This is a genomic window from Myxococcus sp. CA033, from assembly GCF_013336625.1.
GTDB lineage: Bacteria > Myxococcota > Myxococcia > Myxococcales > Myxococcaceae > Myxococcus > Myxococcus llanfairpwllgwyngyllgogerychwyrndrobwllllantysiliogogogochensis.
On the sequence record NZ_JABUMU010000022.1, the window covers coordinates 1 to 55869 of the forward strand.

A 55869-nucleotide genomic window follows, 5' to 3' on the forward strand; every position below is an offset into this window, starting at 1 on the left:
GCCCGCGTCCGCTGGCGCTTCACTATAGACAGCGCCCGCACCAAGCTCGGGCGAGCATACCCCCAGGCCCAAGCAGCAGTGGCCGCTGCGGCCTGAACCCTTCAAAACCTCTGTGCCGAGGTACTAGTGGACTTTGAGGCGGACGGCGGCTTCGCGAGGGACGCGGGGCTTGGGCGTCACCATGCGCGCGATGCCGTAGTACAACTGGTCCTCGGTGTAGACCTTGCGCACACGTCGGTGCGTCCCCGGGACATAGGCGGGACCTGGGCGCTCCAGCCACTGGAGCACGCGCACCTCGCCGGTGAGGGCCAGGGCGGACAGCAGCTCCGGAGGGCACAGCTTGAGGTAGCGGCGCACGAGCGGGCGCAGCTTCCGGGAGAAGTCCTTGCCGAGCACGGCGTGGCGCCGGCCCGAGTGCAGGGTGCCGTCGAAGCGGCGCGACAGGTGGAAGAGCTCGTGCAGCACCGTCTCCAGGCGGGCCTGGGCGGTGGAGCCCCTGAAGAAGAGGGGCCGCAGGGTGATGCAGTAGAGCATCCGCCGGCCGCGAATGCGGATGACGGGCTTGCGCCGACCCGTGCGGTCCGTGGACTTGCCGCCCCGGAAGCACAGGGGCTTCACGGTGCCACGGGAAGCGCGGCGCGCCTCACCGGCCACCACCAGGATGCGGCCCGCCTTCACGTGGGCGAACTCCGGCAGCTTCGTCGCGATGTCCCGGATGAGGGAGCGAACCGTCTTGTTGAAGTTGGGGCGGCGTCGGACCACGAGTGGTGGACAGTCTAGCGGAAAAGCCCTTGGGGGCGGCTTCCGGGGTGCACACAATGTCTAACGTGATGCGCTCGACTTCGCCCGTCGTCCAGCTTGCCGCACTGCTCCTGGTGGGTCTGGGGTGTGCCTCGTCCTCCACCCGGCCGGCTGGTTCCGCCACCCTCACCGCACAGGACACGTCCGTCGTGTCGCAGGGCCTGACAGAGGCCACCCTGCGCTACAGCGCCCAGGTGTCCAGCGCCGCGCCCGGCGTGGTGGAGCGCGCCGACTACGAGCTGGTCTCCGAGGGGAAGGTGCTGAAGAAGGGCACGATGAAGCTGGAGACACGGCTTGCGCCGGGCGCTCCGGGCGACGTGTCCTTCGAGGAGCGCGCGGCCTACGTGCAGAGCGCGGAAGACCTGGCGCGGCTGAGCGCCCAGGGTGGCACGGTGCTCCTGGCGCTCAGGGGTGTGCTGGTGGTGCGCTCGGGTGACTCCGAGCAGCAGGTGCCCTTCGCCGCGAGTCGCGCGGTGCGCGTGCCCCGACTGCCCACCATCGTCGTGGAGGAGCTGGATGGGGCGCGCTATTCCGCCGAGGAGGTGCAGCTCAACCTCCGGCTGGGTATCCAGAACCCCAATCCCTTCCCGCTGAAGCTCAGCGGGCTGACGTGGCAGATGGCGGTGGCGGGCAAGGCGCTGGACAGTGGAACGCTGGCCCAGTCGGACAGCGTGGATGCGTCCGCCACGGGGGTGTATCCGGTGGAGGTAGCGGTGACGAAGGACTCGTGGGGGCCGGAGGTGAAGGCCCTCATCTCCCGGGGCGTCTTGCCCTATGGGGTGACGGGGGAGCTGACCGGTCCACTGATGCGGGTGCCGTATTCACTCTCGGGCGAGGTGAAGCTGAACGTGTCCCGGTAGAGTGGGCGGTGCGTGCCCATCTATCTGTTGAGTGACGAGCACCCGGAGCTGTTCCCGCCTCCGGAGCGCGCTGACAAGAGCGGAGTGCTCGCCGTGGGCGGAGACCTGAGCCCGGAGCGGCTCCTGGCCGCGTACTCGCGCGGCATCTTCCCCTGGTTCAGTGCAGGGGACCCCATCCTCTGGCACTCGCCAGACCCGCGCTTCGTGCTGACGCCGGACTCGCTTCACGTGGGCCGCAGCCTGCGCAAGACGATGGCGCGGGGTGAGTACGAGGTGCGCTACGACACGGCCTTCGCGCGCGTCATCACCGAGTGTGGTCGCGTGACACGTCCCGGGCAGAACGGGACGTGGATTACGGACGAGATGCTGGGGGCGTATGTCGAACTGCACGAGCGGGGCTTCGCGCACTCGGTGGAGGCGTGGCAGGACGGCGAATTGAAGGGCGGGCTGTACGGCGTGTCGCTGGGCGCGGCGTTCTTCGGTGAGAGCATGTTCGCGCTGGCGCCGGATGCGTCGAAGGTGGCCTTCGTGTCGTCGGTGGAGCGATTCAAGGACTGGGGCTTCCAGCTCGTGGACTGCCAGGTGGAGACCGAACACCTGGCGAGGTTCGGTGCGGAGTCATGGCCACGAAAGCGCTTCCTCGCCGCGCTCCACAAGGCCCTGCGCGAGCCGACGCGGCAGGGGAAATGGACCGAAGCCCCCGAGCAGTGACCTCAGTCAGTCACCGCCCAAAGGTCCACGGTGCCATCACCCCGCCCCCAGGCCACGAGCCGGCCATCGGGCGAGAAGAGCGCATCGCTCGTCTGCATGTCGTCGCCGTCGCTGGCGCGGAACAACACCTCGCCCGTATCGAAGCGATGGACACCGAAGCCTCGACCGTCACGTGAGGCCGCGAGCAGGTCACCCTGGGGATTGAAGTTGAGGTTGCACGCATAGCCGCTGAAGCCATGAAGCGTCCTCACCAGTCGACGCTCGCCCACGTGCACCACGGCAACATCTTCCGTGTTGCCACCCACGACGAGAAGGGACTCCGTCGGATGGAAAGCGAGGCTCCACGTCGTCGGCGCCTCGATGGACAGTGCCACCGGGCGCGCCCCGTCGGCGATGTCCCAGAGCCAGAGGTTCTCCTTCCGCTCGTCATCCGGAGTGACGGTCGCCGCCGCGAAGCGCCCATCCGGAGACAGCGCGCACGCCGTCAGGGACACGCCCGTGTCCAGCGGTGCGAGTTCGCAGTGGGGACGCCAGGACTTCACGTCCCAAATCAGGGGCGCATCGCCATCCAACGGAATCAACAGCGCCCGCTCCCCGCCCGGAGACATGGCGAACAGGGTCACCGCATGAGCCAAATGGTGCTCACGCATCAGCGACCCATCCTTCGTGGAGAGGAGCACCAACCTCGGGCGCCAAAGCCCCGAGGGCGAGCGGTTCGCGGGAGCGACGGCCAGGACGCGCTCGGCGTCGAGAAACATCGCCGCGTTCCCTTCGAGCCGCTGCTCGTGGGCATGCAGCGGCCCCTCCGACGGCGCCCTCACGTCCCACCACCGAAGCAGTGCTCCCCTGTTGCTCAACGCGAGGAGCGCGGTGCCGTTCGGCTCGAAAGCGAGCTTCTGGCCCGAGGAGTAGGACGGAAGCCCGGGGCCGAGTTGCCCCACCTGCTTCAACCGCGAGGCGTTGGCCGGAGTGATGACCTGGAAGCGAGAGTCCATGATGGCGCTGACCGAAGGCGGCGCCATCACGGCCTGACAGGTTCCGCGAAAATCGAGGTCAGCGCTTCACCTTGCACGGAGACAGGGTGCGCTTGGTGAGGATGAGGTCCTCTTCCGTCGGACTCCCATAACGCACGGCTTTCGGCGCGGCCTTCGGCTTGGCGGCCTCGTGCATATAGAGCGAGCCCAGGTCTCGACTGAGCACGAACCTCAGCCCCGCGCTGTCGTGCAGGCCGCCGAAGAACTGCGTGCCCCCGTTGCGCAACAGCGCCGGGGTGAGTGCCCCTGGAGGACGGTAGAGCAGCAGCGAGAGGTCCTCGGTAGGCCAGTCGCACGGGTCCTTCTTCCCCTTGCGCTCCATCCACGACACCGTGAAGTCGCCCACCGTGGTGCTGTCATCCCAACTCGCGCCGATGCGTTCCCACAGTCGCATGCACTCCGGCGACTCACAGTCGCGCACGGGGATGAACTCCAACACATCCGGCGGCAGGCCTTCCCCATCCTTGCCCGTCTCGCGCTCGGTGGGCCTTCGCAGCTTGCACCCCGTGGGCTCATCCTTCTGCCGCAACGCCACCGGCGTGCCGGACAGACGCCCGGGTGGCAGCACGTCGCAGTCCACTTCAATCTCCGCCATGAGGAACGTCTTGCGGTCCACGTCCGTCGCCCCCATCCGCGCCGCCCACCAACTGACGGGCACCGCGCGACAGGCCGCCGTGTCCGCCTTGCCGAACACCCACAGCGGGATGGTCGGGTCCGGCGCGCCGAGCCGCCGCACCTCCTCCTCCGGCACCCGCTTCACCCCCGAGCGCTCCCGCTCGCGGCCCTTGAAGAAGGTGTCCTTCGATTCGGGGATGATGGCCTGGTGCACCAGCCAACCCGAACCCTCCATGCCCACCTGCGCGCGCGGCGTGAAGGGCACCAGGTCCGGGCGCTTCGGACAGCCCCGCTCCGGCTCGGTGGGCGCGGTGAGCACCACCTCGCCATCGTCGAACTGGGCGCTCGCCCCCAGCGGCGCGAGCAGCGTCAGGCTCAGCACCAGTGAAGTCGACCGCATCTTGAATCGCATCGGCTCCTCCAGAAGACCCCGGCGCCGTGACGCACGAACCCGCCATGCCCGGGCCGGAAACACGCGCCGTCATACCTCATGCCGGCCTCTTCACGGCGCACCCTGAAACGTCCCCGGCGTCGACCCTTCCCACGCGGATACCTGCCGCATGCGGACGCGACAGGCGAAGCGCCGGCCGTCGCGATATGAATACCTCCGCGTCCCTCCGACGCGGACACACCCCACTCCTTCAGGATGAGCTCCATGCGTGCCCTGTTGACGCTGGCCGCGGTGACCCTGGCCCTGACGGCCTGCAGCAACGACAAGCAGACACCGATGCCCGGCCCCCCGTCGGGCGGCTCGGACGAGGGCGACTGGAAGGACATGGGCGCCTTCGCCGCATGCAAGGTGGACACAGCCTCCAATGCCTGCGGAAGCCAGGGCAGCTTCGATGCGAGCGGCTGCACTCCTGGAGGGCTCGCGACGCTGGAGCTGGACGGCGTCTATACCCTTCACGTCCGCGCGAGGAATCCTCGCTACGGAAACACCTACAGCTTCGCGCCCCTGTCCATGAGGTTGGCCTCCACCGGCACCCAGTCCGCGGGTGGACTGAACCTGGACACGCGACTGGTGGGTGTGGCTGGCGGCAACATCTTCCTCTCCGCCTCGCGCACGGAAGGCACGAACGGTGTCCGTCGCCGCTCGTTCCTGGGCTGCCAGTCTCCAGAGCCCGGACGGCTGCAGGGTTGCTTCGTGGAATGCCTCAACGGACGGGTGGAGGGCGAGGGAACCTTCGACGCGAAGAAGGTCACCGTCCCCACGGACGAACCGGAGGCCTCCGGTCTGGAACGCGTGTCCGAGACGCCTGTGACACCGGGACTGCCCGTCGACGTGTACGTCACCCATGGGCACGCCTACGTCGTCTCGCTCGGCGGAGGGCTCTTCGTCTACGACGTGAGGGACCCGGCGCGCCCCGTGCTGACCGAGCACATCCAGCGCACCAATGACACGTACTGGAACGGCGTCTGGTCCCACGGCGATGCGCTCTATGTCGCCAGCGGCGTGCGCGGGGTCATCGTCTTCGACCTGACCGACCCCGCCCATCCCGTGGAGGCGTTCGCGACGGGCGGAACGCGCACCAACGTGCACACCGTGTTCGTGTACGAGAACACGCTGCTCGCCGCCTCGCCCGCGCCCACCGGAGAGGTGCTTGTCTACGACGTCACCACCCCCCTGTCTCCACGGCTGACGGGCGCCTTCCAGGCCGCGGGCTTCGACGCCGCGAGTTCCTACGGGCCGCACGACATGTTCGCCTTCGAGGGGAGGCTCTACGTCAACTTCTGGCGCGCCGGCTATGTCATCGGCGCGCTGGAGCAGAGCGGGACGCCCCGGCAGCTCGGCTCCTACCGTTACGCGCACTCCACCAGCCACGCGAGCGCCGTCGCGCGCTACGGCGAGCGCATCATCGCCTTCGAGGGCGGCGAGGACTGGGGCGCGCATCTGCGCGTGCTCGACGTCACGGACCCGGCCTCCGTGAAGCTCCTCGGCGAGCACCGGATGCGGGAGCACATCTCCATCCACAACATGGTGCTGTCCGGCACGAAGCTCTACGTCGCCTGGTACCACGAGGGTGTGCGCGTATTGGATGTGTCCACTCCGGAGGCTCCGCGTGAGGTGGCCCACTACCGCACCTTCCGGCCGGACGACGCGGGGCGGGGCGAGAGCTTCTACGACGGCGCCCTCGGCATCCGCGTGCCGGGCGACGGCTACATCTACACGGTGGACTCGTCGCGCGGGCTCATCATCCTGCGAGAGACAGCGCCCTAGCCTCCGCGCTTCTTGCGCGGCGGCTTCTTCGGAGGCGGAGAGAGAATCTCCACCTCCACCGGCGGCTCCACCTGGACAGCGGGGCCAGCGTCCGGCACCGCCGCGGCCGGCTCCGGCGCCTTCAACTCCACCCGGTCCTCCAGTGGCACGCGGCCCACCGAGCGGCGGAACAGCTCCCACAGCGCCCGGTGCCAGTCCTCACGGCTCGCGGTGCCCGTCACCACCAGGCCCGCGCCGCTGTAGTTCGCCGTCAGGCCCAGCGGCTGGAGCGCGGCGACCACCGAGGACAGCTGCTCCTGAAGCGCCGGCACCTCGAAGGTCAGCTCCAGCTCGCGAGCCACATACGCGTCCGTGCGCAGCATCTCCAGCAGCGCCGCGCGGCATGAGGCGTCCTTCACCGTGGCCGTGAGCGAGCGCTCCGCGCCTTGCGTGGCCTTCAGGTCCGGACAGGCCTTGCGCGCGGAGGCCAGCTTGGACGAGACGTCCTCCGGAGGCGGATTTCCCACCGTGAGGCGCCACACCGCGAAGCGCCCCTCCGCGAACAGCAAGAGGAGCGTGCGCCCCTCCTTCTGACCGGTGAGCAACAGTTCGTTGGTGCCCGGGAGCACCTCGGCGGTGGCGACGGAGGCGTCCTCCACCTCCACCCAGTCCACGGCCGCCAGCTTCTGGAAGCGCTCCTTGCCCGCCTCCAGGGGTAGGACCATGTCCACCGGCCACGCGCCAGCCACGGCGGGGACGAGAAGGGCCAGGAGTGCGCCAAGGAAATACATGCGAGCGGGCATGAGGGCTCCGGCGGGGTGGAACGGACCCTTAGCACGGGATAAGAACGGGCCTCTATGCCTACCTGGGCCCTCTGGGTCGCCTGCCTGGCGCTGTGCTTCGTCAGGTCTTTGGTCGCCGCGGCGGAGTCCGCGCTTTACGGAACCTCCGACCTGCGCGCCCAGGAGTTGGCGGAACAGCACAAAGGCGCGTCGAGCCGACGCGTCCTCCGCCACAAGACGGAGCGCGAGGCCACCGCCACCGCGCTGCGGCTGGGCACGTTGCTGAGCGGCTTCCTCGCCGCCGCCATTGGCGCCTTCGTCCCGCCGCGCATGCTGGACTTGACGCGTTACGGCGAGGCCGCCTGGTTGCCGGTGGCCACGGTCGCCGCGGGCGCGCTCTTCGTCGGTGTGCTGGCAAGCCTCATGGAAGTCACCATGCGCGGGCTGGCCAATGCCAACCCGGAGCGTTGGGCGCTGCGGCTGTCCGGCGTCGTGTCGCTGCTGGTGGCGGTGCTGTATCCGCCGATGCGCTTCGTCTTGGGGGTGCTCAACCTGGTGGCCCGCACGTTCGGCCGCACGCTGCGCTTCGAGCCCCCTCCCCCGCCGCTGGAGGAGCTGGAGAAGCTCCTGGCCGCGCAGGCGGCGAAGAACGAGGTCGACAAGAGCGCCCCGCAGCTCATCCGCTCCATCTTCGAGCTGTCCGACAAGCGCTGCCGCGACGTCATGGTGCCGCGCACGGAAGTCGTCACGGTGGACAGCACCATCTCCTCCGAGGACCTGCTGCGGCTGCTCGCCGAGGAGAACCACTCGCGCATCCCCGTGTACCGGGACGACGTGGACCACATCATCGGCGTGCTGCACGCGCGCGACATCATCCCGCTGCTCCAGCACCCGGAGCTCATCGTCCTGCAGGACATCATCCGCCCCGCGCACTTCGTGCCGTGGATGAAGCCCATCGGCGACCTGCTGCGGGACATGCAGAAGCGCAAGATTCACATGGCCATCGTCGTCGACGAGTACGGCGGCTTCATGGGCATCGTGACGCTGGAGGACATCCTGCGCGAAATCGTCGGCGACATCGGCGACGAGTTCGAGGTGGAGGAGAAGCTGGTCGAGAAGATGGCGGACGGCAGCTTCATGGTGGACGCCGCGATGGAGGTGGACCGCTTCACGCAGGCGTTCGGCTTCCCCCTGCCCGAGGGCGACTTCGACACGCTGGGCGGCTACCTGTCGTCACTGGCCGGGCATCTGCCCGACGTGGGCGAGCGCTTCACCTACAACGGCTGGCAGTTCGTCGTCGCCAACAAGGAAGGCGCCCGCATCGACCGCGTGCGCATGTCCCGACTCAAGAGCAGCACGCCCGGCAAGGAGCCCCGCGCCAAGGAGACTCGCGCGGAGTCCCCGGCCGCCAAGTCCTGAGCGGCACGGCGCAAGCACCTCAGTCGCTCGCGCCCTCGAGCGGCGGCACATGCCACCGCCGCGGCGAACCCGTCGCGTGATTCAGTCGCTCGCGCCCTCGAGCGGCGGCACATGCGTCAGCTTCTGCGAGCCCTGCACCCGGAAGGGCGCGCGCCGCTCGGTGCGCCCGAAGCGCAGCACCACACCACCGCGCACGCGCACCGGAACCGGCGCTTCTCCCGTGACGGCGATGACGCGCTCAGCGGCCAGCGGGAAGAGCACGCGCAGCGGAGCCTCCCGATCGGGAGGCAGCGCCGCGTCCACGTGCTGCTGCCCCGAGGCCACCCGCCGTCCGTCCACCCACAGCTCGAAGTCCACCGACGTGAGGGTGGCCGCGTCCGAAGAGGGGTTCTTCACCTGGAGCCCCACGTCGAGCACCCCCGAGCCGTCCGCATGGAAGTCCACGCTCAGCGACTCGACCCGCACCGCGTCGTCATACGCGCGCGGCTGGAAGGGCACCGAGCCCAGGCACCCCGAAGACAGGAGGGCGCCCGCCAGCAGCGCCAGCAGCTCGCGACGCTCTCGCATCAGCCGCCCAGCAGGGGCTGGAGCGCCTCCACCGTGAGGGGCCAGCCCGCGCGGCGGGACAGCGCCTCCAGCGCCTTGATGAACTCCGCCGCCGACTGGAAGCGCCGCACCCGGTCCGCGAAGAGCGCCTTGCGCACCACCTGCACCGCGTAGTCCGGCAGGTCCGACGTCACCGACGACAAGAGCGGCACCCGCGCGTCGCGCACCTGGTGCATCAGGTCCGACTCGTTCTCCCCGGAGTGCAGCCGCCGGCTGGCGAACAGCTCCCACAGGATGACGCCCACCGCGTACAGGTCCGTGCGCGCATCCACCACCTGCCCCAGCACCTGCTCGGGACTCATGTACGGCAGCGTGCCGCGCAGCGCACCCGAGTCACCGCGCATCATCCCCTCGACCTCCGCCACGCCGAAGTCCGTCACCTTCACGTCGCCGTTGATGCCCAACAGCACGTTGGCCGGATTCACGTCGCGGTGGACGATGGTGGCGCCGTTCTCCCCCACCTTCGCCCGGTGGATGTAGTCGAGCGCCTTGAGCATGCACCAGGCGATGTAGCAGGCGGACTCGGGCGGCATCGCCGCGCCGGCCTTGAGCAACAGCTCCTGCATGTAGCCGAGCGTCCGGCCACTCACGAGCTCCTGCACCATGAGGTAGTCCGGCCCCGCCTTGAACAGGCGGAACGTCCGGACGATGTGCGCGTGCCGCAAGCGCACCGTCAGCTTCGCCTCGTCGACGAAGGCCTTCACATAGGCCGTGTCGTTGCGAAACGACGGATGCAGTCGCTTGATGACGACTTCGTCCGGCTCGCCCGGCGAGCGCTGCGTCGTGGACCGGGCTTTCGCCTGGTACACCTCCGCCATGCCGCCGACAGCCAACCGGCCGACTACCTCATAACCACCCAGGTCCGGAGCTTCCGCCACGGCACAAGCCTACTGCGATTTTCCGTCCGCACCCATTATTCAGCAACGAGGGCTGAATACAGCGCCTCGTACCGGGTGGCGGACGCATCCCAGGAAAAGTCCTTCTCCATGCCTCGACGCCGGAAATCCCCGAGCCGGAGCGGGTCCGCGTAGAGGGAGAGGGCCCGGCGGAAGGCGGCCAGGAGGGCGGCCCGGTGGAAGGCCTCGAAGAGGATTCCGTTGCCGTCCAGCCCCCCCTCCACGGTGTCCACCAGCCCTCCGGTGGCCCGGACGATGGGCACCGTCCCGTAGCGCAGGGAGTACATCTGATTCAGGCCGCACGGCTCATACCGGCTGGGCATCAGGAAGAAGTCCGCCCCGGCCTCCACCAGATGTGACAGCGCCGGGTCGAAGCCCAGGTGCACGGACACCTGCTTCGGGTAACGCTCTTGCAACGCGCGCATCCCCTCTTCCAGGGGACCCTCGCCACTGCCCACGCCCACGAAGCGGATGTCCGCCTGGAGCGCGGTGGGCAGCGCGTCCAAGAGCAGGTCCATGCCCTTCTGCCACGCCAGCCGGCTGACGATGGCGAACACCGGCGCGTCCCCCTCCGGCAACCCGAAGCGCCTGAGCAGCTCGCGCTTGCACGCCGCCTTGCCCGCGAGTTCCCGAGGGCCGAAGCGCTCCGGGAGGAACGGGTCCGTGGCCGGGTTCCACTCGTGCGTGTCCACCCCGTTGAGGATGCCGTGCAGCCGATGGGAGCGGCGGCGAAGCAGGCCGTCCAGCCCGTAGCCCTGCTCGGGCGTCTGGATTTCACGCGCGTACGTGGGGGACACCGTGGTGAGCGCGTCGGCGAAGACGAGGCCGCCCTTGAGCAGGTTGACGGTGTCGTAGAACTCAAGCCCCCCCTCGGAGGTGAACAGGTCCCACGGCAACCCGAGGTCCGCCATCACGCCCTTGGGGAACTGGCCCTGGTACGCGAGGTTGTGGATGGTGAACACGCTCCTGGCGGAGGCCAGCGCGGTGGCCTGGAAGCCGCGCCGCAGCGCCAGCGGGACGAGCCCCGTCTGCCAGTCGTTGGCGTGGATGATGTCCGGCACGAAACCCAACCGCTGGGCGGCCTGGAGCGCGCCCACGGACAGGTAGGCGAAGCGCCGGGCGTTGTCGCCGAACTCGCCCCACGCATCGCCGTACAGGCCGTGGCGGTTGCCGAAGAAGAACTCGTTCTCCAGGAAGAGGACCTCCAGCCGCTCCGACATCCGAGCGGAGAGGATGGGGCCGCCCTGCTCTCCGAAGGGGAAGCGAAGCTGGAGCGACTGGCCCGTGGGAGACAGGCGCGCGGCGTCCCGCAAATCCCGGTAGCGCGGGGTGACGACCTTGACGTCATGGCCCAGCGACGCGAGCGCGACGGGCAGCGCGCCGGCCACGTCCCCCAGCCCTCCCGTCTTGGAGAAGGGCGCCACCTCCGAGGAGATGAAGAGAATCTTCATGTGGCAACCATGACGGTTGCACGGGATGAGTCAACCGCGAACGTGCGCGCCCTTTCCCCGTCCCTTATGTTGCGCCCGTGCTGATACCTCCCGACCCCATCCAGCGATTCTCGGACCTGTTCGAGCGCGCCAAACAGGCCATTCCGGTGGACCCCAACGCGGTGGTGGTGGCCACCGTGGGCGCCGACGGTCGCCCCAGCGCGCGCGTGGTGTTGCTCAAGGACTTCGACTCGCGCGGCTTCGTGTTCTTCACCAACCACGAGAGCCGCAAGGGTCGCGAGCTGCTCGCCCATCCCTTCGCCGCGCTGTGCTTCTACTGGCAGCCGCTGGAGGAGCAGGTCCGCGTGGAGGGCCGCGTGGAGATTGTCTCCGACGAGGAGGCGGATGCGTACTTCAAGAGCCGCGCGCGCGGCAGCCAGGTGGGCGCGTGGGCCAGCCTCCAGAGCCAGCGGCTTGGCTCGCGCGACGAGTTGGAGACGCGCGTGGAGGACGTGGAGAAGCGCTACGCCGGAGCCGAGGTGCCCCGGCCTCCGCACTGGTCCGGCTTCCGCGTGGTGCCGGACCGCATCGAGTTCTGGCACTCGCGCCAAAGTCGCCTGCACGACCGACACGTCTACCTGCGCGAGCCGGATGGCTGGCACGCGCAGATGCTCTATCCGTGACGCGTCCGGCGTCCCGCGTCGGTTACCAGGGCACCTCTTCGCCCTGGTAGTCGAAGAAGCGGCCGCTGTGCTCGGCGCGCAGCCCGTCGATGATGTTCAGCATGCCGCGCACGGATTCGCCCGGGGGCAGCGGCGCGTCCGGGCCGCCCATGTCCGTCTTTACCCAGCCGGGATGCAGCAACACGGAGACGATGCCCTGGCCACGCAAGTCATTGGACAGGTTGCGCACGCCCATGTTCAGCGCGACCTTGGACATCCGATAGGCATACGCGCCGCCCTCGCTGTTCCCCGCGAGCGAGCCCATGCGAGACGTGACGTGCGCCACCTTGCGCGCGACACCACGCAGCAGTGCGGGCAACAACGCGCTGGTGACACGCAAGGGCCCCAGCGCGTTGACGGCGAACGTGCGCACCACGTCCGCGTAGTCCACGTCCGTCAAGGCGCACCACAGCCCCGGGACTCCCGCGTTGTTGATGAGCACATCCACCGGCTCGGCGCACACCGCCGAGGCGAAAGTCCTGACGCTGCGCTCCTCGGCCACGTCGAGCGGATGAAGACGCAGGCGCCCCGCACTGCCCCGTTTCAAGGGCTCCAGTCGCTGAAGTCCCTCCTCGGTGCGCACCCCGGCGTCGACGATGTCGCCGCGCTCGAGGAGCTGGTGGACAAACTCGAAACCAATGCCCCTGCTCGCTCCGGTGATGACGTAGCGCATACCCTTCATTAACGCGCCGAATGGTTGTCCTTGGCAAAACACGAGATGTTGTCGAGCACCGAGTGCACGCTGGTCACCGGAAAATTTGATTCAGGAGGGACAACCGATGACTGTCGCCGTCGTAGGAGGTGGGATTTCAGGTCTGGTCGTCGCCTGGCGATTGCGCTCACGCGGTAGGGCTGCCGTTCTCCTGGAGACATCCTCCCGGCTCGGCGGGGCAGTGGGTACCCGACAGCACCAGGGCTTCCTCCTCGAAACAGGCCCCAACAGCTTCCTGGACCGCGAGCCCGCCACGCGAGAGCTGGCATTCGCGCTGAAACTGGAAGACAGGATTCGCGCCGCGGACCCGGCGGCGAAGCGACGGTATGTCTACACCCGAGGCCGGCTGCGCTCGGTGCCCGCGTCTCCGCCCGCGTTCCTTGGCTCGGACATCCTGCCGCTGGGCGCGAAGCTGCGCGTGATGGGGGAGCTGTTCAGTGGACGGGCGGCGGTGGGCGCCGATGAATCGCTGGCGGACTTCGGCAGGCGGCACCTGGGGCACACCGCGACGCGGGTGCTGCTGGACGCGGTGCAGACGGGCATCTTCGCCGGAGACGTGGAGCGGCTGAGCGTGGGCGCCACGTTTCCGCAGCTCGTGAAGCTGGAGCATGAGCACCGCAGTCTCATCCTGGGCGCCATCCGAGCGCAGCGCGCCCAGCGCAAGGCCCTGCCCGCGGGCGGGACTCCGGCGCCGAAATTGAGCGGCGCGCTGAGCACCTTCGAGGGCGGGTTGGGGACACTCATCGACACGCTGGCCACCTCGCTGGGAGACGCTGTGCGCGTGGGCGCCACGGTGGAGGGCCTGACGCGCGTGGACGGCGGCTGGCGGCTGGCGGTGAGCGAGCAGGGACGGCGCGCGGAGCTGGACGCGAGCGAAGTCGTGCTGGCGGCGCCCGCATACGTGACGCAGGGGCTGCTGCATCCCCTGGACGCGGAGCTGGCGGCGCGCGTGGGCGGCATCGAGTACGCGCCCATCGCCGTGGTGCACCTGGGCTTCGACGCGGGGACGACGCCCGCACCGGACGGCTTCGGCTTCCTCGTCCCTCCCGCCGAGGGACGTCGCTTGCTGGGCTCCATCCACGCCTCCACCGTGTTCCCCTTCCGCGTGGAGGCGGGCCGCGTGCTGTACACCTGCATGGTGGGCGGCGCGAAGCGGCCGGACCTGGTGGGGCTGGACGAGCCCGCGCTGGTGGCCCTGGCGCGCGAGGAGCTCAAGGCGCTCGCGGGTGTCACGGCGACGCCGTCGCTCACGCAGGTCTACCGCTGGCCTCGGGGCATCCCCCAGTACACGGTGGGACACCTGGAGCGGATGGCGGCCGTGGACCAGGGGCTTGGCCGCTGGCCCGGGCTCCACCTGGCGGGCAACGCCTACAAGGGCGTGGGGCTCAACGACTGCATCCGCAACGGGCTCCAGCTCGCGGACGCGTTGCTCGCGGCGAGCCCCCGGGGATGACCGTTCGGCCCCGGGTGGCGACCGTCCAGCCCGGGGCCGTCATCGCGAAGCGGGCGCCACGTCAGACTGGGCGTGCATGCTGCCAAGACTCAGGAGCCCGCAATGCTCACCTTGCCCACCCCCCTCCTCGTCTTCGCGGCCATCCTCCTCTTCCCCGTCGTCCTCGTCGGCAGCATCCTCGTCGACGCCTTCGAGCTGGAGGTGGAGGAGCAGCCCGCGCGGTGATGACTCCGAGGGTGTAGGCTCCCTCCGGAGCATGTCGGAGAAGCCAGAAGGGTCCATCGTCCGCGCCACGCTGCGGGCCCTCGCGGAGCCCCGCAGGCTCGTGCCCATCCTCCTGGTGTCCGCGCCCCTGGTCGCCGCGCAGACGCGCTTCAGCCACGAAGCGCTCGCGCCCCACCTGGGCGTGCTGATGTGCCTGCTCTTCGTGGCCGTGGCCCCCGTCTCCTACCGCGTCCTCTTTCCCGGAGGGCTCGACTTGAGCCACGGCGGCGTGCGCGTGTTGATGTACGGCACGGTGGGAAGTGGCGTGGTGCTCACCTCCGGCTTCGTGTTGCCGAAGCTGCTGGGCATGGGGCCCACGTTCCTGACGCAGCCCACCAACCTCATCGTGTGCAACGCGCTGTTCCTCGTGGGCGGCTGGGGCCTGGGGCGGGACATCGGCTTCGAGGAGACGCTGGCGAAGGAGCGCGCCCGCGCGGCCCGCTTCGCGCTGGAAGCGGAGCAGGCGCAACTGCTCGCGCTGCGCAGCCACCTGGACCCGCACTTCCTCTTCAACACGCTCAACGCCATCGCGGAGTGGTGCCGCGAGGACGGCGCCGTGGCGGAGGCCGCCGTGCTGCGGCTGTCCACCATGCTGCGCTCGGTGCTCGCCGGCGTGCGCAAGGCCACCTGGCCGCTGTCGGAGGAGCTGGCGCTGATGCGCACCCTCTTCGACCTGCACCTGTTGAGAGACCCGGAGCTGTTCCAGCTCGCGTTGGACGTCGCGCCGGGCGCGGAGGACGTGCCCGTGCCACCGCTCGTGCTGCTGCCCCTGGCGGAGAACGCGGTGAAACACGGCCCGGCCGCCGGACACCGGGGGCGCCTGTCGCTGGGCGTGCGCGTGCGCGAGCGTGAAGTCGAGGTCGCGATAGAGAACCCCGGAGCGTCCAAGGGCCCGCGAGAAGGCAGCGCGGGATTGCCCACCGTGGAGCGGCGCCTCGCGCTGGCCTATGGCGACCGGGCGCACCTGGCCCTGAGTAGCGAAGCGGGCCGCACCCGCGTCACCGTCACCCTGCCCCGCTCGGGCCCCTTGCATGGAGTCGTCACGTGAGCCGACCGCTGCGAGTCCTCATCGCCGATGACGAGCTGCTCGCCCGCAAGCGGCTGTCGCGCCTGCTGGGCGCCCTGCCCGACGTGGAGGTGTGCGGCGAGGCCGCGGATGGGGAGGCCGTGCTCGCCGCGGTGCGCGCGGGCGGCGTGGACGTGGTGCTGCTGGACATCCACATGCCCGGCCTCAGTGGCCTGGACGCGCTGGCCCTGCTCCCCGAGGGACGCCCGCGCGTCATCCTCTGCACCGCGCACGCCGAGCACGCCGTGGAGGCCTTCGAGCACGGCGCCGCGGACTACGTGCTCAAGCCCGTGGAGCCCGCGCGACTGCAGAAGGCGCTGGAGCGCACGCGGGCGCGAATCGAGGCCGACGCCCGCCCGCGTGACACCCCGGCTCCGGAGAAGTCCGCGCCCCGAGCGCTGGCGCGGCTGCCCATCCCCACGCGCCAGGGCATCGTCCTGGTGGACCCGGAGACGATTTCCCACGCGTCGCTCGATGACGAGCTGGTGACGGTGTTCACCACGCAGGGCGAGTTCCTCACCGACTTCACCCTCAACGAGCTGGCGGAGAAGCTGCCGGAGGAGCTCTTCCACCGCGTCCACCGCAGGGCGCTGCTCAACCTGCGTCACGTCGCGCGACTGGAGCCCCTGGAGACGGGAGGCTACCTGGCACGAACGGCGCGGGGACACGCGGTGGAGATCAGCCGTCAATCCGCGCGGGAGCTGCGGCGGATGCTGGGATTGCGCCGAGGCGCCGAGGACGAAGGCTGAAGTCCTTCGCGAGGTTTGCCGCGGCGAGAGAGGGCCTCCGTAGCCCCTCGTCTCCGCGCGCGGCCATTCAACCTCGTCGAAGCTCACTGCATGACTCCCACTTCGGAGTCATCCCTGCTCGCGGCGCGCCCAGCTCACGCCGCGTTCCGGACTACTGAACGCTCACTTCGACTTCGACGCTGCCGCCGTTCACCGTGCGCAGGAAGGTGACGGTGCCGCGCTCGGTCCACTTCGGAGAAGTGCCCTTGCCCAGGCTGTACGCGGAGGCGACGCCGAGGCTCTGGTTGAAGCTCATGACGCGAACCTCGCTGTCGCTCGTCTGCGACGTGAAGTAGACGATGATGCGGCGATCATTCGGCGCCCACTGCACGCCGGTGCTGCTCGCGGGCGTGGGGACGAAGGCCGGGTCATTGGTCTGGGTGCAGCCCGCGTTCGTCAGCTGATCCAGGTCCTTCCCATTGGCCTTCACGCTCCAGAACGAGGAGAGCCCCGAGCGCTTCTTCGACTGGAACAGGATGCGCTTGCCGTCCGGCGTCCACGACGGGTCCTGGTCGTCATGGCCCGACGTCAGCTTGTCGTCCTTGCCGTTCTTCACGTTGTAGACGTGCAGCTCCGTGCGCGTCACCGCATCGCCCGCCTTCCACGAGTCGGGCAGCTTCGCGTAGACCACTTCACGGCCATCCGGAGACACCGACGGCGCGCCGCTGCGCTGGGCGATCATCGTCGGCTTGCCATCCTGCACCGCGTACAGCGACTGGCTGCCGGTCAGGTAGACGATGATGCGGCGGTCGGCGACGAGTCCTTCCACTTCCAGGGCGCCGGACTGCTCCACCACGACAACGTCCTGCGTGGAAGCGGCTTCCAGGTCCGCGTCTCCGCACGCGGTCAGCGCCAGGGAAGAAGCCATCCACATCACGAGGGTCCCACGACGGGCGAGGCTTCGGACTTCATTCGGATGCATACGGTCCTCTGAGTGAAATTTCCGCTGCTGAGTACGAATAGTGACAAACCAGTCTGACCCGCACTCACAGGTATTTCACGTCAATAGGCGTGAACAATCCACCCAGTCTCAATTGACCCGCTGAGTAGCTGACGCCGCCTCTCGCACCGCGTCACCGCGTCACGAACAGCGACGGCACACGCGCTGCGTCGTCACCGAGGACTTCAGAGAGAACCTGGTATGCAGGAGTAGGAAGCGTGGCACCGGCGCGTGCACAGCGGGCGGCCTCGTCCAATGTGCGTGCGGGCGTGGTGCAGTAGGACTCGCGCCAGTGTTCCTGGAGCGTCTGGGCGAAGCGCGCGCTCATCTGTTCCACGCGCGCCTCGAGCCAGGACTCCGGCGGCGTGAAGTTCGCGCGGCGAGGGGACACGTCGCCGGGGCCGAAGGTGACGTCGTGCTCGTACGCGGACTCGGACAGGTGGTCCTGGAGCACCGCCGACATGGGCCCACGCCGGGCATCCAGTACGCCTGATGACGACAAGGTGAGCTCGTGTTCCACCGACAGACGCAGTGCGTGGAACTCGAAGGTGCGAGCTACATCTCTGTAGCGCGTCACGGCGACGGTGAAGCTGCGGGTGTACGTGTGCACCTTGGTCACCTTGCGCGTCTTCTTCTCGCCGTTCTTGTCCGTGTACTCCTCTTCCACGTCATAGGGCACCTCCACCGTCTCCGTGCGCTCCTCGTGGTCGGTGTAGGGGACCTTCTCGGTATAGGGGGCGGTCAGCTCGACGGAGCGGCTGTCGCGGAGCGTGGTGAAGCGGCCGGCCAGCGACAGCTCGGGATGGTGGCTCGCGGCGGGAGAGAACCAGGGCGAGGACTCGAAGGCGCGCGTGAGGCGGGTGCGCAAAAGCTCCATGCGCGCGGAGTCCAGGCCGCCCACCTGGCCCGTCCATGATGGCGCCGCGGTGAGTTCGGGCGCTGGCGGCGGCTCGGGAGCGAACTCGCGCCAGTGACGGCAGTAGCGCGACACGAGTTCCCGCCAGTGGGGCGCGTCGTCCGAGGGCACGTCGCGCAACCGCTGGCACACCTCCTTGCCGCTCTGGACCACCACGGACTCCATCTCCCGCTGGATGACGACCATCTCCTTGTGTGAGAGCAACGGCCGCTTGCGCACGAGCGTCTCCTCCGCCGTCAGCGCGAGCCCCAGCTTCGCGGGACTGCTGATGGTGAGCCGCAGGTGTTTGTGCGTGCCCTCCATCTCCTCCAGCAGAGAGCTCTCCAGGCCACCGTTGAGCTTGGAGTTCCACTGCGCGCGGCGGTCGAGGAAGCGCAGGAGGTCGTCCTCCGCCTTCTCGTCGATGCCCTCCAGGCGATAGCGCCGGGCGTTGCCCAGCAGCTGTCCCAGTGCCTTGCCGCGCAGGCCGTCGCGCTCGGAGACGAGTTCCTTCTCGAAGGGGTTCTTGGTGACGAGCTCGTCGTAGATGGCGGCGGCCTCCACGAACTGGCCGTTGCGCGCCAGCTCATCGGCACGACCGCGCAGGGTGGCACAGGCACTACCGAGAACGACGAGCAGCAACAGCGGCGGAAGGAGTCTGAACATGAGCGCGGAGGCAGGGGTGCTCGGCCGCTGACGCGGCGGGCAGCCGGATATTCAACCCGAGCCGGGCCTGCTCGCAATGAACAACCCGCCGAACGACGGCCCGGCGGGTCTCACGCCCCGTGCGCTGGAGACGAGGCGAGTGGAGCTTCCGCGAGGCGTCAGCCGCTTCGGGCCTCACGCGCGCCGCCACGCGGGACGCCAGGCAGGCGGAAGCTCCTTTCGAGCGCGCTCACCCCACGGGCCATTCGTGCACGGGGCGCCCCGAGGCGGCGTGCTCCAGGTAGCGCTCCAGCATCGCGGCCAGCGCATCCTGTCGTGGCATCTGCGCCTCCAGGTGGGTCAGCATCTGTCGCTGCCAGCGCGCGCCCGTGCGCCGCAGGTCCACGCGCTGGGAGATGATGTCGAGCATCCGGTTCGCCTCGTCGACCTCCACGCCCGCCGACAAGAGCCCCCGTCGGGCCACCGGGATGAGCTGGCGCAGCAAGTCCACCACGGGCACGACGCGCGGGCTCGGCGCGGACTCGCCCGGCCACAACAGCTCCGCGTCCAGCCCCCGCCGCGACGCACGCATGAAGTTCCCCGCAGCATGCGCGAAGGGCAGCGCCGGCAGGAGCGCATCCATTCGCTCGGCCAACCCGAGCGTCAACCCCAGCAGGAAGGCGCCATTCGCCACCATGTCCACGACCGTCGGGCCCGCGGGCAACGCGCGCAGCTCGATGCGCAGGTGGCCCTCGTCCTTCGGGTCATAGACCGCGCGATTCCAGGTCCACACGGTGCCCTGGTGCAGCCGCAGCTCCTCCAGGCCGGGCACGCCCCCCGCCGCCACGCGCTCCAGCGGAGACTCGTGCCCCACGACCGGCAACAGCGGCGCATGCAACGCCACGGCCTCGGCGAACAACTCGTACGCGCCCTCGCGAGCCCACCCGTGTCCGAATGTCACGCGCGCGTGGGGTTGGAAGCCGCCCTCTCCCGGCTCGCCCCGGTCATCCACCGCCTGACGGAACAGCGCCACCCGCGTCTCGTCCCAGAGCTTGCGCCCCAGGAACAGCGGCGAGTTTCCGGAGACGGCCAGCGCCGGCGCGGTGGCCAGCTGCGCGGCGTTGTACAGGCGCGCGAAGTCCTTCGGCGTCACGCGCAGGTGGAACTGGAGCGACGTATTCGCTCCCTCCAGCGTCACGTCGTCCCACGCGAGCTTCAGCGCCTCCTCTTCACCGGTGATGGCCACCTGGAAGGGCGCCGCGCGCCGCTGACGGATGGCCGCGTTGAGCGCGTGGTAGCGCGGCTGGGCGGTCAACGCGTTGGGGCCCAGGTCCGCCTCGCGCAGCGTGGGGAGGATGCCAATGGCCGCCACCCGCGCCCCCTGCGTCGCCGCCGCGCGTCGCACCTCGGCGAGCGAGTCCTCGAACTCCGCCTCCAGCGCGGTGAAGGGCCTGCCCGCCAGCGGACCGGGGCGCAGGTTCACCTCCAGGTTGAAGCGGTCCATCTCCAGCGTCACGCGCGGGTCCACCGTCTGCGCGAGCACCTGCCGGTTCACCGGCAACGGAAAGCCCCGGGCGTCCACGAGGAACAGCTCCAGCTCCGCGCCAATCGTCGTCGGCCCCTCACCGAAGCCCGGCCGCGCCAGGAGCACACGCAGCGCCTCCAGGTTCTCGTCGAGCCGCCGCGAGAACCGCGCGTAGTCTCCTGGAAGGAATTCCTCCTGCTCAATCGCGAGCCCCATGGCCGGACAGGATGTGCACGGTCGCCCGCACCGGCAGCACGCGCCGGGGGCTCGCCGGGTCGCCCGCCAGGCATGCCGGGTGGGAGTCTTCGCGCGCCCCGTGCCCAGCGGCCCGCGCGGCCCCGGGTGACGCCGGCCCGGGTGTGTTATCTGGGGCCCTGGCCATGCCGTCCGACACGCCCACCAACCTCTACGATTTGACGCGGCCCGCGCTGGGCGCGCTGCTGTCCGACTGGGGCTTCCGGCCCCACCACCGCGACGTGCTGTGGTCCGGGCTGTACCGTCAGCAGGCTCAAGCGCTCGACGAAGTGGAGGGCCTGCGCTCCGACTTGCGCGACACACTGCGTGAGCGCACCCGATTGAGCCACCTGGCCACGCACCACGAGGCCTTCAGCTCCGACGGCTTCACCCACAAGCTCCTGCTGCGCCTGGAAGACGGCCAGACGATTGAAACCGTCCTCATGCGTTTCAAGGGACGTGCGACGGTGTGCATCAGCACCCAGGCCGGGTGCGCCATGGGCTGTGTCTTCTGTGCCACGGGACAGATGGGTCTTTCGCGCCACCTCACCCCCGGCGAAATCGTGGGGCAGATCCTCCACGTGCAGCGCATCCTCCGCGCGTCCGGCGAGTCGCTGCGCAACGTCGTCCTCATGGGCATGGGCGAGCCGCTGCACAACTACGACAACACCCTGGCCGCGGTGGATGTCCTGGTGGACCCGTTGGGCCTGGCGCTGGCGCCGCGCTTCATCACGCTGAGCACCGTGGGCGTAGTGCCCGGCATCCGCCGGCTCGCGGACGAGGACCGTCCGGTGCAGCTGGCCGTCAGCCTCCACGGCGCCACCGACGCGGAGCGCGCCGCGCTGGTGCCCGCGGGACGTCGCTGGCCGCTGGCCGAGCTGATGGACGCGTGCCGCTACTACATCGCCCGACGCAAGCGCCGCATCTTCTTCGAGTGGACGCTCATCGCGGGCCGCAACGACACGTCGGAGCACGCGCACACGCTGGGCGCGCTGCTGGGCGGCATGGACGCGCACGTCAACGTCATCCCCCTCAATCCCACCGTGGGCTACGACGGTGACCCGAGTCAGCCCGCATCGGTGCGCGCCTTCCAGGACGTGCTGATGTCGCACGGTGTCCCCAGCACCGTGCGTCAACGCCGGGGCATCGACATCGACGCGGGTTGTGGTCAGCTCAAGTCCGCCGTGGAGCGACGCTCCCGCCGTTCACTTCCCACCAGCCCGTGAGCAGGTGGCGGGTTGGGCGCGCGCATGTCAGGCGCCCCCGTTAACGTGCGCCGCCGGCGAATGCGGTCCCGGTCCCACACCAGATTTCGCAAGCTTGTGTCGTTGGCGGACACCCGCGAGGTTTCCGTGGGGGGCCTCTTGCACGCTCCATGGCCGTGGGCACATTCTTTCCATCGGCTTCCCAGGGGAGGTGGGCGATGCTTTCCATCCAGGAGCACGCAACGACGGAAGAAGCGAGCAGCGACCTGCTCGACTTCATCCTCCAGCCGTCCAACTGGCTCGCGGTCATTCGTCGGGAGACAGACCCCGCCGCGTGGCCCGGGCAGAACACGCTCTATCAACGACGCGTGGGTGCGCTGCGCATCTGCGCTTCCGTCGACGTCTCCGACGGACTCGAAGTCTCGCTCCACATCGCGTTCCGCGCGCCGGGCCTCACGCCGGTGAAGGCCGCGGACCATCTGGAGAGCTTCCTCAAGCAGCGGCTGCCGCTGACACCCAACTCCGAGTGGCAGGTGGAAGTGGACGAGCGCCGGTGGATTCACTTCTCCCGGCGCTACGCGGCCTCGCACCTCACGGCGTGAGCGGCTCCAGGCGGTAGTGGCGCAGGGGCTGCGCCACGTTCTTCACCGGTGTCTCCGCGAGCGCGCCGAAGCGCAGTCGCTGGACGAACGGCTCCCGCGAGCCCACCAGTGCCTCCCGCGCGCTCGCCATCACCAGCGTCTCCCGGAAGCCCGCGAGCGACTGGAGTCGCGCCGCCTGGTTCATCCCACTGGAGAACGCCGTGTACTGCCGGTTGGGGCCGAAGAGGCCGCAGTTGGCGTTCGCCAGGTTGACGCCGACAGCGACTCCCAGGCCCGGCAGCTTCACGCGTTCGCACAGCGCCATCACTTCCTCGCGAGCGCCCAGCGCGGCGGTGAGCGCCTGGATGTCACACGCTGCGCGCACCGCTGCCTGCGAGCGCTCCACGCGGCTGGACTTGAAGAAGGGCGGGCCGAAGAGGCCGATGACGCAGTCGCCCACCATCTTGTCGAACACACCGCCGTGCTCCCAGATGCAGTCCACGGCGCGCGCGCTCCACTCATCCACGAAGCGGGCGATGCTGCGCGGACTGTCGAAGCCGTGCTCGCAGATGCGGGTGAAGCCGTTGATGTCCGCGAAGAGGATGCCCACTTCCTGGTCTTGCGCGCGCAGGTGCTGGGCGTAGTTGGGGTCCTGCAACAGCGCGTCGATGATGGCGTTGGGGAAGAACTGCGACAGGTGGATGCGCTCGCGGTTGTAGTCGAGCAGGCGCTGGCTGAGCGTGGAGGCCAGGACGCGGATGAGGTCCATGGCGTAGGCGGAGAAGCCCTCGTCGCAGGAGACCGCGATTTTGCCCAGGGGCTCGCTGGTGGCGGCGCCGGAGATGAGCACCGCCTCGGTGGTGCGGCCGGGGAGCAACTGGCGCAGCGCGGAGACCTCGGCGGCCAGGAGCCGGTGGCCGTGCTGGCGCAGGGCCTTCTCCAGGTCCGGACTGGGCTGCTCGCCGCTTTCGAACTCCAGGTGGCCGTGGCGGTACATGCGGTAGTGCAGCACCTGCGCCCGCACCGCGTCGCGGTAGAGCAACAGGAAGGTCGGCAGGCGCACGCGCTGGGCCAGCGTCAGCACCGCCTGGTCCATGCCCACCTCGAACACGGGGTTGGCCAGGTGCGCGTTGCACTGGATGATGAGCTGGTGCTTCTCCGACGCGGTGTGGACCATGCACAGCACCGTGTCGAGCTGCTCGGCGATGGTGTCCAGCACGCGCAGGACTCGCGCCGAGGCCTCCGGTGACGCGTGGTCCCCGGTGAAGAGCAGGCCGAAGGAGCCCACGCGGTCTCCAGCGACGTCGAGCGGCTGGGTGACGAGCGTCGCCTCTCCCAGGCGCCGGACGCCGGAGGGGCCTTCCAGCAGGGGCCCGGGGAAGTCCTCGCCCCAGTCTCCCTCGCACCAGGTCTGCACTCGCAGGTCCTCGTCACGCGTCGTCAGCGCCACGGCGCGGGCGCCGGTGAGGGCGAGGATGGGCGGGAAGCAGCGGCGGAAGGACTGGGTGAGGTTCTCTCGTTCCCTGAGGCTCTCTTCCAGCAGGTCATCCACGGCGCGCTGAAGGGCGCGCAGCGCCTTGTACTCTTCCAGACTCAAATCCGTGGACGGCGGTGCGTGCGGCGGATGCGTCATGAGCGCGTTCTACCGCCATGGACGCTGGCTGTCACAGGGCCGGCGTCTGGGGCTGCCCGCCCAGCACCTGCCCCCCGGCCACCTCGATGAGCCAGTAGCCCTCGTGGCCGGCCTCGGTGGAGGAGCCCGCGCCGAAGATGTGGGGGCGCTCGGCGGTGGCGGGGTGGTGGTAGCGCTGGTGGATGTGGCCGTGGAGCACCGCGTAACGCGGGCCGGGGAGCAGGCGCAGCAGGGCCTGGGCGTCTCGCAGGCCGTGGTGCCAGTGGTCCGCTTGTCCCTTGCGCGTCAGGGGCGCGTGGTGGACGACGACGAACACGGCGCGCCCGTCCAGCCGAGGGTCCTTCAGCAGGGCCGCCAGCCCCCCGAGTTGAGCGTCGCCGATGACGCCGTAGGACAGACCCGGGGTCAGCGGGACGCGGGCGGACAGCAAGCCCACCACGGCGGCCTCGGTGCCCACGAGGCGCACGAAGGGGAAGGCACCTTCGCGGCGGTACTCTGGAAGGTCGCTCTCCAGCAGGTGACCGAAGTGGCTCGCGAAGCGGCCCTTCTGGTGACTGCCCGGCGTGTAGACGTCGTGGTTGCCGGGGATGATGGTGCAGCGGCGCGGGTCGTCCGCCAGGGAGCCCAGCGCTTCGCGCGCGCCTCGGAACTCGCTGTCGAGCGCGTAGGCGGTGAGGTCACCGGAGAGGATGAAGTGGTCGGCCGTGTGGCGTTGCACCTCGCGGGCGATGGCGGAAAGGGCGTGGGGGGCGCGGGCGTAGCGCTTCGCGCGGCCACCCACGGTGAGCTCGGCCAGGGCGACCCAGCGACGCCAGCCGAGCCGGCGCAGGGGCAGCGCGAAGTAGTCGTCGGTGATGTGGACGTCGGAGCAGTGGATGAAGCGCATCGAATCTCCCGCCCGGGCAACGGCCGGCCGGGTGCCGGCATTCTCCCTGGATGCGGATGGAGGGGAAGAGACATCTCTGTGCGAGCAGGCGGCCCCGGGCGGGCTTGTGACGGAACCATGATGGAGACATGGACCCCAGTCGGCCTCCGGGTCGATGAGGGTTGGGATGCTTCTCCTCCTCAGGAGGAACGTCCATGTGTGAGCAGCCCCCCGCCCCGGTTCTCGATGGCACTCCCACGCGCGACGCCTGGTGGCCCGGCTCCGAGGCAACACGCGGACTGCTGGCGCTGACCCTGGTCGGACTGCTCATCCACGTCCCGCGCGCCGAGGCCTATCCCATCCCACCCGTGACGCTGTGGCCTTTGACGCAAGAGGCGGAGCTCATCGTCTGGGCAGACGTCGAGCGAGTGCACATCGCGCCAAGAGAACGCGATGAGCAGGGGATGCCATGGGACGACGACGAAATCGCGACGCTGAAGATCCGGGAGACGTGGAAGGGTTCGGTGCGTCCCGGGGAGCACGTCGAGGTGCTGTTCTCATCGGACATCCTGTGCCCGGCGCCACCTCGCTACGAAGCCGGGCGTTCGGTCATCGCGTTCCTGTCCAGCGGGAACGGTCGCTGGTGGACCGTGGGCATGTCCTACGGAACGCGCCATCCGACGAACCCCGCCGATGTCGATGCGTATCGGCGGGCGGTGACGGCCGCCCGGGATGCGCAGGCCCGCTCGGCACCACTCCAGCGCAGGGAGACTGCCAACAGCGAGCAGGAACACCTGGACTGGCAGGTACGCGCCGCGCTTCATCCGGCGACACGCTGGGATGGACTGTACGAACTGTCACAGGGAGCCGCCGCGCTGACACGAGCCCAGCGACAGCAACTGACGCACGGCTTCGCGAAACAGCCATCGTTTGACCTCACGGTGGCGCAGATGCTCACCACCCTGCGTGGCTTCCCCAACAAGGATCTCGACCGGGCCACCGCGAATGTCCTCGAGACAGTCTTCGTGGAGCAGGGGGCGCCCCCCTGGATATCCAAGGCCTTCGACCTGCTGCGCGAACGTCACGGCGAGAAGCCCGAACCACGGACCCCTTGGTACAAGAGAGTGCCTTCGAAAAGCCCCATTGAAGCCAAGGCGGAACAAGCCAGGGCTCTCGCTCGGGACTGGCTGAGCTTCAAGAAGCGTCATGGACTGAAGCCCCGACGGCTCGTGTTTCTCGCCGCGCCCCTCGTCGACGAAACAGGGGGTACCATCCCCTTCTAGTGGCGGACGGTACCCTCCGTGCGCGACTCGCGCCCATGCCCCGACCCTCATTCTTGCCGCGTTGGTGGAGGCCGTCGCGCGTACGCGGAGGCTGCAACCTGGGCGGCCTCGTGATGAAAGCATGATGCAGCGATGGAGTCCGCGTGAGCGACCTCCATGCATGGAACGGGATGTTCCTGCTTCACAGGAGCTGCCCTCATGCGTGAACAATCGCCCCTCGCACTTCGAACCGCGCCATCCACACTCGCTGCTTCTCGGTGGACAGCCGCCAGAGCGACACATCAACTTCTCGCCCTGACACTCGTCACGGTGCTCAGCCATGCGCCCCAAGCCAGGGCCTCATTCCCCGCTCCGCCGCATACGCTTTGGGAGCAGGCGCACGAGGCCCAGCTCATCGTCTGGGCAGAAGTCGAGAGCGTGCGCGAGCGGCCAAATGATCCGGAGGACTACGTGGGGTTGGGATACGTCACCAGCGTGACCCTGGAGGTTCGTGAGACCTGGAAAGGCTCGGTACGCACCGGAGAGCGCGTCGAGACATTCATCCTGTCCGCGAGCCCATGCGACACGAATGTCCAGGTAGGGCTTACGGTCGTCGCGTTCCTCAACAAGGAGGATGGCCAATGGGTGCCCGTGTGGCCGTTCTGTGGGACGCGCTTCGCAGCCAGCGACTCGGATGTGGCAGCCTACCGACGGGTGATCACAGCGGCCCGGCAGGCACTGGACCGATGGATTCAGGCACGACTCGCTGGGGAGACACCCGACTTCGAGGAGGCGCACTCGGACTGGAGGGTGCTCGCCGCCATCCATCCCGTGACACGCTGGGATGGCGTGTCCGACCTGGGGTCCGAAGAGTTCGATGCGGTCCATTCATTCTACGACCCACGAGCGCCTCCGGACAGGTCGCGGGTCCAAGGCTATCGCGAGGAACTGGCTCGCGACGTCGTCGCCTATCCCTCCTTCGACAACACCTTCGCGCTGTTGCTCAAGCTCCTTCGCGGCTTTCCCAGCAAGGACGTCGACCGAGTGGTCGCGAATGTCCTCGAGACGGTCGTCACCGAGAGCCCTCCACCCCACTGGGCCATCTTGGCCTTCGACCTGCTGCGCGAACGAATGGGTGAGCACCCCTCGCCACGTCCCCGTTGGAGCTACTCGTCGGAAAAGAGCTTCTCTGAAATCGAAGCCGGGAACGCCCAGGACTTCGTGCGCGAGTGGCCGGACTTCAAGCAACGTCACGGCCTGAAGCCCCAGCCCATCCAACCTCCCGCGAAGTAACCCGTCCCCTACTTCTTGCCGGGTCGCTTCAGGAGGTCACCCAGGCTCTTGCGCGCCTGGTTCACCGGGTCCTGGATGCTCTTGGGCACGGGCAGTGCCGGCAACAATCCCTTCGCGATATCCGTCGGGCCCCCCGCGTTCACCTTGGGCGACTTCAACGTTCCGGTGATGGTGAGCGGAATGGACACCGGCTCTTTCACTGGAACAGCCCCACCGGTGAGTCCCGAGACGAAATCCTTGGACGCCTCAATCGTGCCCTTGAGCGCCAACCGTTGATCCAACCCCACCCTGCCATCCAGCGTTCCGTTTCCCAGGTCGGTCTGGAACGCCATGGGCTTTGTGAAAGAAACCCAGCCGTTCCTGACGCTGAACCGTGCGTTCAAGTCCTTCAACTGCGTACCCTTCCCCGCCTTCTCCACGGTCCCCGCCGCCCCCTTCTGCCCCAGCGCCGAGAGTCCTTGCGACAGGGCCGGAGCCAACGCGCCCCCCAGGTCCGCCGTCGTGAGCGCGCCGTCGCGAAGACGCACGCTCCCTCCCCCCGTGACGCGGTCACGCACCTGCGCCCAATCCAGGCCACTTCCGTTGAGCTGCAGCTCTCCACTGGCGAGACCTTGCAACGACGACTGTCCAGACAGCGCCTGGAAGGCCTGCGCGGTGTTAATCCCGTCCAGGTTCGCCTTCAGCGTCCACGCGGGCTGCGACTTCGTGAGGTCCACCTTCGTCCCCGTGAGGTCCGCGCGCCCGCCATAGACCGTCGCCCCTCCTCGCTCGATGAGGAGCACCCCGTCATCCAGCTCCGCCTCCACGTCCACGTTCGTCGCCTGGAGTGTCCCGTGACGAAGGCTCGCGAGCTTGAGCGTCCCATCCACCTCCACCTTCCCGAGCCTCGCGCGTACAGTGGCGGGAAGCGCTGTGGTCGTGGTGGAGGACTCCTGCTTCTTCGGCTCGTTGGGAAGCGCCCCCAGCAGGTGCTGCAAATCGAGCTCCTTCCCCTCCAACGCGAACCGCACGCGCGGAGGCGCCATCTGCACCGAAGCCGTCCCGCCCAAATCGACACCTGGACCCGCGAGCGCGAGGCGCGTGAAGTTCACCTTCGCAGCCTTCGCGTTAGCGGGGTCGATGCGTGAGTTGAAATCGAACGAACCACTCGCCGGGTCCCCTCTCAGCTTCAGCCCCTTCGCCGCTCCATGGCCCGTGAGGACGTACTGTCCCTGGTCCGTCTTTACCTCCGCGTCGACATCCACCAACCCTCCCGTGAAGTAGGCGGTCGCCGAGGGCGGAAGGAAGTCGCGAATCTCGCTCACGGAGAAATCCCTTCCGCGCAGCTTCATCGTCACCGTGGGCCAGGGCTGACCGGGCGCGGGCTTGCCGGCGGGAAGTGGGTCCACCTTGAAGTCCGCCTCCACGTTCTGCTTCGAGGCCGCGACCGCCGCTTTCATCGTGCCCTCGAGCGGCAGGCCCGGCCCCACGTGCTTCAAGTCCACATCGAGGTCCCGGAGCGCGGCCACGGCCGTGCCCCCCGCCGCCTGCCTGTCCGTCACCTGAACGACGCCATCCTGAATCCGAAGGCTCTCGATGGAGGCCTCCGTGGAGGCCCCTGTTCCAGACTCACCGCTGGAGCTGCCCGGAGCACTCCCGACGGACTCGTAGTTCCACGTCCCGTCAGCGCGCCGGACCAGGTTGACCCGAGGCTCCTCCAGCTTCACCGCCCCCACGCGCACGTCCTTGCCGAGGCTCCGGATGAACGGCCACAACCGCACGGTGGCCGTCGCACGCGAGGCCTCCAGGAAGGGCGGCTCGTCGCCTTCACCCTCGGCCCGGAAGTTCGTCATCGTGGCGCCAGGCTTCGGGAACCACTGCGCATCCAGCTTCTCCAGAGTCACCTTGTGGCCAAGGGCCCGGGTGGCGGCCGTCTCGACCTGTCCGCGCAGACGCTGCGCGAGCCAGGAAGGGTTGAGCGCCAACACGCCGACGACCAGCACCAACGCCATGGCCACGACGCCGAGCGCGACCTTCAAGGCGCGATGCCGGGAGGGGTCTTTCCTGTTCCTCGCATCCTGTTTCATCGCCCCAACGATGAGCAGTCCCTGGCTTCGAGACGCCCCTCGGGAACTCGTGCCTCCGGTGGAACGCTCCCGTCCTCGTTGAGCATGGACGGGACACCTCGGCCGCAGCGCCGCGAACCACGAGGGCGGCCGGGCCATCGCGTCGAGCGCTCCAGGTGCTCCATAGATTGAAGACCGAGGGATACCGACGGTCCCCGCCCTCGATGAGAGGCACCGAGCACCTTCGGCTCACACTCTCGACAACACGAGGAGACAGGCCATGGAACGACTGGAAGCAGACCGACTGAAGTCAGTGCTCGCCAAGGTGATGGCCGTGCTCGCCATCATTGGCGCCATCAACTGGGGCCTGATTGGCTTCTTCAACTGGAACCTCGTGAACGCCATCTTCGGTGGCGACACGCAGGGGCAGGCGAGCGCCCTCTCGCGCCTCATCTACTGCATCGTGGGGCTGGCGGGCCTTGCGCTCGCGCTCACCTTCCCATGGCGTCGCATGGAGGCGACCACGACCACCACGACGACCACGCTGACAGGCAGGAGGACCATGAGCGGAAGGACCTGACATCATCGCGGCAAGACGAAGCCCCCGGCCCGAACATCGGCCGGGCGGAGCGCGGCACGCGGCTCCGTGCTAGGAATTCGGTCGGTTCCTCCCCGCTCCGACCATGACGCGACTCGCGCTCCTGCTCTGCCTCCTCCTGGGTGCCTCTTCCATCGCCGCGCCACGACGCGCGCCTCGGACGAAGGTGGCCGTGTTGCCCTTCCAGGCTGTCTCCGGAGACGTGCCCGCGCGCGCAGGTCCTCGACTCGCCGCGCGACTGGCCTCGGAAATCCACGGCATGGCGGGGCTCGCCCTCGCGGAGCCTCCCGTGCCGTCGCCCACCGACGTGAAGACGGACGCGCTCGCCGCCGCCCAGGCCGCCGTGCAGGAGGCCACCACCGCGCGCGCGGCCCGCGACTTCACCCGCGCGGAGACCGCCCTCGGACGCGCCCTGGACGCCTACGCCGCGAATGCCACCCACCTCCAGGACGGCGCCGAGCTCGCGGACACGTATGCCCTGCGCGCCGCCGTGCGCTACGCCATCGGTCGCGATGACGAAGCCGCGAGCGCCCTCACCCACGCGCTGGCAATCGCTCCAGGTCGTCCGCTGCCCCTCGCCGCCACCTCGCCCCTCTTCGCCCACACCGTCGAGCGCGTCCGCGCGGCCCATGCCACCCAGCCTCGCGGCGTCCTCCGCTTCGAGTCGTTTCCACAGGGCCTCGAAGTCACGCTCGATGGGTCCTCCGCGGGCACCACGCCTGTTCGTGTCACGCAGGTGCCTCCCGGTGCGCACCTGTGGCGCGCCACCCTTCCCTCCGGTGAGTCCGTGGGCGGCGTCGTGGAGGCACTCCCCGAGCGCGAAGTCACCTTCACGATTCAGCCGACTGGCACCGGCGCCACGGCCGCGCTGGCCCTCGCCCTCTCGGGCAATCGGCTCGACACCTCCGCGCTCCAGGCCGCATCGACGCTGGGACGCGAGGCGAGCGCGGACCTCGTCGTGTTCGGCACCCTGTCTCGCTCCGACACCGGGCTCGCGCTCGATGCCTTCGTGTTCGCGCCTGGGGACGCGGCGCCGCGCAGGCTGCCTCGCCTCGCGATGGACCTGGAGCTGCTCGACGCTGGTGAGCCCCTGCGCGCGCTCGCGGCCCAGCTGGCCTCGCGAGGTGTGGAGGCAGGGCTCACCGAAACACCGCCCCTGTCGCCCACGCCGGGTGCCTCGCGCGTCACTCGCGCCGCACAGAGCGTGTACGCCGTCCCCTTGTCGAACCCGGTGAAGCCCACGGCGCCCACCCGGAAGCCCGTGGACCCCATCCGCAGACCGCTGGTCCGGCCATGAGCGGCTTTCGCGGGCGCTTCGCCCCCAGCCCCACCGGGCGCATGCACCTGGGCAACATCCGCAGCGCGCTGCTCGGCTGGCTCCAGGCTCGCGCCGCCGGGGGCCGCTTCCTCTTGCGCATCGAGGACCTGGACCGCGCGCGCTGCAAGCCCCAGTACGTCGAGGACTTGATGGCGGACCTGCGCTGGCTCGGCCTCGACTGGGACGAGACACCCCTGGTCCAGAGTCAGCGCGATGACATCTATCGCGAGGCGCTCGCCACGCTGGAGAAAGAGGGCCTCGTCTATCCGTGCTTCTGCACCCGGGGCGAGATTGCTCGCGCCGCCAGCGCGCCCCACGGCCTGTCCGAGGAAGGCCCTCGCTACCCGGGCACCTGCGCCCACCTCACCGCCGACCAGCGGGCCGAGCGCGCGAAGACGCGAGCCCCAGCATGGCGCTTCCGCGCGCGGCCTGGAGAGGTGCGCTTCGTCGACGCGCTCATGGGGCCCTACTCGCAGGACGTGGACGCGGTGGTGGGCGACTTCGTGGTGCGCCGCAATGACGGGGTCGCCAGCTACCAGCTCGCCGTCGTCGTGGACGATGCCGCCACCGACATCACCCACGTGTTGCGCGGCGATGACCTGCTGTCGTCCACGCCCCGCCAGCTCCAGCTCTACACGGCACTGGGTGAGCAGGCGCCCGACTTCCTCCACGTCCCGCTCGTGAATGGAGAGGACGGCAAGCGCCTCGCCAAGCGCGAGGGTGCCTTCGCGCTCGCGGAGCTGCGCGAGCGAGGACTTGCTCCCGAGCGGGTGCTCGGCCTGCTCGCCGCATGGAGTGGCCTGGGCGATGGGAGTCCCAGGACACTCGACGCGCTGGTGCGCGCCTTCTCGCTGGAAGCCCTTCCCCGCTCGCCCGTGGTGGCGCGAGAGGCGGTGCTCATCGAGGCACTCGGCCTGCGGTGAGCCTTCGCCGTCCCCCTCCCACCGAGGGGGCGTCCTTGGGGTGAGGAATCGTCCGTTGCCCGACGATGCCCATGTTTGCCGCGGACCCGAGCACGCCCGTCCCTTGGGTGCTCACCGCGGCAGGAGGCCCGGCCCATGGCAACCACCATCGTGGAGAACGAGAAACCTGGCGTCATCGGCGCCAGCGCGGGAACGCCTTTCAAGTTGAGCTGGGGCGCCATTCTCGGCGGCACCGTCGTCGCGCTCGGCGTGCTCATCCTCTTGTACTCGCTGGGCCTCGCGCTCGGCCTGTCCTCCGTGGACCCGAGCAACCCCGACAGCGCGCGCTCCGCGGGCATCGGCACCGGCATCTGGGGCCTCATCGCGCCGCTCATCGCCCTCTTCATCGGCGGCTTCCTGGCCGCGAGGACCGCGGGCGTGGTGGACAAGGCCGGCGGCGCGATGCACGGCGCGGTGATGTGGGGCCTGACGACGATTGCCGGCGTCGTCCTCATGGGCATGGTCGTGTCCACCGTCGTCGGCACGGCGTTCAAGGCCACCACGGGTGTGGTGGGCGCCACCGGCGCGGCCGTGGCGGGCGCGGCCTCCCAGGGTGGGAACGCGGCCCAGGCGTTCGGCCTGGATGCCAACGACGCGCTCGGTCCCGTGAACGAGCGGCTCAAGGCCGAGGGCAAGCCGACCATCACCGCCAATCAGCTCGAGGCGGCCACCAAGGACATCGTCACCACCGCGGTGCGCACGGGGAACGTGGACCGCGAGCTGCTCGTCACCTCCATCGCGGAGAACACGCGGCTGTCGCGGCAGGACTCGGAGGACGTCGCCAACCGCGTCCAGATACAGATTGACGGCGCCAAGGCGAAGGTGGGGCAGGTGGGTGAGCAGGTGCAGCAGGGCGCGCTCCAGGCCGCCGACAAGACGGGGCGCGCCTTCTGGGGCGTCTTCGGCGCGCTGCTCCTGGGGCTCGTCGCCTCGGTGCTCGGCGCGGGGCTGGGGGTGAGCAAGCGCCAGCGTGTCCACGCGGAAGGGGCCATCTCCCCCACGCCGCGCACCACGACGACTCGCCGCGAGGTGTACCCGTAGGGCCCCTCGCCCTCCCGGGCCATGAAGTCCAGGAGCAGCGGGCCCACCTCTCCCCAGGGGTGGGCCTTTCGTTTGTCGCCCCTCCCGCGTGGGCCGCATGCGCTAACGTCCCCTTCGCGATGTGACGAAGGGGTGCCCCGCCGTCCGCTTCCCGGGCCCCCGCCATGCGCTCCTTGACGGGGGACCTCGTGAACCGAAGTAGCACGTACCTGCTGTGCCTCGCGGCGATGGCCGCCCTGTCGAGCGGCTGTTTCCTGCGAACCGGCTACATCCTCGATGAGCTCAACGCGCCCTCGGAGCCCAAGACTCCGCCGCTGCCCGTGTCCCTCCGGGAGCGCGTGGGGCGCCTGACGCGCTCGCACCTGGTGGACGCCTACGCGGACCCGGCGGAAGCAGCGAAGTGGATGTCCGCCCTGGGCGGCGCGTCCGAGGTCATCGCGGAGCAGGTGGAGTGTCTGCGAGCGAATGCGGGAGGCAGCAACTCCTCCTGTTACGACACCTTCTTGAAGAAGACGGTGGCGGGAGGAGTGTGGGGCCTGCCGGCGATGCCGGGCACGGTGGACCCGACCCGTCCCACGGCCGCCGAGGTCGACGCGCAGCGCTTCATCGGCAACGCGATGGGCATCGCCGCGTCGCTGGCCGCGCTGGGCGACTCGCTCCAGGACCCGATGAATCCCTTCCTGCTCAAGCAGGGCCTGCGTGAAGGCGCCGAGTCCGCCGCCCAGTACGTGAGCGCCCGCCGCTGGAGTCGCAAGCTGGGGCGTCCATCCAACGCGGTGGTGCTCAGCGGCGGCGGAGCCAATGGGGCCTTCAGCGCCGGCATCATGTGGCGGCTGCTCGGGGTGATGGAGCAGTGCCGGGGCAAGCCCGAGCCCGAGGGGTGCGGTGACGCGCGCATCGACCTGGCGGCGGGCACCAGCACCGGCGCGCTCATCGGCACGATGGTGGACCTGTTCCACACGCCCGGCCAGGAACAGAAGGCGCGGGACATGCTCCTCGGCAACTACACGTGCTCGGTGGAGTCGGACCTCTACTGCGTCAACTCGACGTGGATTTGGAAGATTGCCTCGGACCTGAAGGGGCTGGTCCGCTTCGACGGGGTGCAGGACAAGCTGCGCGCCGCCGTCATCCCCGCGCAGCTCACCAACGGCACGGAGTTGGTGGCCGTCTCGGTGGACTTCAACACCGGGGATGTCTTCGGCATCAGCGACCAGGACCCGGCGGACTTCCCGCCGACGGCGACGGACGCGCAGCGCGTGGACGGCCTCATCAACGCGGTGGTGGCGTCCATCGTCGAGCCGGTGCTCGCGGAGCCGGTGCCGTGGATTCCCTCGCGCTCGGGGCGCTACCAGGGCACGTTCCTGGACGGCGGAGTGCGCTCGGGGCTGCCGCTGCTCCAGGCCGTGCAGCGCGGCGCGGAGCGGGTGCTCGTCGTCTCGACGGGCGGCCTGGAGCCGACGCCCGAGCCTCCGCCGGAGAACGCGGTGAGCACGCTGCTGCGGACCATCGACCTGTTCGTCGCGCAGCCGCGCGTGGGCGAGGTGCAGCAGGCGGAGCTGGCCGCCGTGGGCCGGCGCTTCGCGGAGTACAACGTCTGCACGCTGCGGCTGGCGAACGTGGAGGCCCCCACCGCGGTGCCCACCTACTGCCGTCGCACGGGCACGGGCTTCGTGCCAACGGAGCCACGCTCACTCCAGGCCGCCACGAGCATGTGGATGGGGCCGGCGCGCTTCGAGCAGGTGGCGTCGAGCTGGCGCTCCTCGTGGATGTTCCGTCCGGAGTCGTCGCTGGCGACGGCGAGCGGCTATGCCTTCTCGCCGCGGGTGATGCGTCCGCTCTTCAAGGACGGGGTGAAGACCTTCCAGCAGCGGTGCGCGGAGGTGCTGCGTCTGTTCGAGATTCGCGGCACGCTCGCGGAGGCCGAGTGCGCCCGGCCCGTGGACGAAGTCGTCGCGGAGGCCGAGTCCCGCTTCGCCCCCGTGGGCCAATGCACGGACGGCAAGCCCGACCAGCGCTCCTGCGACTGAGCGCCCACGGGCGTCGACCCCCGGCATATCCTCCCCCGCCCTTCCCGCACCCCAAGAGCGTGTATGTCCCAACAGCGTTCCGCCACCCGCTGGGTCGTCCTCCCCCTGGTCTGCCTGGGCATCCTCGTCCTCCTGGCCGCCGTGGCCTTCTGGCTCACCCAGCCCGGTGACGCACCGCCTCCGGACGAGCCCCCCCCGCCCGTCGAGGCCCCCGTCCGCCCGGAGCCCACTCCGCCCGCGCGCCGGCCGCCCCCGGTGGTGCCGCCCCCCGCCTTCCCCTCCCCTCAGTCCGCCGTGCCCGTCCTCCCCGGCCCCGACCAGCCGGACCTGCGCCGCGTCATCACCACCGAGCCCGTCATCGAGTCCGTCGACGGTGACCTCCGCCCGGAGGACATCGAGGCCGCCATCAAGGCCGTCACTCCGCTCGTGCAGCAATGTTTCGAGGATTCCGCACAGCGGAACCGGGGCCCACAGGCCGTGAAGCTGCGCTTCATCGTGGAGGCCCGGGGTGGGGGCACCGGGGAGATGAGGGGGGGCGAGCTGCTGGTGAGCACCATTCCGGACCCGATGGTGCAGGCGTGCGTCGTGGATTCACTCCTGGACATCGGGTTCCCCACCCCTTCCCGGGGTGGAAAAGCGACGGTGGTGTATCCCTTCGAATTCCGCGTACCCATGGAGGCTGGCCCGTGAGCCCCGGTTTTGCGTATGGTCCCGAGGCCCTCACGCCCCTCAATGCCCGTCTCCGTCGAACAGCTTGGCCCCCAGGACGCGGACGCCCTGCGGGCGCTGCTTTCGAAGGACCCGGTCCACAACCTCTACCTGCTGGGGTTGCTGGAGGAGTTCGGCATCGCCGCGCGGGGCCGCATCCCCTTCGCCTTCTACGGCCGCTTCGACAACCAGGCGCTCACCGCCGCGGTCTTCGTGGGGGGTGAAGGGGGCCTCGTCGTCCCCAGCGCCAGCGACGCGGGCGCCACCAGCGTCATCGCGGACGCGTTGGCCTCCTCGCTGCGCCTGCGGGCCACCGTGGGAGACAAGTCCGCCGTGGACGCGCTCCTGCGCAGCCTGTCCCCCGGCAAGCCAAGGCTGTCTCGCACCCAGCGGTTGTTCTCCGTGTCCGCGGATGACCTGGGGCCCTTCACCAATCCCCTCTTGAGGCTGGCCCGCGAAGAGGACCTGCCCCGCCTGCTCCCCCTCGCGCAGGGCTACGTGCGCGAGGCGCTGGAGAGAGACCCGCTGTCGGAGGACCCGAGCGGCTACGAGGCGCGCGTCGAGCAGCGCGTGCGCCAGCGCCGCACGTACGTACTGGAGGAGAACAACGCGCTGGTGCTCAAGGTCGACATCGGCAGCCGCTCCCAGTACGGCGCGGAGCTGGAGGGCCTGTACACCGTGCCCGCCGAGCGCAAGAAGGGCCACGCGACGCTGTGCCTGGGACAGATTTCCCGGCACCTGCTGTCCTCGCTGCCCCGGCTGACGATGCGAATCGACGAGCGCGACGAGAGCACCGCGCGCATCGCCCGCAAGGTCGGCTACCTGGCCGGCCGCACGTGGCGCCTGGTGCTGGTGGAGTAGCTCGCGGCCCCAGGTACGGATGCGGTACGGTCCGCGCCCTCCATGAGCCGTCCCACGCCTTCCCGCCGTCCCCTCTCTGGAGAGGGCCCCGTCATCCTCCACCGCGCCACGGACCCCCGCTGGCTGCCGCTGGCGCTCGAGCACTTCGACGCGGTGCTGGTGGACCACGCCCACTGCGAGAAGAAGGCCGCGGCCAACGCCCTCTCCATGCTCCAGGCGTACCCGGACCTGCCGGGCCTGCCGGCGCAGATGGCTCGGCTGGCGCGCGAGGAGAGCGCGCACCTGGCCCGCGTGCTGGACTTGATGGAAGCGCGGGGGCTGACGCTCACCAAGGACGCGGGAGACCCCTACGCCCAGGGCCTCCAGAAGCTGGTGCGCACGCCCGCCCTGGAGCGCAGGTTGGACAGGCTGCTCGTCGCCGCCGTCATCGAGGCGCGCTCCTGCGAGCGGCTGTCACTGCTCGCCGAAGGGCTCACGGACCCGGCGCTCGCCCGCTTCTACGGGGAGCTGGCCCAGTCCGAGGACGGGCACCAGTCGCTCTTCTTCCGTCTGGCCGTCACCGCCAACGGAGGCGACGAGGCCGCCGTGCGCGAGCGACTGGAGTGGATGCTCGGCCACGAAGCGCGCGTGCTGGACGAGGTCGGCCTTCGCGCCGCCATCCACTGACGCCTTCGCGGCCTTCCCCTCGAACGGCCACACCCACGGCACCGCCACCGTCAGCACGCAGAGCAAGAGCGCGGTGAGCGGCGTGCCCAGCCGGAAGAAGTCCGTGAAGCGGTAGTGCCCCGGCCCGTAGACGAGCACGCAGCTGGGCTCCAGCGGGGTGATGAACGAGCAACTGGCCGCCAGCGTCACGCCCATGGCGAAGGGGCGCACGTCCACGCCCAGCTGGGTGGCCGCGTTGAGGGCCACTGGCAACACCACCAGCGCCGCGGCCTGGTTGGACATGGGCGCGGACAGGAGGATGGTGAGCAGCATCAGCGCCACCAGCACCGTGCGGGGCCCGCCGAAGTCGCCCAGCTCCGCCACGTGCCGCCCCAGGTACTTCCCCGCGCCGCTCACCTCCATGGCGAGCCCCAGCGCCATCATCGACCCGATGAGCAACACCACGCGCCAGTCCACGCGGAAGGCGTTGCGCGCGTCCACGCAGCGGGTGGCAATCATCGCCAGCATGCCGGTGAGCCCCGCCACCGACAGCGGGACGATATCCAGCGAGCCCGCGGCCAGCGCGCTCAGGAAGAGCACCACCGCGAGCAGCGCCTTGCCATAGCGCGGCGGTTGGTAGTCATGGCCCCCGAGCACCACCAACTGGCCCCCTTCCGCCAGCTCCGACACCTTCTGCCGGGGCCCGCGCAGGAGCAGCACGTCCCCCACCGCCAGGGGCAGCAGCGACATGCGCCGCTCGCCGAAGATGCGACCCAGCAGTTGGAGCTTGGTGACGCGCTGGATGCTCGGGTGACGGTGCAGCGCCAGCGCCACCAGCCCGTAGCGCTCCACGAAGAGCGACTCCCTCAAGCTCCGGCCCACCAGCGCGCTGCCCGGCGGCACCGTGGCCTCCACCAGCGCGGTGTCCTTGTCGAGCTGGTCCTCATCCGCCAGCCGCAGGTCCGGACGGATTTCGATGCCCCGCAGGTCCTTCACCCGGAGGATGTCCTCGCGACTGCCCTCCACCAGCAGCCGCTCGTCGCCACGCAACAACTGCGTGGGCTCGGCCGACGCCGCGCGCCCGTCCCGGACGATGCCGATGACGCGCAGCCCCAGGCCCTCGGTGATTTCCGCCAGCGGCTTGTCGATGTAGCGCGAGCCCTCCGGCAACACCGCCTCCGTGAGGTAGTCGCGCAGCACCCATTCCTCCTCGCCGGCCTTGCCCTCGCGCGAGGGCAACAGCAGGGGCCCCAGCACCACCACGACGAGGATGCCGATGACGGCCACCGGCAGGCCCACCGGCGCCAGCTCCGCCACGCCGATGCCGCGCATCCCCATGCGCTCCAACGCCGCGGACATCACGAGGTTGGTGGACGTGCCGTAGAGGAACACCATGCCGCCCAGCATCGACGCGTACGCCAGCGGCAGCAGCACCTTGCTCTTGGGCACCTTGGCCCGGTTCGCCGCGCCAATGGCCACCGGCAGGAACGCCGCCGTCGTCACCGTGTTGGAGATGATGGAGGAGAACACCGCCACCACCGTCATCATCGCCATGACGAAGGTCTGGTGGCCGAAGCGCGCGAAGAAGGCCAGCCGCTGCCCGACGAGCTGCACCACGCCCGTGGAGGCGAGCCCCTGCGTCATCGCCAGCAGCGTGAAGATGAAGATGACGGTGTCGTTGCTGAAACCCTCGAACGCCTGCGCCGGCGTCAGCACTCCCGTCAGCGCCAACAAGCACACCACCACCAGCGAGCTGACCTCGATGGGAATGGTGTCGATGGAGAACAGCACCAGCGCGACGACGACGATGCCCAGGACGATGGCGATGGTCATAAAACCCGGAGGGGCCCCAACCTGTACCCTCCGGGTGCGGACGGTGAGTCCCTGCCGCACCGCGCCGTCAACTACTAGATGCCCGGCCGCTGATAAGTGGAATTAGTAGAGCCCCGCCTGGGGGGGCGGTTGACTGCCGGACGCCAGTTGCTTTTGGGCGCCCCTTCCAGAAGTTTTGACCTTTCTCCCGCTGGTAGGGTGCTCGCCCTTTTTCACCAGGATAGGGAGCCCCTCTCTTGAGACAACACAAGGAAACTTCCATGGCTTCAACGCAAGTGGCGGCGGCGGCCTCTGTGGCCCCCACGAAGAACCCCACGCTGCTGGCCTGGGTGGCCGAGATGGCCAAGATGACCCAGCCGGACAGCATCGTCTGGTGCGACGGCTCCGAGGCCGAGAAGAAGCGCTTCACGGAGCAGGCGGTGCAGGAGGGCATCCTCATCCCGCTGAACCAGGAGAAGCGGCCGGGCTGCTATCTGCACCGCTCCAACCCGAACGACGTGGCGCGAGTGGAGCACCTCACGTTCATCTGTACGCCCAACAAGACGGATGCGGGCCCCACCAACAACTGGATGGAGCCGGAAGAGGCGTACACGAAGCTGGAGCAGCACTTCGCCGGCAGCATGAAGGGCCGCACCATGTACGTGGTGCCCTACGCCATGGGCCCCATCGGCAGCCCCTTCACGAAGATCGGCGTGGAGCTGACCGACAGCGTCTACGTGGTGCTGAACATGCGCATCATGGCGCGCATGGGTAAGCAGGCCCTGGACATGCTGGGCGACAGCGACGACTTCAACCGCGGCCTGCACAGCACCGGCGATGTGAATCCGGACCGCCGCTACATCTGTCACTTCCCCCAGGACAACACCATCTGGAGCTTCGGCTCGGGCTATGGCGGCAACGTGCTGCTGGGCAAGAAATGCCTCGCCCTGCGCATCGGCAGCTACCTGGGCCGCGAGGAGGGGTGGCTGGCCGAGCACATGCTCATCCTCGGCGTGACGAGCCCCAAGGGTGAGACGACCTACGTGGCCGCCGCCTTCCCGTCCGCGTGTGGCAAGACGAACTTCGCGATGATGATTCCGCCCGCCGAGTACAAGGGCTGGAAGGTGGAGACGGTCGGCGACGACATCGCCTGGATGCGCCCGGGCCCGGATGGCCGCCTGTACGCCATCAACCCGGAGGCCGGCTATTTCGGCGTCGTCCCCGGCACCAACTACAAGACGAACCCCAACGCCATGGAGACCATCTCCAAGGACACCCTCTTCACGAACGTGGCCCTGACGGCCGACGGCGACGTGTGGTGGGAGGGCAAGGACGGCGAAGTCCCGGAGGAGCTCACCGACTGGCAGGGTCGCCCCTGGAAGAAGGGCAGCCCGGAGAAGGCGGCGCACCCCAACAGCCGCTTCACCGCGCCCATGTCCAACAACCCGGCGCTGAGCCCCAAGGCCAATGACCCGACGGGCGTGCCCATCTCCGCCCTCATCTTCGGCGGCCGTCGCTCCACCACGGTTCCGCTGGTCATCCAGGCCTTCAACTGGACGCACGGCGTGTTCCTGGGCGCGACGATGGGCAGCGAGACGACGGCCGCGGCCACCGGCAAGGTGGGCGTGGTGCGCCGCGACCCCATGGCCATGCTGCCCTTCTGCGGCTACCACATGGGCGACTACCTCCAGCACTGGCTGGACATGCAGAAGACCATTCCCCAGCTGCCGAAGATCTTCCAGGTGAACTGGTTCCGGCAGGACAAGAACGGCAAGTTCCTGTGGCCGGGCTTCGGCGACAACATGCGCGTGCTGGAGTGGGTGGTGAACCGCGTGCATGGCCGCGTCCCCACGAAGGAGACGCTCCTGGGCTGGGTGCCGCGCGCCGACGAGGGCCTCAACCTCAAGGGCCTGGACGTCCCCGCGGACGTCATCGCGGAGGCCACCTCCATCAAGGAGGACGAGTGGAAGACCGAGCTGAAGAGCCAGGAGGTCTTCTTCGAGCAGCTGGGCACCAAGGCCCCGGAGGCGCTGACGCTCCAGCGCAAGCTGCTGATTTCGCGGCTGGAGAACTAGTCGCCCGCCTGTAGCGTCCTGAATCACCCGTCGGGGCCGCTTCCTGACCCATTCACTGGGTGGGAGCGGCCCCGACTCGTTTCACGAAGAGTGAGGTCGCCCTCTTCGACCGAAGGCCGGCTTAGCGATAGGCTTGTGTCCATCATGAGACTGGTCTTCGTTTTGTCGGCGGCCCTTGTGCTGTCGCCCCCGGTGGCGCTCGCCCAGCGCGGCGCCAAGAATCCAGCGGCCCTCATCAAGGACGGCGAGCGGCTCTACCAGGCAGGCAAGTACGCCGAAGCGGCGGACGTGCTGAAGAAGGCCCACGAGGCCCAGCCCAACCCGCGCCTCATCTTCAACATCGCCGTGTCGTTGGAGAACGCGGGCGAGCTGAAGGAGGCTCTCTCCTGGTACCAGCAGTACGTCGGCAACACCGAGGGCACGGACCCGGCGCTGCTCAAGCGCAGCGCGCGCAGCATCGACAAGCTGCGGCTCCTGCTCGACAAGGAGAACCAGGCCCAGGCGTCCGCGGACGCCGAGCGCCAGAAGCTCCAGGAGGAGGCCGAGGCGGCCCGGCGCCGCGCGGACGAGGAGCAGCTGGCGACGAAGCGCGCGGAGGAGGAGAACGAGCGGCAGCGACAGGCCGAGTTCGCGCGCGCGATGAAGTCCTACCAGCGGCAGAAAATCGCGGCGTTCGCCATTGGCGGCGTGGCCGTGCTGGGCGTGGGCGCCGGCGTGCTCTTCGGCATGCAGGCCTCCGACGAGCGGGAGAAGTTCGACGCGGCGCGCACGGAAGACACCAAGCAGAGCTTCGCGGACAGCACCAAGAGCAAGGCGCTGCTCGCGGACATCGGCTTCGGCGTGGGCCTGGCCGGCGCCATCACCGCCATCATCCTGTATCCGAAAGACGGCCCCCCCGTGGAGGGCGAGGTCCGGCTGACGCTGGCGCCTCGCGGAACCGGCGCGGGCCTGGAGGTCAGCTTCTGATGAAGACCCTGGGACTCATGACGTGCTGCGCGGCGCTGCTGGCCGGCTGCAGCTTCACCACCGCGAGCGGCCTCACCGAGTGTGAGTCGAGCGCGGACTGCGACACCAATCAGGTCTGCTCGGCGTCCGGCTTCTGCCTGCCCCAGCCGGAGGGCTGCGGCGAGGTGGTGGGCACCACCACTGGACGGCCCATCCTCCTGGGCGCGGCGCTGCCCCTGACGAACTCGGGCGGCCCGGACGAGTCCGAGGTCCAGGCGCTCAACGCCATCAAGCTGGCGCTCGAGGAAATCAACCAGCGCGAGGGCATTGGCGGCCGGTTCTTCAACCTCCTCATCTGCGACACCCGCTCCGACCCGGCGCGGGCCAAGACGCAGGCGGAGTGGCTGGTGACGGAGAAGGGCGTGCCGGCCATCTTCACCTCCGGCAGCGCGCAGACCATCGCCGTCAGCAGCGTCGCCATCGCCAACAACGTGTTGTTGATGACGCACACCTCCACCAGCGCGGACATCGCCAACCTGAGCGACAAGACGGCGGCGTCCGGCGACGTGGGCCTCGTGTGGCGCACGGCTCCCTCGGACCTGCTCCAGGGCCGCATCATCGCCGACCTGGTGCGCAACGCCCGGCCGTTGGCCGACAGCAGCCGGCCCTTCGCCACGGTGAGCACCGTGAGCCTGGTCTACGTGGACGACGCCTACGGCCAGGGCCTGTTCGACACGATTCTCACCCGGTTGGGCACCGACCGGGTGCCGTCCTCCGCGCCGTACCAGCGCAACGGGGACGTCAGCGCCGCGGTGACCCGCCTCGTCGACGGCAAGCCCGACGTGGCGGTGATGGCGGGCTTCTCCGAGGACAACGCCAAGATCATCAGCCAGGCCGTCACGCGGGGCCGCACGGGGCAGATGTACTTCTTCACCGATGCCAGCAAGGACTCGGGCCTCTTCACGGCCCTGGGCGCGGCGCGCACCCAGATTGAAGGCGCCTACGGCACCTCTCCCGCGCAGGCCCGCCTGGGCGACACCGTGTACAACACCTTCAAGGAGCGCTTCCGCTCGGCCAACAACAACACCGACCCGGGCCAGTTCTCCTTCACCGCGCACGCGTACGACGCCATGTACCTGGTGGCGCTGGGCGCGGCCTACGCCGCGGGGGCGGACGTCAACAACCCGCAGCCCATCACCGGCGACCGCATCGCCGTGGGCCTGTCGAAGCTGACGCCGCCCTCGGGCACGCAGGCCACCACCTACCCCCTGGGCTTCAGCCGCTTCACCGACGCGCGCAACGAGGTCAGCACCGGCAAGGTCATCAACGTGCAGGGCGCCAGCGGCGCGCTGGACTTCGACGCCACCGGCGAGGCCCCGTCCGAGTACGAGCTGTTCCGCGTGGAAGGCGGGGCGTTCAAGACGGTGGAGCTCATCATCCCGCCGCAGACCTGAGCCGCACGCGCTCTACTCCGCCGCCCCCAGCACCCGCGTGAGCGGGCCCAGGGCGGCGGAGAACACCTCGGGCGGCGGCAGCAGGGACAGCACCAGGAACGCCCCCGAGTCGAAGTCGTAGAAGTAGCCGGGCTGCGCGAGCACGCCCGCGTCCAGGAGCGCGAGGCACGTCGCCTCGTCTCCCGGCTCCCTCGGAATCCGCAGCACCGCGCTCCACCCTCCGTGCGCGGGCACCACGTCCCACGGAGCACCCGGGGGACGCGCGGCGACGAGGCGACGGCGGTGGCCCCTCACCCGCTCCAGCAGCGCCTCCTGGAAGACAGGCGCGTGGGCGAGCAGCGCGGGCAGGGCCAGTTGCACCGGGGTGCCCACGGACAGGTACGTGTCCGCCACCCACTCCAGGCGCGCCAGGGCCTCGTCACGCGCGGCGGGAGGGCCGCCCACGTGCGTCCACCCCAGCTTCAGGCCGGGCAGGCCGCAGACCTTGGAGAGGCCGGAGAGGCTGAAGGTGAGCATGGGCAATTCGCGCCCCGCCACGCTGGCCACGCGGTGCGGCTCCACGTCCCAGCCGTAGTCGGAGAACACCTCGTCGCAGAGGAGGGCCAGGCCGTGGCGCGCGCAGACGTCCGCCAGCGCGGCCAGCTCCCCCTCTTGCAGGAAGTGGCCGGTGGGGTTGCCGGGATTGACGACGAGCACGGCGCGGGTGCGCGGGCCGAGCGCGGCCTCCACCGCGCCCGCGTCCAGGCCGAAGCCATGCGCCAGCGGCAGGCGGTAGGGACGCGTGCCCACTCCCTCCAGCCGGGCCAGGTGCTCGAAGAGGGGGTAGCAGGGGGCCGGGACGAGCACGTCGTCACCGGGCTCGCACAGCAGCTTGAAGAGCCAGCCGTACGACTCACTGGTGCTGGCGGACAGCACCAGGTGCCCAGGGGAGATGACGGGCCCCCGGGAGGAGAGGTGGGCGGCCACCGCCTCGCGAGCCGAGGGGAGGCCGAGCGCTTCCGGTGCGTAGTCCAGCGCACCGGGAGGGTGGAGCAGTCCGGCGTCAGGCGCCGGGAGCCCCACGCGGGTGGGGTTGGAGACGGTGAGGTCCAGCGGAGGGAGGCCGCGGTGTCGAGCGAGCGCCTCCGCCAGGGGATTGGGGGTGCGGGAGAAGTCGGTGCGGAAGGAGAAGCGGCTCACAGCCCCGTCTGGAGCATGGCGTTGGCGACGCGGCGGATGAGCTCGCGGCGCACTTCCTTCCTGCAATGTTCAATGGCCTTGTCATGAGGCCTGGGAAGCTCCGGGTCCCTGGCTCGCAGGGCGGTGCGGAGGACGAGCTCTACCTTCGTAGGCTCGATGTGGAACAGCCGGGCCCCGTCCTTCTGGAGGAAGTAGGACAACCCTCTCTGGTCGAGGAGCTTGTGGAAGAAGCGTCGGACGTCCGCGAGGAACGTGAGGTCGATGATGTCCGCCATTCGTGAAGGCGTTCTCGCGCGGAAAAAACGGCGCGTCCATTTCACGGCCGCGTCACCCGAAAACTTGCGCGACCTGTAGCACTCGCGTGGAAGGCGGAACGCGCGGGAGGCCGAATTCTCGGCCTCGGCGCTCACGGCACCAGAGGGCGCAGGGCGCGGCGGAACGCGGAGTGCCGGCGCCGGGCGTCGGCCTCGAACGGCACCGGGCCGAGCACGGGAACGCCATGCCGCGCCTCCAGCAGCGCGCGGTTGTCGCGCTCGGAAGTGTCCCGTTCCTGGGAAGAGCGCGACAGCAGCACGGCGCGCACCGGGATGCGGCGGGCCGCGAGCGCCTGGAGCGACAGCGCGGTGTGGTTGAGCGTCCCCAGCCCCGCGCGCGCCACCAGCAACACGGGCAGGCGCAGGGTCTGGATGAGGTCGATGACGTCGTGGCGGGAGTCCAGGGGGACGAAGAGGCCGCCGGCCCCCTCCACCACCGCCGGCCCGTGCTTCAGGCGCGCCCAGGCGGCCAGGGTGACGTCCCAGTCCGGCTCCCGGCCCAGGCGAGCGGCGGCCACGCCCGGCGCCACGGGGGCGCGGAAGCGGTGCGGACAGAGGACGTCCAGGGGCAGCGTGCTCCTCGCCGCTTCGCGCAGGGACAGCGCATCCGCCGGAGCCCGAAGGGAGGCGCACCCGCTCTCGTAGGGCTTGAAGCCCTCGGGGGAGAGGCCCGCGTCGACCAGCAGGGACAGCAGGGCCCGCGACGTCTGCGTCTTGCCGACGCCCGTGTCGGTACCCGTGACGAAAATCTGGAACGGCTTGGACATGACGTGCTCACCAGGTCATGGGAAGAAGGATGCGCGGGCCCATCCATCGGCGCCGCGACCTCGGGGTGTCGCGAGAACGAGCCGCCCCGAGGGCCGAGCCCTTCGCCGGGGCAACTTCCGTGAGAGGCGTGGGAGTCGAGCGTGCATCGCAGGCCCGTGAGGGCCTACTCCTCTCCACGCTGGTGCACTCCCACGCCGCGCAGGGACTCCAGCGCCAGGTCCACGTGGCCCAGCGTGTGCGCCGCCGACAGGCAGAAGCGCAACCGGCTCGTGCCTTCGGGAACCGTGGGCGGGCGGATGGCCTTCACCAGCACCCCCGCCTCGCGCAGCTTCCTCGCCGCCTCCAGCGCGCGCTCGGGCCCGCCGAGCACCACCGGGAACACCGCGCTGCGAGGCTCCGCGCGCAGGCCCATGGAACGCAGCCCGTCCGAGAAGCGCCGGATGTTGCGCCACAGCCGCTCGCGCAGCTCCGGGTCCTTCTCCACGGCCTCCACCGCCGCCTCCGCCGCGGCGCACATCGCCGCCGGCAGCGCGGTGGAATAGATGAACGGCCGCGCCCGGCTGATGAGCAGGTCCGCCACCACGCGCGACGTGGCCACGTACGCGCCCTGCCCTCCCAGCGCCTTGCTCAGCGTGCCCATGCGCAGGTCGACCTGGTCTTCCAGGCCCAGCTCCTCGCACAGCCCCGCGCCTCGCGCCCCCAGGACGCCCGTGGCGTGCGCCTCGTCCACCATCAACGCGGCCCCGTGCGCCCGGCACGCCGCGACAATCTCGCGCAGCGGCGCCACGTCCCCATCCATGGAGAACACCGTGTCGGTGACGACGAGCTTGCGCCGCGCGGGCGTCTCCTCCAGCGCCTTCGTCAGCGCCTCCACGTCCGCGTGCGGATAGACGACGACGCGGGCGCGCGACAGCCGGCAGCCATCCACCAGCGAGGCGTGGTTGAGCGCGTCGGAGAACACCGCGTCCCCCGGTCCCACCAGCGCGGGCAGGATGCCGGTGTTGGCCGCATAGCCGCTGTTGAAGAGCAGCACGGCCTCGGCCCGCTCGAAGGCCGCCAGCCGCGCCTCCAGCCGGTGATGCACGGCGGTGTCACCCACCACCAGCCGGCTGGCACCCGTGCCCAGCCCGTACCGCTCCACCGCGGCGATGGCGGCGGCCCGCACGGAGGCGGAGGCCGCCAGGCCCAGGTAGTCGTTCGACGAGAAGTTGACGAGCGTCTCGCCGCCGACCCGCACCACCGGGCCCTGCGGCGAATCCAGCGGCTCCAGGTAACGGCGCAGGCCACGAGCCTGGAGCGACGCCAGCTCCTCCCGGGCCCAACCGGACGCCGGCGCCGACGAGGCCCCGACGCCCTCCTGCTTCACGTCACTCACGAGCGCCGCCCTACCCCTCTTGCCGGGGCTCCAGGGGGCGGATGCCCGCCTTCTCCAAGAGCGCCATGTCCTGGGTGTACTGGGGGTTGCCGGTGGTGAGCAGCTTCTCGCCGAAGAACAGCGAGTTGGCGCCCGCCATCATGCACATGAGCTGCGCCTCCTCATTCATCTGCTGGCGGCCCGCGGACAGGCGCACCATGGACTGGGGCATCAGGATGCGGGCAGTGGCGATGGTGCGCACCATGTCCACCGTGTCCACGCGGGGCTGCTCGGCCAGGGGCGTGCCCTCCACGGCCACCAGCGCGTTGACGGGCACCGACTCCGGGTGGTGGTCCTGGTTGGCCAGCGTGCGCAGCAGGTTGCAGCGATCATCCACCGACTCGCCCAGGCCGATGATGCCGCCGCAGCACACGGAGATGCCCGCGTCGCGCACGCGGCCCAGCGTCCGCAGGCGATCATCGTAGAGCCGGGTGGAGATGATGTCGCCGTAGTGCTCGGGCGAGGTGTCCAGGTTGTGGTTGTACGCGGACAGGCCCGCTTCCTTCAGCCGCTTCGCCTGGTTGTCGGTGAGCATGCCCAGCGTGGCGCACGCCTCCATGCCCATGGCCCGCACGCCCTTCACCATCTCCAGCACGCTGTCGAACTGCGGGCCGTCCTTCACCTCGCGCCACGCGGCCCCCATGCAGAAGCGGGTGGCCCCGGCCGAGCGCGCCTTCTTCGCGGCGTCCAGCACCTCCGGCACCGCCATCAACTTCTCCGCCTTCACGCCCGTCTTGTAGCGGGCCGCCTGGGGGCAGTACGCGCAGTCCTCCGAGCAGCCGCCCGTCTTGATGGACAGGAGCGAACACAGCTGCACCTTGTTGTCCGTGAACACGGCGCGGTGGACCGTCTGCGCGCGGTGCACCAGGTCCAACAGGGGCATGGCGTAGATGGCGCGAACCTCGGCCAGCTCCCAGTCATGGCGCACGGCGACGCCCTCGGGCGCGGGCGCGGCATGGTGGGCATGGCCGTGAAAGGACTCGCTGGAAGCGGCGGTGTCGGACATGGGCTCCTCGAAATCGTGAGGAGCGCGAAGCTGCGCGGGCGGCGGAAACTTGTCAACGCCTCAGCGCGGACAGGTTGACAACATCCCACCCGTCCCTCTGAAAAGACGACCGGCGCCCACGGGAGACCCGGAGCGCCGGCCGTGACCCTTCCCTAGACGGGAAGGGGTGCGTCAGACATGGACGCGACGCCGACCGGCCAGTCCCACCAGGAACAGGACGGCGATGGCACCCAGCACGGAGAACAGCAGACCGGACGGGTGCAGGTCGAAGATGCGGCCGTCACTGCGGAACAGCGAGCCGATGAAGCCGCCCACGAAGGAGCCGACGATGCCCAGCAGCGTGGTGGCCACCAGCCCCATGGACTGATTCCCCGGCATCAGGGCGCGAGCAAGAAGACCAGCGAGAAGGCCAATGACCAGGAAAGCGATAATCCCCATGACGGACCTCACTATGAGTGGTGAAGGGGGCGCACGGAGCGGCGCCCACCTGGCTTGTGATTGAGCCAGCGCGTCTCCGCGCCGCCCGTGGGAATGAAGCTGGGTCGCCCCTCCCTTTCGTACAACTCGCTGGCATGGGGATTGACATCGCGCCTGCCTGCTCACCGGTCGTGCCTGCTCGACAGCCCGCCGGAACGTCAGGGTTCCGGGATACACACACAACCCATGGCGAAGGCGAAGACGCACTACACCTGCCAGGCTTGCGGGTACCAGACGGCGAAGTGGCTGGGGAAGTGCCCGGACTGCGGCGCGTGGAGCTCGTTGCTGGAAGAGGCCGGGGCGAAGCAGGACGAGAAGCGCCCGGCGTGGGGCGCCTCGGGCGGCGCGGCGAAGCCCATGCTGCTCAAGGAAGTCAGCGGCGAGACGGAGGTGCGCCGTCGCACGGGAATCGCCGAGTTCGACCGCGTGCTGGGCGGGGGCGTGGTGAGCGGCTCCGTCGTGCTGCTGGGCGGAGACCCGGGCATCGGCAAGTCCACGCTGCTGCTCGCCGCGCTGGACAGGCTGGCCCGCCATGGCCCCGTGCTCTACGTGTCCGGTGAGGAGAGCCTGCGCCAGACGAAGATGCGGGCGGAGCGGCTGCGCGTGGAGGGAGACGCCATCCACCTGTTCGCGGAGACGGACGCGGAGCGGGTGCTCGCGGCCACCGAGTCGCTCAAGCCGCAGGCGCTCGTCGTGGACTCCATCCAGACGATGTACCTGCCGGAGCTGGGCAACGCGCCGGGCAGCATCACCCAGGTGCGCGAGGTCGCCGGCCGGCTGATGGCCTACGCCAAGCGCACGGGGGTGCCCACCTTCATCGTGGGCCACGTGACGAAGGAGGGCTCCATCGCCGGCCCCCGCGTGCTGGAGCACATGGTGGACACCGTCCTCTACTTCGAGGGCGAGCGCGGCCACCCCTTCCGAATCTTGCGCGCGCACAAGAACCGCTTCGGCTCCACCAACGAGATTGGCGTCTTCGAGATGAAGGGCGCGGGCCTGGTGGAAGTCTCGGACCCCTCCGCCCTCTTCCTGTCCGAGCGCCCCGTGGGCAAGTCCGGCAGCGTCGTCACCAGCACGCTCAACGGCACCCGTCCCCTGCTGGTGGAGGTGCAGGCGCTGGTGGCGCCCACCGGCTACGGCACGGCGCGGCGCACCGCCATCGGCGTGGACGGCAACCGCGTGGCGCTGCTCGCCGCGGTGCTGGAGAAGAAGGAGGAGATTCCGCTGGTGGGCTGCGACCTCTTCGTCAACGTGGCGGGCGGCATGCAGCTCAACGAGCCCGCGTGTGATTTGGCCGTCTGCGCGGCGCTGGTGAGCAGCCTCCAGAACCGGCCCATGGACCCGCACACGCTGGTGCTGGGGGAGGTGGGCCTCGCGGGCGAGGTGCGCGCGGTGGGGCAGATGGAACCCCGGCTCGTGGAGGCCGCGAAGATGGGCTTCCAGCGCGTGGTGATGCCCGCGGGCAGCGCCCGGCGCATGGAGGGCACGAAGCTGAAGGTGGTGGGCGTGGAGACGCTGGGCGACGCGCTGCGCGCGATGTTCGACTGAAGGCCCCTACTTCTTGCCGACCACCGTGAAGGGCACAGGCTCCGGGCGCGCGTCGTAGCTGCCGCGCGACGCCTGGATTTCCGCGCGGTGCTGGACGGCCCACTGGCCCAGCACCGTGACGGGCTCGAGCAGCGTCCGGCCGAGCGGCGTCAGCGCGTACTCCACCCGGGGAGGCACCGTCGGATGGACGGTGCGGGTGACGAGCCCGTCGCGCTCCAGGCCGCGCACGGTGAGCGTCAGCATCCGCTGGGAGATGCCCTCGATGGCCCGCTTCAAGTCGCTGAAGCGCAGGGGCCCCTCTCCCAGGCTCCCCACCACCTGGACGCTCCACTTGTCGCCCACCCGGGTGAGCACATCCCGGACGGCCAGGCAGGACTCCGACGCTGGATCAGGCCTCGAGGAGGGCTCCAAAGACTTCACGGACCCTGGTGACATGGATGTGCCTCCTTGTGGAGAAATGCGCGGACCGTTACTGGTTCGCCGGTTACCTGTTGTAACCGACGCACCTTTCGGAACCCACTTCCCTTTCAGGGAGTCCCCCATGACGACCGCCGCCTCCTCCACCGCAGTGTCCACCCCCTCCAAGCCCTGGGCTCTCTGGCTGGGTCGCGCCTTCTCGGCGCTCACCGTCGCCGGGCTCGGCTTCAGCGCCGTGATGAAGGTGAGCCAGTCGCCCGACGTCATCAAGGGCTTCGAGCACTTCGGCTATCCCGCGTCGGTGATTGTCACCATCGGGGTGGTCGAGCTCCTGGTCGCGCTGCTCTACGCGGTACCCCAGACGGCGGTGCTCGGCGCCATCCTCGTCACCGGCTACCTGGGCGGCGCGACGGCGACGCACGTGCGCGTGGCGGACCCGTTCATCGCGCCCATCATCCTGGGCGTCCTCGCCTGGGCGGGCCTGTTCCTGCGGGACGCGCGCCTGAGGGCGCTGCTGCCCCTGCGCCGCACCCCCTGAAGCACGCCCCCTCCCGCGCCCCTTCCAGCTTCGAAGGGGCGCGAGGCTCGGGCAGTCACGCGCGAACTACCAGTTGACGACGAAGGTGCAGGAAGCCCCGCCCTTCTGCCGACAGCCGTGCGCCGGGTCATGCGTCACCGTGGCGTTGGGCATGAAGCGCTGGGCCATGCCCTTGACCAGCCCCTGGTCGAACCGACACGGATAGGGATTGCCACACACCACATAGCCCTCGTTCTTCCCGGCGATGGCGGTGTAGGCGTAGTGGCCAATGCCCTCCAGCATCTCCCCCGTGGCGGGGTTGAACATGTCCTTGCCGTTCTTCCGGTGGTTCATGTGGAAGGCCACGTCGATGGAGGCCAGGGCCTTGTGGATGTCGGTGATGTCCGGAGGGAACACGGCGTTCTTCGGAATCATCGACCCGACCTTCTCCAGGCCGCGCCCGCCCAGCAGGGTGTCGATCTTCTTGTACGCCAGCAGGTAGTCCTCCAGCGGGTACCAGGCACTGGGGTCGAGCGCGCGCTCCCCCCCGGCGCCGCGCGCCTGGACCTTCATCACGTCCAGCAGGGCATTCACCAGCACGGAGAAGGATTGGATGGCCTCGACGATGGAAACGACGCTCAGGCCCGTGACGGTGATGCCGGGCTCATAGGAAGCTTGTGACATGTTGAGAGGTTCCTGAAGAGGGTTCGGCCTTACCGACCGTTGGACTCGAAGGCACGGTGGGCGGTGTGGTTGCGCAGATACATGAAGCACTCCTTCAACCCATCCCGCAGGCTGCCGAGCGTCTTCACATCACGCAGGTCCACGCCAATCTGGGTCAGCGTCTGCGCGATGACGGGGCTGATGCCCGTGACGACGCAGTAGGTGCCGAGCAGGCGGGCGGCGTTGACCATCTTCACGAAGTGGTTCGCGGTGGAGGTGTCCACCACCTCCACGCCCGTGATGTCGATGATGGCGCACCGGGCCTTGCCCTGGGAGATGCGGTGCAGGAGCCGCTCGGTCATCTCCAGCGAGCGCTGCGTGTCCACCACGCCGACGATGGGGAGCGTCAGCACGTCCTCCCACAGCTCGATGATGGGCGTGGACAGGTCTCGGATGGCCAGTCGCTGCCGCTCGATGGTGGAGAGCTTCTCCTCCAGCTCACGCCGCGCGACGTCGAGCTTCCGGATGGACTGCTCGTTCTCGTGCACGGACGCGTGGAGCTGGCGCGCGAAGAGGTTGATGGTTTCCTCGAACGAGGAGAACGCATCGTCGTTCTCCAGCGGGATGAGGTGCTGGTCCGGGTTGAACTCCCCGAGCGAAATCATCGCCAGCACGTCTCGGATGCGCTCGAGGCGCTCGAGGTTGACTTCGACGACCTGGGACTGCGGTTGCGACTGATTCATGGGGCGAGGAGGCCCGGACCGTGTGTCAGGGAGAACAGCGTGAACGGCCCGATACCGGAGCTTTTCGAAAGGATATGCCCAAATCCTCACATGGCTTCAAATGGGTGGAGGCAGACCCGGATGAAACACCGAATTCACCGTCTACACCGCTCGAAGCCGGATACCCCTGCAAACATCGCGAACCCTGGGGCGGCGGACAATTCCTCATCAATCCAGACATGAACCCTGGCAATCAACCGAGCGCTCGCACCGGACGGCCCCCTGCCCGCATCAATCCCATATCAAGCGTGTCGGAAGCGACATCCGGGCGCGCTCTTGCGCTCGCGGGCACCTTCGCGTCACACGATTGAGGTGCAGTCGACGCTTGCGGCGGGTGTCCCGTCCACGGGCTGACGCGACGCCTCGCGCGCTGACGCGGCGATGACCTGCCGTGACTAGGACAGGGGCATGGCGTCCATCGACCCACCCGAGACCCGCACCCTCCTGGCGGACGTGAAGCCCCGGCTGCGAGGCGTGTCCCATGCCCTGGCCTTCCTGGCCGCGCTGTGGGGCTGCTTCGTGCTCGCCATCGCCCCCGCCCAGGGCACGCAGCAACTGGCCGATGGGGTCTTCGGCTTCTCCCTGGTCCTGATGTTCGGCACCAGCGCGGCCTATCACCTGCCCACCTGGAGCCCTGTCGCGTACCAGCGCCTGCGGCGGATGGACCACGCGGCCATCTACCTGCTCATCGCGGGGACCTTCACCCCATTGGCCACGCTCGATGCCCCGGGCGCCTGGACGGAATACCTGCTCGGGGTGATGTGGGCCTGCGCGCTCACGGGCGCGGGGCTCTCGCTGCTGGGCATCTCCGGGCCGCGCGGTGTCCGCTCGGTGCTCTACACCCTCCTGGGCGCCATGGCGGCCCCGGTGATGCTGCGGCTGCCCGGCGTGATTGGCGCCGAGCGGGCCTCGTGGCTCCTCTTCGGCGGCGGCCTCTACGCCGTGGGCGCCGTCGTCTACGCGCGCAAGTGGCCGGACCCCAGCCCCGCCGTCTTCGGCTACCACGAGGTGTTCCACATCCTGGTCATCGCCGGAGCCAGCACGCACTACGCCGTGCTCGTCGACTTCCTCTGGAACCGCTGAAAACGTCGCGCGTCCGCGACCGGGGCGCCCCACTTCGTCAGCCCGCAAGCACCCTACGTGCGACTCGTCGGCCAGACACAGCAACCCCATTGACAGGTTACGAACTTCGAGCGTGCTTCCGCGCCCGTTCCATATAACTTGTCAATGTGGTTTCGAACTTCACCGAGGTCCCCATGGCCGCCAGGCATCGCCCCACTCCCGCGCATCCCCCTGTTCCGAAGGGAGAGCTGATGGACGGGTTCAAGTTCCGCTCGGGGCGGCTGTCGTTGGACCTGCCGGCCACCCTGGCCGGGCGACTCCAGGATGTGCCGAGGGATTTGCTCCAGGAGCCTACGGACCTGGGCCGGTGGCTGGTGGCCGCGGGACTGGCCACTCAGATGCAGGAGCCCTCGGCGGAAGAGCTGACGCAGGCGCGAGAGCTGCGCGAGGCCATCTACCGGCTGGGCATGGCGCGCGCGCGGGGCGAGAGCTTCTCCGCCAGGGACCGCGCCATCCTCAATCGCTGGGCCGCGGAGCCGCCTCCGGCGCCGCAGCTGGGGCCTCGGGGCCTCTTGTGGACGGGCGCGGGCGTGAGGGGACAGCTCGCGGCGGTGGCGCGCGACGCCGCGGAGCTGTTGGGAGGTCCGTTCGCGGAGCGCATCCGCAACTGCTCGCAGGAAGGCTGTGCCCTGCTCTTCGTCGACACCTCCCGCTCCGGTCAGCGGCGCTGGTGTTCCATGGCGGGCTGTGGAAACAAGGCCAAGGTGGCGGAGTTCCGTCGGCGCCAGCGCGCGGACACCCGTTAGGTCGCCCGAGCCAGCGCCAGGAGCCTGCGGGCCTGGGCCTCCAGCGCGGCACGCATCTCCTCGGGCTGCTGGACGTGAAAGGCGAAGGGCAGCCGCGACAGCTCGCGGGCGAACCAGTCCAGGTCTTCGGTCTGTCCGAGCAGCCGCACGCCGCCTCCGTCCATCGGCTCCAGCACGCCCAGCGTGGCGAAGATGGCGCGCCGCGCGGTCGCCAGGTCCGTGTCGAGCCGCACCTCCACCGCGTGCGCTCGCGGCAGGCTGGCCACCGCGAGCGTCACATGCGCCAGCGCATCGAAGCCGTCGGGCCGCTCGAAGCTCATGTCGAGCGACTGCACGGCGCGCACGCGGTCCAACCGGAACGTGCGCAGCCCCTGGCGCAGGTGGCAGACGCCCACCGCGTACCAGCGTCCGCCGCGCCAGACGAGGCCATAGGTGTCGAACTCGCGTTCGGTGTCCTCGTCCCGCGCCGCGCGGTAGGACAGGCGCACCCGCTGCCGCTGCTGCGCCGCGGCGCTGAGCGCGACGAGCGCGGTGTTGTCCAGCGTCGCCCGCGAGCCGGAGATGTCGAGCGTCACCGACTCGTCCACCGCCCGCACGCGCCGCTTGAGCGGCGCGGGCATCACCCGCTCCAGCTTCGCCTGGGCGCTGGCCACCGCGGGCGCCGCCTCCGACAGCCCCATGCCCCGCGCGGCCAGCAGGCCCACGGACAGCGCCAGGACTTCGTCATCGGTGAACATCATGGGTGGCAGCTTGAAGCCCGCCACCAGCATGTACGCCCCGTCGCGTCCGCGCTCGGCGGTGATGGGGATGCCCAGCTCCTCCAGCTTCAGGATGTAGCGACGCACCGTGCGCCGGTCCACCTCCAGTCGCCGCGCCAGCTCCGAGCCGCTCATCCGCCCATGCGTCTGCAACAGCTCGAGCACGGTGAGCACACGCGTGGTGGGACGGGACATGGGGCGCGAACCTAATGCCCAGGGCGCCCGAAGTCCGA

The 55869-nt window shown here is 69.5% G+C and carries 52 protein-coding genes and 1 pseudogene; 28 read left to right on the top strand and 25 right to left on the bottom strand.

Annotated features, from left to right (window positions below; translation table 11 throughout):
* Nucleotides 1–123 precede the first annotated feature (123 nt).
* Entirely contained in the window at nt 124–762 is a 639-nt protein-coding gene (locus tag HUA78_RS34775; RefSeq protein WP_141641931.1) for a hypothetical protein, read from the bottom strand.
* 56 nt (nt 763–818) lie between these two features.
* Here HUA78_RS34775 and HUA78_RS34780 point away from each other — a divergent pair, with 56 nt between their 5' ends.
* On the top strand, nt 819–1661 hold the full coding sequence (locus tag HUA78_RS34780; RefSeq protein WP_174478145.1) for an LEA type 2 family protein: 843 nt from the start codon (nt 819–821) through the stop codon (nt 1659–1661).
* Between the two features lie 12 nt (nt 1662–1673).
* On the top strand, nt 1674–2372 hold the full coding sequence (gene aat / locus HUA78_RS34785; RefSeq protein WP_174478146.1) for a leucyl/phenylalanyl-tRNA--protein transferase: 699 nt from the start codon (nt 1674–1676) through the stop codon (nt 2370–2372).
* 2 nt (nt 2373–2374) lie between these two features.
* Here the strand turns inward: aat and HUA78_RS34790 are convergent, their stop codons facing one another.
* Both HUA78_RS34790 and HUA78_RS34795 read right to left on the bottom strand, forming a co-directional pair.
* Nucleotides 2375–3367, bottom strand: a complete 993-nt coding sequence (locus HUA78_RS34790; protein ID WP_174478147.1) for a WD40 repeat domain-containing protein — start codon at nt 3365–3367, stop codon at nt 2375–2377.
* 58 nt (nt 3368–3425) lie between these two features.
* Nucleotides 3426–4433 (bottom strand): hypothetical protein, encoded by a 1008-nt coding sequence (locus tag HUA78_RS34795; RefSeq protein WP_174454719.1) that lies wholly within the window; start codon nt 4431–4433, stop codon nt 3426–3428.
* A gap of 243 nt (nt 4434–4676) precedes the next feature.
* Between HUA78_RS34795 and HUA78_RS34800 the strand changes: the two genes are divergently transcribed.
* The gene (locus tag HUA78_RS34800) at nt 4677–6239 is read left to right on the top strand and encodes an LVIVD repeat-containing protein (RefSeq protein WP_174478148.1); all 1563 of its coding nucleotides are present in this window, start codon (nt 4677–4679) and stop codon (nt 6237–6239) included.
* Here HUA78_RS34800 and HUA78_RS34805 read toward each other — a convergent pair.
* The gene (locus HUA78_RS34805) at nt 6236–7021 is read right to left on the bottom strand and encodes a pilus assembly protein N-terminal domain-containing protein (protein WP_174454717.1); all 786 of its coding nucleotides are present in this window, start codon (nt 7019–7021) and stop codon (nt 6236–6238) included. The genes HUA78_RS34800 and HUA78_RS34805 overlap by 4 nt on opposite strands.
* A 54-nt stretch (nt 7022–7075) precedes the next feature.
* Here HUA78_RS34805 and HUA78_RS34810 point away from each other — a divergent pair, with 54 nt between their 5' ends.
* Nucleotides 7076–8419, top strand: a complete 1344-nt coding sequence (locus HUA78_RS34810; RefSeq protein ID WP_141641938.1) for a hemolysin family protein — start codon at nt 7076–7078, stop codon at nt 8417–8419.
* An 81-nt stretch (nt 8420–8500) separates the two neighbouring features.
* Here HUA78_RS34810 and HUA78_RS34815 read toward each other — a convergent pair whose 3' ends face one another.
* The 3 genes from HUA78_RS34815 to glgA are packed head-to-tail and all read right to left on the bottom strand — an operon-like array spanning nt 8501 to nt 11372.
* Nucleotides 8501–8986 (bottom strand): LEA type 2 family protein, encoded by a 486-nt coding sequence (locus tag HUA78_RS34815; RefSeq protein WP_174478149.1) that lies wholly within the window; start codon nt 8984–8986, stop codon nt 8501–8503.
* Nucleotides 8986–9903 (bottom strand): serine/threonine-protein kinase, encoded by a 918-nt coding sequence (locus HUA78_RS34820; RefSeq protein ID WP_174462965.1) that lies wholly within the window; start codon nt 9901–9903, stop codon nt 8986–8988. The genes HUA78_RS34815 and HUA78_RS34820 overlap by 1 nt, the downstream gene beginning before the upstream one ends.
* Before the next feature lie 35 nt (nt 9904–9938).
* Complete coding sequence (gene glgA / locus HUA78_RS34825; RefSeq protein WP_174478150.1) at nt 9939–11372, bottom strand: glycogen synthase GlgA; 1434 nt, start codon at nt 11370–11372, stop codon at nt 9939–9941.
* Between the two features lie 77 nt (nt 11373–11449).
* On the opposite strand from glgA, the gene pdxH reads away from it, so the two are divergent.
* Nucleotides 11450–12034, top strand: a complete 585-nt coding sequence (gene pdxH, locus HUA78_RS34830) for a pyridoxamine 5'-phosphate oxidase (protein ID WP_174462967.1) — start codon at nt 11450–11452, stop codon at nt 12032–12034.
* Between the two features lie 22 nt (nt 12035–12056).
* Here pdxH and HUA78_RS34835 read toward each other — a convergent pair whose 3' ends face one another.
* Nucleotides 12057–12755, bottom strand: coding sequence for an SDR family oxidoreductase (locus HUA78_RS34835; protein WP_254624066.1), 699 nt, complete (start codon nt 12753–12755; stop codon nt 12057–12059).
* Nucleotides 12756–12852: 97 nt separating this feature from the next.
* Here HUA78_RS34835 and hemG point away from each other — a divergent pair, with 97 nt between their 5' ends.
* From hemG to HUA78_RS34850, 4 genes are all read left to right on the top strand, one after another.
* Nucleotides 12853–14238 carry a protoporphyrinogen oxidase gene (hemG, locus tag HUA78_RS34840; RefSeq protein WP_174478151.1) on the top strand — a complete coding sequence of 462 codons (1386 nt, stop codon included), beginning with the start codon at nt 12853–12855 and terminating at the stop codon, nt 14236–14238.
* A gap of 102 nt (nt 14239–14340) precedes the next feature.
* Nucleotides 14341–14463 (top strand): hypothetical protein, encoded by a 123-nt coding sequence (locus tag HUA78_RS47345; RefSeq protein WP_256433504.1) that lies wholly within the window; start codon nt 14341–14343, stop codon nt 14461–14463.
* 31 nt (nt 14464–14494) lie between these two features.
* Nucleotides 14495–15550, top strand: a complete 1056-nt coding sequence (locus HUA78_RS34845) for a sensor histidine kinase (RefSeq protein WP_174462969.1) — start codon at nt 14495–14497, stop codon at nt 15548–15550.
* Entirely contained in the window at nt 15547–16317 is a 771-nt protein-coding gene (locus HUA78_RS34850; RefSeq protein ID WP_174454713.1) for a response regulator, read from the top strand. The genes HUA78_RS34845 and HUA78_RS34850 overlap by 4 nt, the downstream gene beginning before the upstream one ends.
* A gap of 151 nt (nt 16318–16468) precedes the next feature.
* Here HUA78_RS34850 and HUA78_RS34855 read toward each other — a convergent pair whose 3' ends face one another.
* The 3 genes from HUA78_RS34855 to HUA78_RS34865 all read right to left on the bottom strand — a co-directional run bounded on the left by HUA78_RS34855 (nt 16469) and on the right by HUA78_RS34865 (nt 20577).
* Nucleotides 16469–17224, bottom strand: a complete 756-nt coding sequence (locus HUA78_RS34855; protein WP_254614617.1) for a hypothetical protein — start codon at nt 17222–17224, stop codon at nt 16469–16471.
* Nucleotides 17225–17429: 205 nt separating this feature from the next.
* Nucleotides 17430–18857, bottom strand: coding sequence for a hypothetical protein (locus HUA78_RS34860; protein ID WP_174478152.1), 1428 nt, complete (start codon nt 18855–18857; stop codon nt 17430–17432).
* A gap of 229 nt (nt 18858–19086) precedes the next feature.
* Nucleotides 19087–20577, bottom strand: coding sequence for a glutamate--cysteine ligase (locus tag HUA78_RS34865; RefSeq protein WP_174478153.1), 1491 nt, complete (start codon nt 20575–20577; stop codon nt 19087–19089).
* 164 nt (nt 20578–20741) lie between these two features.
* Between HUA78_RS34865 and rlmN the strand changes: the two genes are divergently transcribed.
* The gene (gene rlmN / locus HUA78_RS34870; protein ID WP_174462973.1) at nt 20742–21821 is read left to right on the top strand and encodes a 23S rRNA (adenine(2503)-C(2))-methyltransferase RlmN; all 1080 of its coding nucleotides are present in this window, start codon (nt 20742–20744) and stop codon (nt 21819–21821) included.
* A 197-nt stretch (nt 21822–22018) separates the two neighbouring features.
* Nucleotides 22019–22402, top strand: a complete 384-nt coding sequence (locus tag HUA78_RS34875; protein ID WP_141641950.1) for a hypothetical protein — start codon at nt 22019–22021, stop codon at nt 22400–22402.
* Here HUA78_RS34875 and HUA78_RS34880 read toward each other — a convergent pair.
* Together HUA78_RS34880 and HUA78_RS34885 are read right to left on the bottom strand one after the other, a co-directional pair.
* Nucleotides 22392–24014: an adenylate/guanylate cyclase domain-containing protein gene (locus HUA78_RS34880; protein WP_174462974.1), complete on the bottom strand. Its 1623-nt coding sequence runs from the start codon at nt 24012–24014 to the stop codon at nt 22392–22394. The two genes, HUA78_RS34875 and HUA78_RS34880, sit on opposite strands and share 11 nt — an antisense overlap.
* A 31-nt stretch (nt 24015–24045) precedes the next feature.
* Complete coding sequence (locus HUA78_RS34885) at nt 24046–24900, bottom strand: metallophosphoesterase (protein ID WP_174478154.1); 855 nt, start codon at nt 24898–24900, stop codon at nt 24046–24048.
* 347 nt (nt 24901–25247) lie between these two features.
* On the opposite strand from HUA78_RS34885, the gene HUA78_RS34890 reads away from it, so the two are divergent.
* Nucleotides 25248–26162 carry a hypothetical protein gene (locus HUA78_RS34890; protein ID WP_174478155.1) on the top strand — a complete coding sequence of 305 codons (915 nt, stop codon included), beginning with the start codon at nt 25248–25250 and terminating at the stop codon, nt 26160–26162.
* A 417-nt stretch (nt 26163–26579) separates the two neighbouring features.
* Nucleotides 26580–27434, top strand: a complete 855-nt coding sequence (locus HUA78_RS34895) for a hypothetical protein (protein WP_174478156.1) — start codon at nt 26580–26582, stop codon at nt 27432–27434.
* A gap of 8 nt (nt 27435–27442) precedes the next feature.
* Here the strand turns inward: HUA78_RS34895 and HUA78_RS34900 are convergent, their stop codons facing one another.
* Nucleotides 27443–29452 carry an AsmA family protein gene (locus HUA78_RS34900; protein WP_254624067.1) on the bottom strand — a complete coding sequence of 670 codons (2010 nt, stop codon included), beginning with the start codon at nt 29450–29452 and terminating at the stop codon, nt 27443–27445.
* Nucleotides 29453–29759: 307 nt separating this feature from the next.
* Between HUA78_RS34900 and HUA78_RS34905 the strand changes: the two genes are divergently transcribed.
* From HUA78_RS34905 to HUA78_RS46855, 8 genes are all read left to right on the top strand, one after another.
* Complete coding sequence (locus HUA78_RS34905) at nt 29760–30059, top strand: DUF378 domain-containing protein (protein WP_174454705.1); 300 nt, start codon at nt 29760–29762, stop codon at nt 30057–30059.
* Between the two features lie 103 nt (nt 30060–30162).
* The gene (locus HUA78_RS34910; protein ID WP_217442712.1) at nt 30163–31374 is read left to right on the top strand and encodes a PEGA domain-containing protein; all 1212 of its coding nucleotides are present in this window, start codon (nt 30163–30165) and stop codon (nt 31372–31374) included.
* The gene (gene gluQRS, locus HUA78_RS34915) at nt 31371–32318 is read left to right on the top strand and encodes a tRNA glutamyl-Q(34) synthetase GluQRS (RefSeq protein ID WP_174478158.1); all 948 of its coding nucleotides are present in this window, start codon (nt 31371–31373) and stop codon (nt 32316–32318) included. The genes HUA78_RS34910 and gluQRS overlap by 4 nt, the downstream gene beginning before the upstream one ends.
* 135 nt (nt 32319–32453) lie before the next feature.
* Entirely contained in the window at nt 32454–33398 is a 945-nt protein-coding gene (locus HUA78_RS34920; protein ID WP_141649077.1) for a hypothetical protein, read from the top strand.
* A 188-nt stretch (nt 33399–33586) separates the two neighbouring features.
* Nucleotides 33587–35425 (top strand): patatin-like phospholipase family protein, encoded by a 1839-nt coding sequence (locus HUA78_RS34925; protein ID WP_174478159.1) that lies wholly within the window; start codon nt 33587–33589, stop codon nt 35423–35425.
* Nucleotides 35426–35488: 63 nt separating this feature from the next.
* Nucleotides 35489–36115 (top strand): AgmX/PglI C-terminal domain-containing protein, encoded by a 627-nt coding sequence (locus HUA78_RS34930; RefSeq protein WP_174454701.1) that lies wholly within the window; start codon nt 35489–35491, stop codon nt 36113–36115.
* Nucleotides 36116–36157: 42 nt separating this feature from the next.
* A complete protein-coding gene (locus tag HUA78_RS34935) occupies nt 36158–36994 on the top strand; it encodes a GNAT family N-acetyltransferase (protein ID WP_174454700.1) in 837 nt (278 codons plus the stop codon).
* Nucleotides 36995–37036: 42 nt separating this feature from the next.
* The gene (locus HUA78_RS46855; protein WP_141647126.1) at nt 37037–37660 is read left to right on the top strand and encodes a tRNA-(ms[2]io[6]A)-hydroxylase; all 624 of its coding nucleotides are present in this window, start codon (nt 37037–37039) and stop codon (nt 37658–37660) included.
* On the opposite strand, the pseudogene HUA78_RS34940 reads toward HUA78_RS46855, so the two are convergent.
* Nucleotides 37661–39472, bottom strand: a pseudogene (locus tag HUA78_RS34940) (SLC13 family permease); the annotation flags it as partial.
* 260 nt (nt 39473–39732) lie between these two features.
* Between HUA78_RS34940 and HUA78_RS34945 the strand changes: the two are divergent.
* From HUA78_RS34945 to HUA78_RS34955, 3 genes are all read left to right on the top strand, one after another.
* Nucleotides 39733–41526, top strand: coding sequence for a phosphoenolpyruvate carboxykinase (GTP) (locus tag HUA78_RS34945; protein ID WP_141647128.1), 1794 nt, complete (start codon nt 39733–39735; stop codon nt 41524–41526).
* 144 nt (nt 41527–41670) lie between these two features.
* Entirely contained in the window at nt 41671–42492 is an 822-nt protein-coding gene (locus tag HUA78_RS34950) for a tetratricopeptide repeat protein (RefSeq protein ID WP_174466957.1), read from the top strand.
* Nucleotides 42492–43925, top strand: coding sequence for an ABC transporter substrate-binding protein (locus HUA78_RS34955; protein WP_174466956.1), 1434 nt, complete (start codon nt 42492–42494; stop codon nt 43923–43925). The genes HUA78_RS34950 and HUA78_RS34955 overlap by 1 nt, the downstream gene beginning before the upstream one ends.
* A 12-nt stretch (nt 43926–43937) precedes the next feature.
* On the opposite strand, the gene HUA78_RS34960 is transcribed toward HUA78_RS34955, so the two are convergent.
* From HUA78_RS34960 to HUA78_RS34985, 6 genes are all read right to left on the bottom strand, one after another.
* Entirely contained in the window at nt 43938–45104 is a 1167-nt protein-coding gene (locus HUA78_RS34960) for a pyridoxal phosphate-dependent aminotransferase (RefSeq protein ID WP_174466955.1), read from the bottom strand.
* On the bottom strand, nt 45101–45379 hold the full coding sequence (locus HUA78_RS34965; RefSeq protein ID WP_141647132.1) for a hypothetical protein: 279 nt from the start codon (nt 45377–45379) through the stop codon (nt 45101–45103). Before HUA78_RS34965 ends, HUA78_RS34960 begins: the two co-directional genes overlap by 4 nt.
* A gap of 131 nt (nt 45380–45510) precedes the next feature.
* Nucleotides 45511–46185 carry a dethiobiotin synthase gene (gene bioD / locus HUA78_RS34970; RefSeq protein ID WP_174478161.1) on the bottom strand — a complete coding sequence of 225 codons (675 nt, stop codon included), beginning with the start codon at nt 46183–46185 and terminating at the stop codon, nt 45511–45513.
* Between the two features lie 164 nt (nt 46186–46349).
* The gene (gene bioF / locus HUA78_RS34975) at nt 46350–47561 is read right to left on the bottom strand and encodes an 8-amino-7-oxononanoate synthase (protein ID WP_174454694.1); all 1212 of its coding nucleotides are present in this window, start codon (nt 47559–47561) and stop codon (nt 46350–46352) included.
* A 10-nt stretch (nt 47562–47571) separates the two neighbouring features.
* Nucleotides 47572–48606, bottom strand: a complete 1035-nt coding sequence (gene bioB, locus HUA78_RS34980) for a biotin synthase BioB (protein ID WP_174454693.1) — start codon at nt 48604–48606, stop codon at nt 47572–47574.
* 171 nt (nt 48607–48777) lie between these two features.
* A complete protein-coding gene (locus tag HUA78_RS34985) occupies nt 48778–49044 on the bottom strand; it encodes a GlsB/YeaQ/YmgE family stress response membrane protein (RefSeq protein WP_141647136.1) in 267 nt (88 codons plus the stop codon).
* Between the two features lie 225 nt (nt 49045–49269).
* On the opposite strand from HUA78_RS34985, the gene radA reads away from it, so the two are divergent.
* The gene (gene radA, locus HUA78_RS34990; protein ID WP_174454692.1) at nt 49270–50631 is read left to right on the top strand and encodes a DNA repair protein RadA; all 1362 of its coding nucleotides are present in this window, start codon (nt 49270–49272) and stop codon (nt 50629–50631) included.
* Between the two features lie 6 nt (nt 50632–50637).
* Here the strand turns inward: radA and HUA78_RS34995 are convergent, their stop codons facing one another.
* The gene (locus HUA78_RS34995) at nt 50638–51066 is read right to left on the bottom strand and encodes a helix-turn-helix domain-containing protein (RefSeq protein ID WP_174478162.1); all 429 of its coding nucleotides are present in this window, start codon (nt 51064–51066) and stop codon (nt 50638–50640) included.
* A gap of 106 nt (nt 51067–51172) precedes the next feature.
* Here HUA78_RS34995 and HUA78_RS35000 point away from each other — a divergent pair, with 106 nt between their 5' ends.
* Nucleotides 51173–51586, top strand: a complete 414-nt coding sequence (locus HUA78_RS35000) for a DoxX family protein (RefSeq protein ID WP_174454690.1) — start codon at nt 51173–51175, stop codon at nt 51584–51586.
* Nucleotides 51587–51652: 66 nt separating this feature from the next.
* Here HUA78_RS35000 and HUA78_RS35005 read toward each other — a convergent pair whose 3' ends face one another.
* Nucleotides 51653–52249 (bottom strand): hypothetical protein, encoded by a 597-nt coding sequence (locus HUA78_RS35005; protein WP_174478163.1) that lies wholly within the window; start codon nt 52247–52249, stop codon nt 51653–51655.
* 29 nt (nt 52250–52278) lie between these two features.
* Nucleotides 52279–52971, bottom strand: a complete 693-nt coding sequence (locus HUA78_RS35010) for an STAS domain-containing protein (RefSeq protein WP_141647141.1) — start codon at nt 52969–52971, stop codon at nt 52279–52281.
* Nucleotides 52972–53418: 447 nt separating this feature from the next.
* Here HUA78_RS35010 and HUA78_RS35015 point away from each other — a divergent pair, with 447 nt between their 5' ends.
* A complete protein-coding gene (locus HUA78_RS35015; protein WP_174454688.1) occupies nt 53419–54093 on the top strand; it encodes a hemolysin III family protein in 675 nt (224 codons plus the stop codon).
* Between the two features lie 146 nt (nt 54094–54239).
* Nucleotides 54240–54878 (top strand): ABATE domain-containing protein, encoded by a 639-nt coding sequence (locus HUA78_RS35020; protein ID WP_371745736.1) that lies wholly within the window; start codon nt 54240–54242, stop codon nt 54876–54878.
* On the opposite strand, the gene HUA78_RS35025 is transcribed toward HUA78_RS35020, so the two are convergent.
* The gene (locus HUA78_RS35025) at nt 54875–55831 is read right to left on the bottom strand and encodes a YafY family protein (protein ID WP_141647144.1); all 957 of its coding nucleotides are present in this window, start codon (nt 55829–55831) and stop codon (nt 54875–54877) included. The two genes, HUA78_RS35020 and HUA78_RS35025, sit on opposite strands and share 4 nt — an antisense overlap.
* Nucleotides 55832–55869: the final 38 nt, after the last annotated feature.

Coding starts and splice junctions, on each gene's coding strand:
- HUA78_RS34810 (WP_141641938.1), top strand. CDS start 7,076: ATGCCTACCTGGGCCCTCTGGGTCGCCTGCCTGGCGCTGTGCTTCGTC.
- HUA78_RS35005 (WP_174478163.1), bottom strand. CDS start 52,249: ATGTCACAAGCTTCCTATGAGCCCGGCATCACCGTCACGGGCCTGAGC.
- HUA78_RS34865 (WP_174478153.1), bottom strand. CDS start 20,577: ATGGGGCTCGCGATTGAGCAGGAGGAATTCCTTCCAGGAGACTACGCG.
- HUA78_RS34845 (WP_174462969.1), top strand. CDS start 14,495: ATGTCGGAGAAGCCAGAAGGGTCCATCGTCCGCGCCACGCTGCGGGCC.
- HUA78_RS34945 (WP_141647128.1), top strand. CDS start 39,733: ATGGCTTCAACGCAAGTGGCGGCGGCGGCCTCTGTGGCCCCCACGAAG.
- HUA78_RS47345 (WP_256433504.1), top strand. CDS start 14,341: ATGCTCACCTTGCCCACCCCCCTCCTCGTCTTCGCGGCCATCCTCCTC.
- HUA78_RS35025 (WP_141647144.1), bottom strand. CDS start 55,831: ATGTCCCGTCCCACCACGCGTGTGCTCACCGTGCTCGAGCTGTTGCAG.
- HUA78_RS34920 (WP_141649077.1), top strand. CDS start 32,454: ATGGCAACCACCATCGTGGAGAACGAGAAACCTGGCGTCATCGGCGCC.
- HUA78_RS34965 (WP_141647132.1), bottom strand. CDS start 45,379: ATGGCGGACATCATCGACCTCACGTTCCTCGCGGACGTCCGACGCTTC.
- HUA78_RS34855 (WP_254614617.1), bottom strand. CDS start 17,224: ATGGCTTCTTCCCTGGCGCTGACCGCGTGCGGAGACGCGGACCTGGAA.
- HUA78_RS46855 (WP_141647126.1), top strand. CDS start 37,037: ATGAGCCGTCCCACGCCTTCCCGCCGTCCCCTCTCTGGAGAGGGCCCC.
- HUA78_RS35015 (WP_174454688.1), top strand. CDS start 53,419: ATGGCGTCCATCGACCCACCCGAGACCCGCACCCTCCTGGCGGACGTG.
- HUA78_RS34835 (WP_254624066.1), bottom strand. CDS start 12,755: ATGAAGGGTATGCGCTACGTCATCACCGGAGCGAGCAGGGGCATTGGT.
- HUA78_RS34790 (WP_174478147.1), bottom strand. CDS start 3,367: ATGGACTCTCGCTTCCAGGTCATCACTCCGGCCAACGCCTCGCGGTTG.
- HUA78_RS34935 (WP_174454700.1), top strand. CDS start 36,158: ATGCCCGTCTCCGTCGAACAGCTTGGCCCCCAGGACGCGGACGCCCTG.
- bioD (WP_174478161.1), bottom strand. CDS start 46,185: ATGTCCAAGCCGTTCCAGATTTTCGTCACGGGTACCGACACGGGCGTC.
- HUA78_RS34815 (WP_174478149.1), bottom strand. CDS start 8,986: ATGCGAGAGCGTCGCGAGCTGCTGGCGCTGCTGGCGGGCGCCCTCCTG.
- HUA78_RS34995 (WP_174478162.1), bottom strand. CDS start 51,066: ATGTCACCAGGGTCCGTGAAGTCTTTGGAGCCCTCCTCGAGGCCTGAT.
- HUA78_RS34905 (WP_174454705.1), top strand. CDS start 29,760: ATGGAACGACTGGAAGCAGACCGACTGAAGTCAGTGCTCGCCAAGGTG.
- glgA (WP_174478150.1), bottom strand. CDS start 11,372: ATGAAGATTCTCTTCATCTCCTCGGAGGTGGCGCCCTTCTCCAAGACG.
- HUA78_RS34910 (WP_217442712.1), top strand. CDS start 30,163: ATGACGCGACTCGCGCTCCTGCTCTGCCTCCTCCTGGGTGCCTCTTCC.
- HUA78_RS34955 (WP_174466956.1), top strand. CDS start 42,492: ATGAAGACCCTGGGACTCATGACGTGCTGCGCGGCGCTGCTGGCCGGC.
- HUA78_RS34875 (WP_141641950.1), top strand. CDS start 22,019: ATGCTTTCCATCCAGGAGCACGCAACGACGGAAGAAGCGAGCAGCGAC.
- HUA78_RS35000 (WP_174454690.1), top strand. CDS start 51,173: ATGACGACCGCCGCCTCCTCCACCGCAGTGTCCACCCCCTCCAAGCCC.
- gluQRS (WP_174478158.1), top strand. CDS start 31,371: ATGAGCGGCTTTCGCGGGCGCTTCGCCCCCAGCCCCACCGGGCGCATG.
- hemG (WP_174478151.1), top strand. CDS start 12,853: ATGACTGTCGCCGTCGTAGGAGGTGGGATTTCAGGTCTGGTCGTCGCC.
- HUA78_RS34805 (WP_174454717.1), bottom strand. CDS start 7,021: ATGCCCGCTCGCATGTATTTCCTTGGCGCACTCCTGGCCCTTCTCGTC.
- radA (WP_174454692.1), top strand. CDS start 49,270: ATGGCGAAGGCGAAGACGCACTACACCTGCCAGGCTTGCGGGTACCAG.
- HUA78_RS34880 (WP_174462974.1), bottom strand. CDS start 24,014: ATGACGCATCCGCCGCACGCACCGCCGTCCACGGATTTGAGTCTGGAA.
- HUA78_RS34780 (WP_174478145.1), top strand. CDS start 819: ATGTCTAACGTGATGCGCTCGACTTCGCCCGTCGTCCAGCTTGCCGCA.
- HUA78_RS35010 (WP_141647141.1), bottom strand. CDS start 52,971: ATGAATCAGTCGCAACCGCAGTCCCAGGTCGTCGAAGTCAACCTCGAG.
- HUA78_RS34950 (WP_174466957.1), top strand. CDS start 41,671: ATGAGACTGGTCTTCGTTTTGTCGGCGGCCCTTGTGCTGTCGCCCCCG.
- HUA78_RS34860 (WP_174478152.1), bottom strand. CDS start 18,857: ATGTTCAGACTCCTTCCGCCGCTGTTGCTGCTCGTCGTTCTCGGTAGT.
- bioB (WP_174454693.1), bottom strand. CDS start 48,606: ATGTCCGACACCGCCGCTTCCAGCGAGTCCTTTCACGGCCATGCCCAC.
- rlmN (WP_174462973.1), top strand. CDS start 20,742: ATGCCGTCCGACACGCCCACCAACCTCTACGATTTGACGCGGCCCGCG.
- HUA78_RS34795 (WP_174454719.1), bottom strand. CDS start 4,433: ATGCGATTCAAGATGCGGTCGACTTCACTGGTGCTGAGCCTGACGCTG.
- HUA78_RS34930 (WP_174454701.1), top strand. CDS start 35,489: ATGTCCCAACAGCGTTCCGCCACCCGCTGGGTCGTCCTCCCCCTGGTC.
- HUA78_RS34985 (WP_141647136.1), bottom strand. CDS start 49,044: ATGGGGATTATCGCTTTCCTGGTCATTGGCCTTCTCGCTGGTCTTCTT.
- HUA78_RS34885 (WP_174478154.1), bottom strand. CDS start 24,900: ATGCGCTTCATCCACTGCTCCGACGTCCACATCACCGACGACTACTTC.
- HUA78_RS34800 (WP_174478148.1), top strand. CDS start 4,677: ATGCGTGCCCTGTTGACGCTGGCCGCGGTGACCCTGGCCCTGACGGCC.